The 57,671-nt window shown below is 71.1% G+C and carries 30 protein-coding genes (1 of these 30 running past the window's edge); 19 read left to right on the top strand and 11 right to left on the bottom strand.

Annotated elements, in window-relative coordinates:
* Positions 1-1,391: the 5' portion of an alpha-1,4-glucan--maltose-1-phosphate maltosyltransferase gene (locus ACFVJX_RS25425; protein ID WP_384135180.1), read on the bottom strand. It extends 661 nt beyond the left edge of the window; the window shows 1,391 of its 2,052 coding nt (coding positions 1-1,391); the start codon lies at positions 1,389-1,391; the stop codon falls past the left edge of the window.
* Positions 1,392-2,154: 763 nt separating this feature from the next.
* On the opposite strand from ACFVJX_RS25425, the gene glgP reads away from it, so the two are divergent.
* Complete coding sequence (gene glgP / locus ACFVJX_RS25420) at positions 2,155-4,758, top strand: alpha-glucan family phosphorylase (RefSeq protein ID WP_384135182.1); 2,604 nt, start codon at positions 2,155-2,157, stop codon at positions 4,756-4,758.
* 214 nt (positions 4,759-4,972) lie between these two features.
* Entirely contained in the window at positions 4,973-6,190 is a 1,218-nt protein-coding gene (locus ACFVJX_RS25415) for an alginate lyase family protein (RefSeq protein WP_384135185.1), read from the top strand.
* An 81-nt stretch (positions 6,191-6,271) separates the two neighbouring features.
* On the opposite strand, the gene ACFVJX_RS25410 is transcribed toward ACFVJX_RS25415, so the two are convergent.
* The 3 genes from ACFVJX_RS25410 to ACFVJX_RS25400 form a co-directional block, all read right to left on the bottom strand.
* Positions 6,272-8,311: a M4 family metallopeptidase gene (locus tag ACFVJX_RS25410; RefSeq protein WP_384135188.1), complete on the bottom strand. Its 2,040-nt coding sequence runs from the start codon at positions 8,309-8,311 to the stop codon at positions 6,272-6,274.
* 357 nt (positions 8,312-8,668) lie between these two features.
* Positions 8,669-10,576, bottom strand: a complete 1,908-nt coding sequence (locus ACFVJX_RS25405) for an ABC transporter ATP-binding protein (protein ID WP_384135191.1) — start codon at positions 10,574-10,576, stop codon at positions 8,669-8,671.
* Entirely contained in the window at positions 10,573-12,444 is a 1,872-nt protein-coding gene (locus ACFVJX_RS25400; protein WP_384135194.1) for an ABC transporter ATP-binding protein, read from the bottom strand. Before ACFVJX_RS25400 ends, ACFVJX_RS25405 begins: the two co-directional genes overlap by 4 nt.
* Positions 12,445-12,619: 175 nt before the next feature.
* Here ACFVJX_RS25400 and ACFVJX_RS25395 point away from each other — a divergent pair, with 175 nt between their 5' ends.
* The 4 genes from ACFVJX_RS25395 to ACFVJX_RS25380 are packed head-to-tail and all read left to right on the top strand — an operon-like array spanning position 12,620 to position 16,345.
* Positions 12,620-13,558 (top strand): ABC transporter ATP-binding protein, encoded by a 939-nt coding sequence (locus tag ACFVJX_RS25395; protein ID WP_384135197.1) that lies wholly within the window; start codon positions 12,620-12,622, stop codon positions 13,556-13,558.
* A gap of 1 nt (position 13,559) precedes the next feature.
* Positions 13,560-14,357 carry an ABC transporter permease gene (locus tag ACFVJX_RS25390; RefSeq protein WP_384135200.1) on the top strand — a complete coding sequence of 266 codons (798 nt, stop codon included), beginning with the start codon at positions 13,560-13,562 and terminating at the stop codon, positions 14,355-14,357.
* Positions 14,358-14,378: 21 nt separating this feature from the next.
* Positions 14,379-15,656 (top strand): sensor histidine kinase, encoded by a 1,278-nt coding sequence (locus ACFVJX_RS25385; protein WP_384135202.1) that lies wholly within the window; start codon positions 14,379-14,381, stop codon positions 15,654-15,656.
* Positions 15,657-15,694: 38 nt separating this feature from the next.
* Positions 15,695-16,345 (top strand): response regulator, encoded by a 651-nt coding sequence (locus tag ACFVJX_RS25380; RefSeq protein WP_384135205.1) that lies wholly within the window; start codon positions 15,695-15,697, stop codon positions 16,343-16,345.
* 9 nt (positions 16,346-16,354) lie between these two features.
* Here the strand turns inward: ACFVJX_RS25380 and glgX are convergent, their stop codons facing one another.
* The gene (gene glgX / locus ACFVJX_RS25375) at positions 16,355-18,598 is read right to left on the bottom strand and encodes a glycogen debranching protein GlgX (protein WP_384135208.1); all 2,244 of its coding nucleotides are present in this window, start codon (positions 18,596-18,598) and stop codon (positions 16,355-16,357) included.
* A 154-nt stretch (positions 18,599-18,752) separates the two neighbouring features.
* Here glgX and ACFVJX_RS25370 point away from each other — a divergent pair, with 154 nt between their 5' ends.
* A complete protein-coding gene (locus tag ACFVJX_RS25370; RefSeq protein WP_384135211.1) occupies positions 18,753-19,985 on the top strand; it encodes an Ig-like domain-containing protein in 1,233 nt (410 codons plus the stop codon).
* A 325-nt stretch (positions 19,986-20,310) separates the two neighbouring features.
* Positions 20,311-21,561, top strand: a complete 1,251-nt coding sequence (locus ACFVJX_RS25365) for an Ig-like domain-containing protein (RefSeq protein ID WP_384135214.1) — start codon at positions 20,311-20,313, stop codon at positions 21,559-21,561.
* A gap of 235 nt (positions 21,562-21,796) precedes the next feature.
* On the opposite strand, the gene ACFVJX_RS25360 is transcribed toward ACFVJX_RS25365, so the two are convergent.
* Together ACFVJX_RS25360 and ACFVJX_RS25355 are read right to left on the bottom strand one after the other, a co-directional pair.
* Entirely contained in the window at positions 21,797-22,939 is a 1,143-nt protein-coding gene (locus ACFVJX_RS25360; protein WP_384135062.1) for a hypothetical protein, read from the bottom strand.
* Between the two features lie 503 nt (positions 22,940-23,442).
* A complete protein-coding gene (locus ACFVJX_RS25355; protein WP_384135059.1) occupies positions 23,443-26,187 on the bottom strand; it encodes an AAA family ATPase in 2,745 nt (914 codons plus the stop codon).
* A 223-nt stretch (positions 26,188-26,410) separates the two neighbouring features.
* Here ACFVJX_RS25355 and ACFVJX_RS25350 point away from each other — a divergent pair, with 223 nt between their 5' ends.
* A complete protein-coding gene (locus ACFVJX_RS25350) occupies positions 26,411-27,025 on the top strand; it encodes a TetR/AcrR family transcriptional regulator (protein WP_384135056.1) in 615 nt (204 codons plus the stop codon).
* Between the two features lie 15 nt (positions 27,026-27,040).
* Here ACFVJX_RS25350 and ACFVJX_RS25345 read toward each other — a convergent pair whose 3' ends face one another.
* From ACFVJX_RS25345 to ACFVJX_RS25330, 4 genes are all read right to left on the bottom strand, one after another.
* Positions 27,041-27,310: a PqqD family protein gene (locus ACFVJX_RS25345; RefSeq protein ID WP_384135054.1), complete on the bottom strand. Its 270-nt coding sequence runs from the start codon at positions 27,308-27,310 to the stop codon at positions 27,041-27,043.
* Between the two features lie 374 nt (positions 27,311-27,684).
* Positions 27,685-28,449 carry a thioesterase II family protein gene (locus ACFVJX_RS25340; RefSeq protein WP_384135051.1) on the bottom strand — a complete coding sequence of 255 codons (765 nt, stop codon included), beginning with the start codon at positions 28,447-28,449 and terminating at the stop codon, positions 27,685-27,687.
* A gap of 106 nt (positions 28,450-28,555) precedes the next feature.
* Positions 28,556-28,789: an acyl-CoA carboxylase epsilon subunit gene (locus ACFVJX_RS25335; protein ID WP_384135048.1), complete on the bottom strand. Its 234-nt coding sequence runs from the start codon at positions 28,787-28,789 to the stop codon at positions 28,556-28,558.
* A gap of 24 nt (positions 28,790-28,813) precedes the next feature.
* Entirely contained in the window at positions 28,814-30,424 is a 1,611-nt protein-coding gene (locus ACFVJX_RS25330; protein ID WP_384135045.1) for an acyl-CoA carboxylase subunit beta, read from the bottom strand.
* Positions 30,425-30,965: 541 nt separating this feature from the next.
* Between ACFVJX_RS25330 and ACFVJX_RS25325 the strand changes: the two genes are divergently transcribed.
* From ACFVJX_RS25325 to ACFVJX_RS25280, 10 genes are all read left to right on the top strand, one after another.
* The gene (locus tag ACFVJX_RS25325) at positions 30,966-31,832 is read left to right on the top strand and encodes an ACP S-malonyltransferase (protein WP_384135067.1); all 867 of its coding nucleotides are present in this window, start codon (positions 30,966-30,968) and stop codon (positions 31,830-31,832) included.
* 115 nt (positions 31,833-31,947) lie between these two features.
* Complete coding sequence (locus ACFVJX_RS25320; protein WP_384135043.1) at positions 31,948-32,823, top strand: sugar phosphate isomerase/epimerase family protein; 876 nt, start codon at positions 31,948-31,950, stop codon at positions 32,821-32,823.
* Positions 32,824-32,875: 52 nt separating this feature from the next.
* Complete coding sequence (locus ACFVJX_RS25315) at positions 32,876-34,105, top strand: cytochrome P450 (RefSeq protein ID WP_384135040.1); 1,230 nt, start codon at positions 32,876-32,878, stop codon at positions 34,103-34,105.
* Positions 34,106-34,116: 11 nt separating this feature from the next.
* The gene (locus ACFVJX_RS25310; RefSeq protein WP_384135037.1) at positions 34,117-34,329 is read left to right on the top strand and encodes a ferredoxin; all 213 of its coding nucleotides are present in this window, start codon (positions 34,117-34,119) and stop codon (positions 34,327-34,329) included.
* Between the two features lie 150 nt (positions 34,330-34,479).
* The gene (locus tag ACFVJX_RS25305; RefSeq protein ID WP_384135034.1) at positions 34,480-36,015 is read left to right on the top strand and encodes an AMP-binding protein; all 1,536 of its coding nucleotides are present in this window, start codon (positions 34,480-34,482) and stop codon (positions 36,013-36,015) included.
* On the top strand, positions 36,012-37,274 hold the full coding sequence (locus ACFVJX_RS25300; protein WP_384135031.1) for a type III PLP-dependent enzyme: 1,263 nt from the start codon (positions 36,012-36,014) through the stop codon (positions 37,272-37,274). Before ACFVJX_RS25305 ends, ACFVJX_RS25300 begins: the two co-directional genes overlap by 4 nt.
* Positions 37,271-37,771 (top strand): cobalamin B12-binding domain-containing protein, encoded by a 501-nt coding sequence (locus ACFVJX_RS25295; RefSeq protein WP_384135028.1) that lies wholly within the window; start codon positions 37,271-37,273, stop codon positions 37,769-37,771. The genes ACFVJX_RS25300 and ACFVJX_RS25295 overlap by 4 nt, the downstream gene beginning before the upstream one ends.
* Positions 37,768-39,156, top strand: coding sequence for a methylaspartate mutase (locus ACFVJX_RS25290; protein WP_384135025.1), 1,389 nt, complete (start codon positions 37,768-37,770; stop codon positions 39,154-39,156). Before ACFVJX_RS25295 ends, ACFVJX_RS25290 begins: the two co-directional genes overlap by 4 nt.
* 117 nt (positions 39,157-39,273) lie before the next feature.
* The gene (locus tag ACFVJX_RS25285) at positions 39,274-55,599 is read left to right on the top strand and encodes an SDR family NAD(P)-dependent oxidoreductase (protein ID WP_384135022.1); all 16,326 of its coding nucleotides are present in this window, start codon (positions 39,274-39,276) and stop codon (positions 55,597-55,599) included.
* 4 nt (positions 55,600-55,603) lie between these two features.
* The coding region (locus tag ACFVJX_RS25280) for a type I polyketide synthase (RefSeq protein ID WP_384135064.1) at positions 55,604-57,671 on the top strand (2,068 nt) is incomplete at its 3' end.

Below are 57,671 nucleotides of genomic sequence, written 5' to 3'. Positions count from 1 at the left end.
TCCTGCCTGCTGTTGCGCCAGGTGAAGTAGGTGTACGACTGCTGGAATCCGACGGTGGCCAGTGTGTGCATCATCGCGGGACGGGTGAATGCCTCGGCCAGGAAGATCACATCGGGGTCTGTGCGGTTGATGTCGGCGATCACCTTCTCCCAGAAGATCACCGGCTTGGTGTGCGGATTGTCGACGCGGAAGATCCGCACGCCGTGGTCCATCCAGAAACGGAGGATGCGCACGGTCTCCGCGACGATTCCACGCAGATCCTTGTCGAACGCGATCGGATAGATGTCCTGGTATTTCTTGGGGGGATTCTCCGCGTAGGCGATGCTGCCGTCCGCGCGGTGGTGGAACCACTCGGGGTGTTCGGTGACCCAGGGATGGTCGGGGGAACACTGGAGGGCGAAATCCAGGGCGATCTCCATGCGCAGGTTGCGGGCGGTCTCGACGAAATGGTCGAAGTCGTCGAGGGTGCCGAGATCGGGGTGGACGGCATCGTGACCACCCTCGGCCGAGCCGATCGCCCACGGCACGCCCACATCGTGCGCGGCGGGCGAGAGGGAGTTGTTGGGCCCCTTGCGGTGGGTCGTCCCGATGGGGTGGACCGGCGGGAGGTAGACCACGTCGAAGCCCATCGCGGCGACCGCGGGCAGGCGCTCGGCCGCCGTGCGGAACGTGCCGCTGATGATCCGGGGCGGCTGCGCCGGGACCGCGCGCGCCTTGGCCGAACGGCCCTTGCCCGCCGGCTTCGCCGGTACGGCCGGTTCGATCCTGGCCCCCTCCGAACGGGGGAACAGCTCGTACCAGGACCCGAACAGCGCGCGCCGGCGCTCGACCAGCAGCGGGTGCGGCCGCGAGGCGGTGACCAGCTCACGCAGGGGGTGCCTGGCCAGCGCCGCGTCGGCCTCGGGGGTGAGCGCGGCGGCCAGCCGGGCGGCGGCCGGCCGGGAGGTGTCGCGCAGGGCGTCCACCGCGCACAGCACCGCCTCGCGCCCGTCGCGCTTGGGCACGCCCTCGGCGGCCCGCTCGTACAGCTCGGCGCCCTCCTCCAGGACGAGCGCGGTGTCGATGCCCGCCGGGATCTTGATCTGGGCGGTGTGCCGCCAGGTGGTCACCGGATCGCTCCAGGCCTCCACCGTGTACGTCCACCGGCCTTCGGCGTCCGGGGTCACGTCGGCGCCCCAGCGGTCGGTGCCGGGGGCGAGTTCGCGCATCGGGGTCCAGGGCCCGGGACGTCCGTTCGGGTCCCGCAGCACGACATCGGCGGCCACCGCGTCATGACCCTCGCGGAAGACGGTCGCGGTGACCTGGAAGGTCTCGCCGGAAACAGCCTTGGCGGGCCTTCTTCCGCAATCGACGAGCGGGCGGACGTCGAGGACGGGAATGCGACCGATCATGGAATCACCTGGGGACTGGAGCTCGGACTCAACAGGGCGCGCTGCGGCTGCGGAGGGCTGAACGCGCGCGCCGCGACGGTGGGGTTCCGTCCTTTCTAGCTGCTCTGTTGACGACTGGTGGGGTGTGGGCATGGCCGCTCCTGTCCGCGTTCACTCGAATGGCACTCGAATGGCTGGGGCGCGGGTGTCGCGCACGGGTGTGGACCGAATGCGCGCGGGCCGTACCGATTGCATACGAACCGCGGGCGGATTGCCGCCGAACGGCGGATGAATCGACCGTGGGCCTGAGGTGGATCGCGTTCAGCGGTCCTCGGAATGCATTCGTTCCGGGTACCGGAGAAGCCTTCCCATGGATGCCGGTAGGCCAATCCGGTGGTTTGTTAACTACTCGGGCGTATCTGTGACGGTCTGAATGCGCCGGGCTCCGCCGCGCGTGCGCGGGGTCGCGGAAATCCGGCGCACGCGGGGACGGTGGGCGCCACTGGGCAGCCTTCCCTGTGGGGCGAAGGCCCACAAGGCCGCACGAGGGGAGGGAATCGGCCATAACCCCTGTGACGGATGTGTCAGGATCTGCGTCCAGAGCCGGGCGGTGCGCAGGAGGGTGGAGCGAAGGGGCGGTCACCCCGGCCGGGGTCGCACGCCACCGGACGGCCGTGCGCCGTGGTTGCCGAGTGCCGCACACCGCTACCGTCGAGGGTGACGGAGCGGCGCACACCGTGGTGCGTCCCCTCGGATTCGGACGTCCCCTGTAAAGGTGGAATACGTGAAGGCCATTCGTCGATTCACCGTGCGTCCCGTCCTCCCCGACCCCCTTCAACCGCTCAGCGACCTCGCGCGCAACCTGCGCTGGTCCTGGCACACCGCGACCCGTGAGCTCTTCCAGGAAGTCGACCCGGTGGCCGGCCGGACGGCGGACGGCGACCCCGTGCGCCTGCTCGGTGCCGTGTCCGCCGGGCGCCTCGCCGAACTGGGCCAGGACCAAGCTTTCCTGCGCCGGCTGACCGAGGTGTCAGCCGATCTCCAGAGCTATCTGGAGGGCCCCAGGTGGTACCAGGAACAACTGGCGCAGGGCGTCGAGCTTCCTGCCGCCATCGCCTACTTCTCGCCCGAGTTCGGGGTGACCGCGGCCCTACCCCAGTACTCCGGCGGACTCGGCATCCTCGCCGGGGACCACCTCAAGGCCGCCAGCGACCTGGGCGTGCCCCTCGTCGGCGTCGGCCTGCTCTACCGACACGGCTACTTCCGCCAGAGCCTCTCCCGGGACGGCTGGCAGCAGGAGCACTACCCCGTCCTCGACCCCAACGAACTGCCGCTCACGCTGTTGCGTGAGGCCGACGGCACCCCGAGCGAGGTGGTCCTGTCGCTCCCCGGCGGCCGCTCGCTGCACGCGCACATCTGGCAGGCACAGGTCGGCCGGGTGCCGCTCCTCATGCTCGACTCCGACGTGGAGGAGAACGCCCCCGGGGAACGCGAGGTCACCGACCGGCTCTACGGCGGCGGCAGCGAGCACCGGCTGCTCCAGGAGATACTGCTGGGCATCGGCGGGGTGCGCGCCGTGCGCACCTACTGCCGACTCACCGGCCACCCCGTCCCCGAGGTGTTCCACACCAACGAGGGCCACGCCGGATTCCTGGGCCTCGAACGCATCCGGGAGCTCTCCGGCACCGGCCTGGACTTCGGCTCCGCGGTGGAGTCCGTACGGGCCGGCACCGTCTTCACCACCCACACCCCGGTGCCGGCCGGGATCGACCGGTTCGACCGCGAGCTCGTCGCCCGGCACTTCGGCGACGACGGCGAGCTGTCGGGAGTCAGTACCGAACGCATCCTGCACCTGGGTACGGAGACCTACGACGGCGGCGACCCCGGCGTCTTCAACATGGCCGTGATGGGCCTGCGGCTCGCCCAGCGGGCCAACGGGGTCTCCACCCTGCACGGCGCGGTCAGCCGATCCATGTTCGCCGGGCTGTGGCCGGGATTCGACGCCCCCGAGGTGCCGATCACCTCCGTGACCAACGGGGTCCACGCACCCACCTGGGTCGCACCCGAGATCTACCGGCTGCGCACCGATTCGGGCGGCACCCCCGGCCGGTGGGACTCCGCCGCCGGCATCCCCGACCGGCAGCTCTGGGACCTGCGGCGGACGCTGCGCGAACAGCTGGTGACCGAGGTGCGCAGGCGGCTGCACGCCTCCTGGCGCACCAGGGGCGCGGAGTCCGCCGAACTCGGCTGGATCGACGGCGTGCTGGACCCGGACGTGCTGACGATCGGCTTCGCCCGCCGCGTGCCCTCGTACAAGCGGCTGACGCTGATGCTCCGTGACCGCGACCGGCTGCGGGGGCTGCTCCTCCACCCGGAGCGGCCGATCCAGATCGTCGTCGCGGGCAAGGCGCATCCGGCCGACGACAGCGGGAAACGGCTGGTCCAGGAGCTGGTCAGGTTCGCCGACGACGCCCGGGTGCGCCATCGCATCGTCTTCCTGCCCGACTACGGGATGGGGATGGCCCAGAAGCTCTATCCGGGATGCGATGTCTGGCTGAACAACCCGCTGCGTCCGCTGGAGGCGTGCGGTACGAGCGGCATGAAGGCCGCGCTCAACGGCTGTCTCAATCTCTCCGTCCTCGACGGCTGGTGGGACGAGTGGTTCGAACCGGACTTCGGCTGGGCGATCCCGACGGCCGACGGCTCCGCGATGGACGAGGACCGGCGTGACGATCTCGAGGCCAACGCGCTCTACGAGCTGATCGAGGACCGGGTGGCGCCGCGCTTCTACGACCGCGGGGGTGAGGGGCTCCCGGAGCGCTGGATCGAGATGGTCCGCCGCACGCTGGGCACCCTCGGCCCCAAGGTCCTCGCCGATCGCATGGTCCGGGAGTACGTGGAGCGGCTGTACGCCCCGGCGGCTCTCGCCCAGCGCTCGCTCGACGCCACGGCCTCCCGGGAGCTCGCCGACTGGAAGGCGAGGGTCAGGGCGGCCTGGCCGAGGGTGGCGGTCGACCACGTGGAGGCGGTGACGCCCACCGAGGCGGGCAGTTCGGCGGAGCTCGGCTCGACGCTGGCGCTGCGGGTCCGGATCACCCTCGGCGCTCTGGAGCCGGACGACGTGGAGGTGCAGGCGGTGGCCGGCCGGGTCGACTCGGCCGACACCATCACGGACGCCCAGGTCTTCCCGCTGAAGCCGGCCGGGGGCCAGGACCTGGAGGGCCGCTGGCTCTACGACGGCCCGCTCGCCCTCGACCGTACGGGCCCCTACGGGTACACCGTGCGGGTCCTGCCCGCGCACCGGCTGCTGGCGGGTGGCGCGGAACTCGGCCTGGTCGCACAGCCCACGGAGGCCACGGGCGAGGGCGCGGGGCTGCTGATGCGCTGACGTCCCGTTCTCCCCGCCCCGCGAAGGGCCCGGCACCGCTCCACGGTGCCGGGCCCTTCGTCTTCTGAACGCAGGTGCTTGACGTGTTCATGCGATGCATTTAGGTTCCTCACTCATCGCAGTGTTCACAACTCGACTCAGAGTTCATGTCTGTGAACTCGCTTTGTTCCGAGCCGAGTTGCCAGACTCCTTCGCACCGGAAGGCACCCCCCACATGCGCACCGGAACCATCGCGCGCGGCCTCGGCCTCGCCACCGCCCTCGCGGCGCTGATCACCGGCTTCTCCATGGCCCCCGCCTCGGCCGGCGGACCCGCCCGGGACCCGTCACCGGTACGGGCCGCCGCCCCCGCCGCCTTCACCCACCCCGGCGTCCTCGTCAGCCGCCCCCAGCTGGACTTCGTACGCTCCGAGGTGCAGGCCGGCGCGCAGCCCTGGAAGAGCGCGTACGACCAGATGATGGGCAGCAAGTACGCCTCGCTGACCCGCACGGCCAAGCCCCGGGCGGTCGTCGAGTGCGGTTCGTACTCCGACCCCAACTACGGCTGCACCGACGAGCGCGAGGACGCGATAGCCGCCTACACCCTCTCGCTGGCCTGGTACATCACCCAGGACAGCCGGTACGCGCAGAAGGCCGTCGAGATCATGGACGCCTGGTCGGCCGTGATCAAGGACCACACCAACAGCAACGCGCCGCTCCAGACCGGCTGGGCCGGCTCCTCCTGGCCGCGGGCCGCCGAGATCATCAAGTACACGTACAGCAGCTGGCCCAACGCCGGACGGTTCGCCACCATGCTGCGCGACGTCTACCTGCCCGAGGTCATCAACGGGTCGAACAGCAACGGCAACTGGGAACTGAGCATGACCGAGGCCGCGATCGGCATCTCGGTCTTCCTGGAGGACCGCACCTCGTACGACAAGGCGGTCGGCAAGTTCCGCGGGCGCGTCCCCGCGTACATATATCTGACCTCGGACGGGGCGCTGCCCAAGACCGCTCCCGGCAGTGGGCTCGACACCCGCGACAAGATCATCAACTACTGGCAGGGCCAGTCGACCTTCATGGACGGCCTCGCTCAGGAGACCTGCCGCGACCTCACCCACACCGGGTACGGCCTCTCCGCCATCTCGCACATCGCGGAGACCAGCCGGATCCAGGGGCAGGACCTCTACCCGGAGATCGCCGACCGGCTGCGCCACGCGCTCGGTCTGCACGCCAAGTACCAGCTGGGGGAGGCCGTTCCCTCGTCGCTCTGCGGCGGATCGCTGAAGGACAACCTCGGGCCCGTCACCGAGGTCGGGTTCAACGCCCTGCACAACCGGATGGGCATCGCGATGACCAACACCCAGACGCTCACCGAGCAGCGCCGGCCCGCCGGGACCGACAACCTGTTCGTCGCCTGGGAGACGCTGACCCACGCCAACAACCCGGGCTGAGCGCGCTACCGCCCGGGAGGAATGGGTTCTCCTCCCGGGCGGGATGCCGCGTCAGCCGCGGGGCGTGCGGTACGGCTTGGTTCAGAAGGTCAGCTTGAAGCTGTTGATCTTTCCGGTGTCGCCCGAGTAGACGTCCTGGACCTTCAGCTTCCAGACCCCGTTGGCCACCTCCGACGAGGCGTTGACCGTGTACGTGGTCTTGACGTTGTCCGCCGAGTCACTGGAGGAGGAGTTCTTCAGGCGGTAGGCCGTGCCGTCCGGGGCGACGAGGTCGATGACCAGGTCACCGCGGTAGGTGTGGGTGATGTCCACGCCGACCTTGAGGGTGCTCGGGGCGTTGCCGGTGCGGCCGGTGACGGTGACCGAGCTGGTGACGGCCGAACCGTGGTCAGGGATGGCGGTGGCGGTGGCGTTCTCGAAGACCGTGCCACCGGGGTCGGTGTCGCCGCCGGGGCGCGAGCCCACGTTGATGCCGGCCCAGGCGTCGGCCACGGCCTTGTACTCGGCGCTGGTCGTGCCGTACAGCTCACCGGCCGCGGCGAGCGTGCCCGTGCGGGCTCCCGCGTAGTTCGTCGTGGAGCTGAACTTCGTGGTGAGTGCCTTGAACCAGATCAGCGCGGCCTTGTCGCGGCCGATGCCGGTCACCGGCAGGCCGTCGGAGGTCGGCGAGTCGTAGGAGACGCCGTTGATGGTCTTGGCGCCACTGCCTTCGGAGAGAAGGTAGAAGAAGTGGTTGGCCGGGCCCGACGAGTAGTGGACGTCCACGTTCCCGATGCCGGAGTACCAGGCGTCCTTGGACGCGCCGTCCTTGCTCGGCTTGTCCTGGTAGCGCAGCGGCGTGCCGTTGCCGTTGATGTCGATCTTCTCGCCGATGAGGTAGTCGCCCTTGTCGGCGGCGTTGTTGGCGTAGAACTCGACGGCGGTGGCGAAGATGTCGCTGGTCGCCTCGTTGAGGCCACCGGACTCACCGCTGTAGTTCAGGCCGGCGGTGTTCGAGGTGACGCCGTGCGTCATCTCGTGCGCCGCGACGTCCAGGGCGGTCAGCGGCGATGCGTTCCCGCTGCCGTCGCCGTACGTCATGCAGAAGCAGCTGTCGTCCCAGAAGGCGTTGACGTAGTTGTTGCCGTAGTGCACCCGCGAGTACGCCCCGACGCCGTCGCCCCGGATACCCGTGCGGCCGTGGACGTTCTTGTAGTAGTCCCAGGTCTCGGCCGCACCGTAGTGGGCGTCGGCCGCGGCGGTCTCGGCGTTCTGGGGGGTGCCGTCACCCCAGATGTCGTCCGAGCCGGAGAAGAGGGTGCCCGTGCCCGACGTACCGTGGTTCAGGTTGTACGTCTTGTGGTTGCCGCGGGTGGTGTCGGTCAGGTTGTACGACCCCGAGGTGTTGAGGGTGACCTGGCCGCTGTACTCGGTGTTGCCGGTGCCCTTCTCGATGCCCTGCCACTCGTAGAGCTTCGCGCCCGTGGTCGCGTCCGTGACGACGTGGAGCGCGTTCGGGGTGCCGTCGTCCTGGAGCCCGCCGACCACGGTCTCGTAGGCGAGCTGCGGCTTGCCCGACGCCATCCAGACGACCTTGCGCGGCGCCTTCTCGGCCACCGTCCGGTCCGATCCGTCGGCCTTCGCCGCACCGAGCGCCTGCTTCTCGGCTGCCGCCGGGGCGAGCTGCGCGGCCGTGTCCACGGCCTTCAGCTGGGCGGTGGTGGCCTTGGAGGCCTTGATGACGTTCTCGGTCGTACCGGCCTTCGACTCCTGGACTACCAGGTCGCCGCCGAGGACCGGAAGTCCGGCGAAGGTGCGCTCGTACCGGGTGTGCGTGGTCCCGTCGTTGTCCTGGATGACGTCCCGGACGACGAGCTTCTCCTGCGGGCCGAGACCGAGGTCCTTGGCAGTGGCCGCCTTGCTCGCGTTCGCGTCGCGGATCAGCTCCGCTCGCTGGGAGGGGGAGAGCTGCTTGGCCAGTGCGCCGTGATCGGCACCGGCGGAGGCTGCTGCTGCGGCGGCGCTGGTGGCGCCGGCCGGTGTTGCGGTGGCTGTGCCGGTCTGGACTCCGGCGGCCAGGAGAGCTGCTGCGGCTATCAGAGCGCCGGTCGCGGTGGCACGACGGCTGGGCGTGGATCTCACGCGGACTCCTTCTGCAAGGTGGGGTACCGGCGGCTGGGTGAGCCGTCCGGGCAGAGCAGGCAGTGCGCAGAACGGGGTGAAGAGTGTCAGCAGACAGGCGCCTATGTCAGGACCGCGTCAACAAGATGGCCGGAATTCGTCCGTTGCCGTAATGGTCATGTTCGTTAAGCGGACGTTTCGCCGATCATCACCGCGATGCCGTCCGGAGTCCTTCGCGGCCCGAACCCGAAGAGTGTGCCGAGGTCGGACCCGAAGGCGTCGTGTTCGAAAAGAGTGTGAAGAAACTGCGAGTGCCGCCCGTCGGTACGGCCTGGAACTGTGGCTCGTTCCGCGCCATCCAGTCCTCTCGGCCGGCCCTCAGACCAGGCTCTCCTGCCACACCCGGTGCAGGCCCGCGAACCGGCCGGTTCCGCCGATGAGTTCGGCCGGGGCGCCGTCCTCCACGATGCGGCCGTGCTCCATCACCAGGACCCGGTCCGCGATCTCCACCGTCGACAGCCGGTGGGCGATCACCACGGCGGTGCGGCCGTGCAGCACGGTGTCCATCGCCCGCTGCACCGCCCGCTCGCCCGGGATGTCGAGGGAACTGGTCGCCTCGTCGAGGATCAGCACCGCGGGGTTCGCCAGCAGGGCGCGGGCGAAGGCGACCAACTGGCGCTGACCGGCCGAGATCCGGCCGCCCCGCTTGCGTACGTCGGTGTCGTAGCCGTCGGGCAGAGTGCTGATGAAGTCATGGGCGCCGATCGCCTTCGCGGCCTGCTCGATCTCCTCACGGCTCGCGTCCGGGCTGCCGATGGCGATGTTCTCGGCGACGGTCCCCGAGAACAGGAACGCCTCCTGGGTCACCATCACCACCCCGCGCCGCAGTTCCGGGACGGCGAGGTCCCGCAGGTCGGTCCCGTCCAGGAGTACCCGGCCGTCGGACGGGTCGTAGAAGCGGGCCAGCAGCTTGGCGAGCGTCGACTTCCCGGCACCCGTCGAACCGACCACCGCCACCGTCTGCCCGGCCGGAACGGTCAGATCGAAGCGTGGCAGCACCTCACCACCGGTGCGGTAGGCGAAGCGCACCGAGTCGAAGACCACCTCGCGGCCCGGGTGTTCGCCCGTGAGCGCCGGCAGCTCCCGCGGTTCCAGGGCCTCCGGGACCGTGGGCGTCTGGGCCAGCAGACCCGCGATCTTCTCCAGCGAGGCCGCCGCCGACTGGTAGGAGTTGAGGAACATGCTGAGCCGGTCGATCGGGTCGTAGAGCCGCCGCAGATACAGCACCACCGCGGCCAGCACGCCGAGGGCGAGGGTGCCGGAGGCGACGCGGTAGGCGCCCCACAGGACGATCCCGGCCACCGCGGTGTTGGCGACCAGCCGGGAGCCGACGACGTACCGCGCGTTCTCCAGCATCGCGTCCCCGTTGACGCGCCGGTGCTCGTGGTTCAGCTCCCGGAAGACTGTGTCGTTGACCGGCTCCCGGCGGAAGGCCTGGACGGGACGGATGCCGTTCATCGTCTCCGCGAACTTCACGATGACGGCGGCGATGGCCGTGGACCGCGCGGCGAAGATCACCCCGGCCCGGCGCTGGTAGAGGCGGACCAGCAGATACAGCGGTACGAACGAGAGTACGGCGACGGCGCCCGTCGCGAAGTCCAGCCAGAGCAGCATCGCGGAGATGGAGACGAAGGAGAGGAAGACCCCGATCAGCTCCTGCAGCCCCTCACTGAGCAGCTCCCGCAGCGACTCCACATCGGTGGTGGACCGGGAGATCAGCCGCCCCGAGGTGTACCGCTCGTGGAAGTCCACGCTCAGCGCCTGGGCATGACGGAAGATCCGGCCGCGCAGATCGAGCAGGGCGTCCTGGTTGACCCCCGCCGATGCCTGGATGAAGGCGTACTGCATGGCCCCCGCGCCGACGGAGCACAGGCCGTAGCCCACGGCCACGGCGATCAGCGGCCCGTACTCCTTGTCCCGGAACGCGGGCACCCCGCTGTCGATGGCGTACGCGACGAGCAGCGGACCGGCCTGCACCGCGATCTGCTGGACCAGCAGGTACAAAGCGGCCACCGCGACCCTGCCGCGGTGCGGGCGGAGCAGCGAGAGGAGCAGCTCGCGCGTCGCGCCCCGGGGCGTGGGCAGGTCGTCGCGGTCGAAGGGGTCCCCGGGCCGCCTCGCCGGGGCATCGGCCTCCCCCTCCGGTGCGGGCCGGGGGCCGACGCTCTCCTCGTCCCGCTCACTGCCGTCGGGCCCCTTGGGGCGCCCGGTCGTCGTGCTCGTCATCGGGTACGGCTCCCCTCGGCAGGGGCATCCGCACCCGCGACGTCATCGGCCGGCGTGACCTCGGGGGCCACGCCGCTGAGGTCCTCGCCCGGCGGGCTCGCAGCCCCGGACATCAGCAGGGCGTACTCGGCGTTGCCGCGCAGCAGCTCCTGGTGGGTGCCGACCGCGCTGATCCGGCCATCCGACAGCAGCGCCACCCGGTCGGCGAGCATCACGGTCGACGGCCGGTGGGCGACCACCACCGCCGTGGTCTCCCGCAGCACGCTCCGCAGCGCGGCCTCGACCAGCGTCTCCGTGTGCACATCCAGTGCGGAGAGCGGGTCGTCGAGCACCAGGAAGCGGGGCCGGCCGACGACCGCGCGGGCCAGCGCGAGCCGTTGGCGCTGACCGCCGGAGAGGCTCAGCCCCTGCTCGCCGACCTGGGTGTCGACCCCGTGCGGCAGGTCGTGCACGAAATCGGCCTGCGCGACGGAGAGCGCCCGCCGCAGCGCCTCCTCGTCCGCGCCCTCGGCGCCCATCAGGACGTTCTCCCCGACACTCGCCGAGAACAGCGTCGGCTCCTCGAACGCCACGGACACCAGCTCCCGCAGCCGCTCGCGCGACATCGCGGTGATGTCCTCGCCGTCCAGGGTGATCCGCCCCGAAGTGGCGTCGTGCAGCCGGGGAACGAGCGCGGTGAGCGTGGTCTTGCCGCAGCCCGTCGCCCCGACCAGGGCCATCGTCTCGCCGGGACGGATCCGCAGGTCGATCCGGTCCAGCACGGGGGCGGAGCCCTCCTCCGCGTCCGGGTAGCGGAAGCGGACCCCCTCGAAGACCATGCCGCCGGCCTCGGCGAGTTCACCGGGGGAGAGGCTCCCGGGTCCGGTGGTGTCCTCCTCCTCGGCCACGTCCATCACCTCGAAGAACCGCTCGGTGGCCGATGCCGACTCCTGGCTCATCGCCAGCAGGAAGCCGATCGACTCGACCGGCCAGCGCAGCGCCAGCGCCGTGGAGAGGAAGGCGACCAGGGTGCCCGCCGAGAGACCGCCGTCCGCGACCTCGATGGTGCCGAGCACCAGCGCCGCCCCGATGGCGAGTTCGGGGATCGTCGTGATGAGGGCCCAGATGCCCGCGAGCAGCCGTGCCTTGTCGAGCTCCGTGGTGCGCAGCCGCTGCGAGAGGGCGCGGAAGGCCAGGGCCTGGCTGCGGTGCCGGCCGAAGCCCTTGACGATCCGGATGCCGAGCACGCTCTCCTCGACCACCGTCGTCAGATCGCCCACCTGGTCCTGGGCCCTGCGCGCCACCAGCGCGTACTTCGTCTCGAAGACCGAGCAGAGGATCATCAGCGGTACGACGGGGACGAGCAGCACCAGGCCGAGCGTCCACTCCTGGGCCAGCAGGATCACGAAACCGACCAGCACCGTGGTGGAGTTGACCACCAGGAAGGTCAGCGGGAAGGCCAGGAACATCCGCACCAGCATCAGGTCCGTGGTCCCGCGCGACAGCAGCTGACCCGACGGCCAGCGGTCGTGGAAGGCCACCGGCAGGCGTTGCAGGTGCCGGTAGAGATCGGCCCGCATCGACGCCTCGACACCGGCCAGCGGACGCGCCACCATCCAGCGCCGCAGCCCGAACAGGAACGCCTCGGCGATCCCCAGCAGCAGCAGGTAGAGCGCGCCGAGCCAGACCCCGCCGGGGTCGCGGTCGGCGACCGGGCCGTCGACCATCCACTTCAGTACGAGCGGGATCACCAGGCCGAGGCACGAGGCGACGATCGCGACCAGGGCCGCGCCGGACAGCCGGGCCCGTACCGGCTTCACGTACGGCCACAGCCGCACCAGGGAGCGGACGGCGGACCGGTCTTTGGGCTCTGCATGTTGTTCGGGCATCAGGGGCGAGCCTACGGTTCACCACTGACATCGCTCACCTGCTTTTCGCACCCGGCCGGATCCCGGGGGCCGGGCCGTACGCGAGGGTCGTAGCCCGGCATCAACCGATCGGCTGATGCCGGTTCGAGCGCGATGGCGGATGCCGGTAGCGGGCCCGGGCCGCAACACTCGGGGCATGGCAATCATCGAAGTGAACGGGGTGCACAAGGCCTACGCCGGACGCCCCGCGGTGGACGGGGTGAGCTTCTCCGTCGGCGAGGGGGAGATCTTCGGGATCCTCGGCCCGAACGGCGCGGGCAAGACCACCACCGTCGAATGCGTCGAGGGACTGCGGGTCCCCGACTCCGGCACGGTCCGGGTCGCCGGTCTCGACCCCGTGGCCGACCACGAGCAGGTCACCCTGCTCCTCGGAGCGCAGCTCCAGGAGAGCGAACTCCAGCCCAAGATCACGGTCGGAGAGGCGCTGGAGCTGTACAGCGCGTTCTACCCGAACCCCGCCGACTGGCGCTCGCTGGTGGAGCCGCTCGGTCTGCACACCAAGCTCGGCACCCGGTTCGGGCAGCTCTCCGGTGGCCAGAAGCAGCGGCTCTCCATCGCACTCGCGCTCGTCGGCAGCCCCCGGGTGGTGGTTCTCGACGAGCTGACCACCGGGCTCGACCCGCGCGCCCGGCGCGACACCTGGGAGCTGATCGAGGAGGTACGGGGCAGGGGCGTCACCGTCCTGCTCGTCACGCACTTCATGGAGGAGGCCCAGCGGCTCTGCGACCGGATCGCCGTGATCGACAAGGGCCGGGTCGTCGCCCTGGACACCCCGTCCGGGCTGATCGCCGAGGCCGGGAGCTCCACGGTCATCTCCTTCACGCCCTCGCAGCCGCTCGACACCACCGAACTCGCGAGGCTGCCCGGCGCCGCCTCGTGCGAGAGCCGCGACGGCCGGATCGTCATCAACGGCAGCGACGAGACCGTCAACGCCGTCATCTCTCTGCTGGCCCGGCTCCGCGTCACCGCACACCGGTTGCGCGTCGCCGAGGCCACCCTGGACGACGCCTTCCTCGACCTCACCGAGCACTCCGGCCCCGCGGAGCCGCACGCACTCACAGAACGGGCAGTCTGAGATGGCCACAGCGCACACCCTCACCGGCCGGAAGCCCCGGAAGCCCCGCACGGCCGCTTCCGGCGCCTCGCTCGCCGTCCTCAAGTCCGAGACCAGGCTCTTCCTGCGCGAACCCGGCAGCCTGTTCTGGATCCTCGTCTTCCCGACCGTGCTGATGGTGATCCTCGGGCTGATCCCGTCCTTCCGGGACCCCGACGCATCACTCGGCGGCCGCCGAGTCATCGATCTGTACGTGCCCGTGGCGGTACTGCTCGCGATGATCATGGCCGGTCTCCAGGCCATGCCGCCCGTCCTCACCGGCTACCGCGAGCGCGGCATCCTGCGCCGGATGTCGACGACACCGGTACGCCCCATCGCCCTGCTGGGCGCGCAGATGGCGCTGCACGGGGCCGCGGCGCTCGGCTCCGCCCTGCTGGTGACGGCGGTCGGCCGGATCGCCTTCGACGTGTCCCTGCCCGGGCAGCCGTTCGGCTACCTCCTGGCACTGCTGCTGGCCGTCGCCTGCGTGCTGGCCCTGGGCGCGCTGGTATGCGCCGTCTCCCGCACCATGAAGATCTCGGCCGCGATCGGGTCGGTCGTGTTCTTCGTCATGATGTTCACCGCGGGCGTCTGGGTGCCCGTGCAGACCATGCCCGACACGCTCCGCCGGATCGTCCAGGTCACCCCGTTCGGCGCGGCCTCCCAGGCACTGGACCGGGCCGCGTCCGGTGCCTGGCCCAACTGGGGGTACCTCGGTGTGATGGCGCTGTGGGCCGCACTGGCGGCGGCGGTCGCGGCCCGCACGTTCCGGTGGGAGTAGGGGATCGGGGAGACTTCACCCATGAGCGCGGGTGAGAGCGAAGCCGGGTGCGGAGTGAAGACGGCCGAGCAGTGGTGGGAGCGGTTCTTCCGGTACGGGCCGTACGGACTGCTCGGCCTGGCCACCGTGGTCTCGGCCGTCACCAGTGACCTCATCATGTCCCGCGCGGACATGTACGCGGTCGCGGCCCTGATCCCGCCGACGCTCGTCCTCCAGCTCTGGTGGGGACGGGTGCGGGCGGTGTCGGGACCGGCGTCACGGGCGGCGCCGTGCTACTTCGTCCTCCGCACGCTGCTGGCCTTCGCGCTGACCTGGGGCAACCCGTTCTTCGCCATCTTCGCGACGCTCGGCTACTTCGACGCGGCCCGGCTGCTTCCGGCACGGGGCGTGCGCGCCGGATTCATGGCCACCGCCGTCATCCTGGCGGGCTCGCAGTCCGGCGGCCTGCCGCCTGCGACCCTGATCAACTGGGTCGCCTTCTTCATACTCTTCGCCCTGCACGGGACCCTCACCATGGTCTTCGCGCAGATCGGCAACCGGGAGGCCGAGCACGCCCGCACCCAGACCGACACCATCACCGCTCTGGAGGCCGCCAACGCCCGCCTCGAACAGGCCCTGGCGGAGAACGCCGGACTGCACGCCCAGCTCCTCGTCCAGGCACGCGAGGCCGGAGTGGCCGACGAGCGGAGCCGGATGGCCGCGGAGATCCACGACACCATCGCCCAGGGCCTGACCGGCATCATCGCCCAGCTCCAGGCCGTGACGTCCACGGCAGGAAACGACCCGGAACTGGCCGCGGAACACCTTGTCCGGGCCACCGCCCTCGCGCGGCACAGCCTCGGCGAAGCCCGCCGCTCCGTGCACAATCTGCTCCCCGCAGCCCTGGAGCACGACGATCTCCCCGGCGCCCTCAAGAAGACGGTCTCCAGCTGGTCGGAACGGAGCGGCGTCCGCGCCGAGTTCACCGTCACAGGCACCGCCGAGCCGCTGCACGACGAGGTGGGTGCCACCCTGCTGCGGATCGCCGAGGAGGCACTCGCCAACGCAGGCCGCCACGCCGAGGCGAACCGGGCGGGCGTCACCCTCTCCTACATGGGCGACGAGATCACCCTGGACGTACGGGACGACGGCCGCGGCTTCGACCCCGCCGCGCTGGAGCCCTACCGGGGTGCCGGTGGGTTCGGCCTCGGCGGCATGCGGGCGCGCGCCGAGCGCATAGCGGGCACCGTCGAGGTGGAGACCGGTCCGGGCCTCGGCACAGCCGTGTGCGCCCGGGTCCCGCTCGTCCGGCACGACTGAGACCGGCGCACGCCGCGGGCCAAGTACGGTGGGCCGCTATGGACCGGGAACCCGCACGCGTCATCACGCTGATCGTCGTCGACGACCACCCCGTCGTACGGGACGGGCTGCGCGGCATGTTCGCGTCGGCGGCGGAGTTCGAGGTGCTCGGCGAGGCGGCCGACGGGGTCGAGGCGGTCGAGATGGCCGTCCGGCTCGACCCCGACGTCATCCTGATGGACCTGCGGATGCCCGGCGGCGGGGGAGTGGCCGCGATCACCGAACTGGCCCGCCGCGGCGCCCGCTCCAGGGTCCTCGTCCTCACCACGTACGACACCGACTCCGACACCCTGCCCGCGATCGAGGCCGGAGCGACCGGGTACCTGCTCAAGGACGCCCCGCGCGAGGAACTCTTCACCGCGGTGCGCGCCACCGCCGACGGACGCACCGTCCTGTCGCCCGCCGTCGCCTCCCGGCTCGTCTCACGGGTGCGGGCCCCCGCCGCGTCCGGCAGCGAGACGCTCTCCGCTCGCGAACGCGAGGTGCTCGAACGCGTCGCCAGGGGCACGTCGAACCGCGAGATCGCCGCCGCTCTTTTCATCAGCGAGGCCACGGTGAAGACCCACCTCACCCACATCTTCGCCAAGCTGGGCGCCAAGGACCGGGCGGCCGCCGTCGCCGTGGCGTACGACCGCGGCATCCTGGGCTGAGCGCCGGGCTCACTCCCGTACCCGCAGCAGCAGGACCGATCTCGCCGGAACCGACAGGTCCGTGCCGCCCCCGTGGACCGTGCCCGGAGCGGTGGACTGGTCCTCCCGTGAGGTGTCCAGGACCAGTTCGTACCCCTCGGCCCACGGCGCTCCCGGCAGCCGGAACTCCGCCGGGCGGTCACCGGCGTGCAGCACCGCCAGGAAGCTGTCGTCGGTCACCGGCTCGCCCCGGGCGTCCCGGCCGGGGATGTCGCGCCCGGAGAGATAGAGCCCGACCGTCGCGGCCGGTGCGTACCAGTCCTCCTCCGTCATCTCGGCCCCCCGCCGGGTGAACCACGCCAGGTCCCGCAGCCCGTCCGGGGCCTGCGCCCGGCCGGAGAAGAAGGCGCGGCGGCGCAGCACCGGATGGGTGTGGCGCAGCGTCAGCACGCGCGCCGTCAGCTCGGTCAGCTGCCGCCACCGCGGCTGCTCAAGCAGCGACCAGTCCACCCAGCTGACCTCGTTGTCCTGGCAGTAGGCGTTGTTGTTGCCGCCCTGGGTGCGGCCCATCTCGTCACCGGCCACCAGCATGGGTACCCCGGTGGACAGCAGCAGGGTGGTGAGCAGGTTGCGCAGCTGGCGGCGGCGCAGCGCGTTGACCGCCGGGTCGTCGCTCTCACCCTCGGCGCCGCAGTTCCACGCCCGGTTGTCGGATGTGCCGTCCCGGTTGCCCTCGCCGTTGGCCTCGTTGTGCTTCTGCTCGTAGCTCACCAGGTCGCGCAGGGTGAAGCCGTCGTGCGCGGTGACGAAGTTGACCGAGGCGTACGGGCGGCGGCCGCCCCAGGCGTACAGATCGCTCGACCCGGTCAGCCGGTAGCCGAGATCGCGTACGTCGGGCAGGGCGCCGCGCCAGAAGTCGCGCACGGCGTCGCGGTAGCGGTCGTTCCACTCGGTCCACAGCGGCGGGAAGGCACCGACCTGGTAGCCGCCGTTGCCGACGTCCCACGGCTCGGCGATCAGTTTGACCCGGCGCAGCACCGGGTCCTGGGCGATCACCGCGAGGAACGGGGAGAGCATGTCGACGTCGTGCATCGAGCGGGCGAGCGCCGCCGCGAGGTCGAAGCGGAAGCCGTCGACGCCCATCTCCGTGACCCAGTACCGCAGTGAGTCGGTGATCAGCCGCAGCACGTTCGGCTGCACCACGTGCAGGGTGTTGCCGCATCCGGTGTAGTCCGCGTACCTGCGGGCGTCGGACTGGAGCCGGTAGTAGCCGCGGTTGTCGATACCCCGCAGCGAGAGCATCGGGCCCAGCTCGCCCGCCTCCGCCGTGTGGTTGTAGACCACGTCGAGGATGACCTCGATCCCCGCGTCGTGCATCGCGCGGACCATCCGCTTGAACTCGCCGACCTGCTGGCCCGCGGTGCCGCTCGCGGAGTAGCCGGCGTGCGGGGCGAAGTAGCCGATCGAGTTGTAGCCCCAGTAGTTGTGCAGTCCGCGGCGGAGCAGATGGTCCTCGTGGGCGAACTGGTGCACCGGCAGCAGCTCCACTGCCGTCACCCCGAGGCGCTTGAGGTGGCCGACGGCCGCGGGGTGCGCGAGTCCGGCGTAGGTGCCCCGCAGCTCCTCGGGGATGTCCGGGTGGCGCGCCGTGAAGCCCCGGACGTGCAGTTCGTAGATGACGGAGTCGGCCCACGGTGTCTTGGGCCGCCGGTCCCCGGCCCAGTCGTCGTCGTCATGGACGACCACCCCCTTGGGAACGTACGGAGCGGAGTCCCGTTCGTCGCGCACGGTGTCGGCGACCTGCTGCTCCGGCCAGTCCCTCACATGGCCGTACACCTCGGGGGGAAGGGTGAAGGAGCCGTCCACCGCACGGGCGTACGGATCGAGGAGCAGTTTCGCCGCGTTCCAGCGGGCGCCCGTCCACGGGTCCCAGCGGCCGTGCACCCGATAGCCGTAACGCCGGCCCGGCCTCACGCCGGGCACGAAGCCGTGCCAGATCTCGTGGGTCAGCTCGGTCAGGGGCAGCCGGGTCTCGGTGCCGTCCTCCTCGAAGAGGCAGAGCTCCACGGACTCCGCCCCGCCCGCCCAGAGGGCGAAGTTGGTGCCCGCAACCCCGTCCGGCCCCACCCGGAAGCGGGCTCCCAGCGGCGTCGGCGTACCGGGCCACACGGCGGGCGGGCGCTGTCCGTGCCCGGCGGCCGGCCGCTCCACCGCCTGCCCGGCCGGTCCGGTGAACGTCTTCGGCACTGCCTCCTGCTCGGCTGCGCTCGACACCTGCTCGCCTCCCGCGGCTCGTGGGGGACCGGCACCGAAAGGGAGCGCGCGGCGTCCCGGCCGCGGCTCCCCGAGTGTGGTCGTCCCCTCTGTTCTGCCCACGACTGGGCCCGCACTCACGTTTCCCCGACCGGCCCCGGTCGTTGGTGGGGACGTGAATCACGTAGCGAAGAAGGCAGACGCGAGCCGGACCACCGTGCTGACACGGTCGGGGCTGCTCGCCGTACTGGCCGTACTGGCGGTGCTGACCGGTTGCTCCGGAACGGGCTCGATCATCGGCGGGAAGGGACGGTCGCCGCAGGAGGCGATCCGGGTCACCCCGCAGGACAGGGCCGAGGACGTGGGACCGGACAGCAAGGTCGAGGTGAAGGTCCCTGACGGGCGGCTGGAGAGCGTCAAGGTGACCCGGATCGAGGACGCGCAGGAGCAGGAGGTGCGGGGCCTGATCGCGAAGGACGGCCGCTCCTGGGCCCCGCAGGGCTCGGCGGGACGGCTCGGGCTGGCCGCCAAGTACAGCGTCGACGCGGTGGCGGTGGACGGGTCGGGCCACCGATCGGCCCGCCACACCACCTTCACCACGGTGGTGCCCGAACACCGCTTCATCGGCTACTTCAAACCCGAGAACCGGTCCACGGTCGGCACCGGGATGATCGTCTCCTTCGAGTTCAACCGCCCGATCACCCGGCGGGCGGCCGTGCAGCGGGCGATCAAGGTGACCAGCGATCCGCCGGTCGAGGTGGCCGGGCACTGGTTCGGCACCGACCGTCTGGACTTCCGCCCGGCCGACTACTGGCAGCCGGGCACCGAGGTGACGGTCGAGGTCGGGCTGCGCGATGTGGAAGGGGCGCCGAAGGTGTACGGCAGCCAGCGCAAGACCATCAGGTTCACGGTGGGCCGGGAGCAGGTGTCACTGGTGGACTCGGCCGCGCACACGATGGAGGTGCGCCGTGACGGGCAGCTCGTCTCCACCGTGCCGATCACGGCGGGCTCCCCGACGACGACCACGTACAACGGGAAGATGGTGGTCAGCGAGATGCACGACGTGACCCGGATGGACGGGCGGACCGTCGGCTTCGGCGGTGAGTACGACATCAAGGACGTCCCGCATGCCGTCCGGCTCACCGAGTCCGGCACCTTCCTGCACGGCAACTACTGGTCCGACGACGGCATCTTCGGTTCGACCAACGTCAGCCACGGCTGCATCGGGCTGCGCGACGTGCAGGGCGGCAGCGGGTCCACGCCGGCCGGCTGGTTCTTCGACCGGACGCTCATCGGGGACGTCGTCGAGGTCGTCAACTCCAAGGACAAGAAGGTCGCCCCGGACAACGGGCTCGGCGGCTGGAACCTGGACTGGGCGCAGTGGAAGGCGGGCTCCGCCGTGCGCTGACCCGGCCGGGAGACACACCCGCGGCTCTCCCGTAGCCGCACGGACGGCGCGGCCGGTGCGGCCGCGTCGTCCGCCGTTTCCGCCACCGTGCGCGCCCCGTTGTCCGCCGTTTCCGCCACCGCGCCCGCTCCGCCGTGCCCGTAACGCCCTCGACCAGGCGATGTCCCTGGAGGAGTTGGGACTGAACGGTGACATTCCGGGGGAGATCTCGCCGCAGGCGGTGTGATTATCTTTCGATGAGCGCGCATATGCAGCGCGCGGGGGCGGGAGCCGAGAGTTCCCAGGGCCTTGGCGGGGCCAGGCCGTGCGAGGGGAGACGACCACATTGAACGGGCAGCCGATATCGGGGACATCGGCCGGGGCGGACAGCGGGCGGCGGGTGCGTGGGGCCACCGGACTGCTGGCCCTGGTACTGGGTGCGCTGCTGTTGCTGGTGACGGCGTGCGGCGGGGGAGACGGCGAGGGCGGGAACAAGGGCGGCAGCAGCGGGGCCAAGACGGATGACACCAGCGCCTCCCAGGCCGTGGTGACGGTCGCCCCTAAGGACGGGACCGACTCCGTCGCCACCAGCGGGGCACTGAAGATCTCGGCCGAACAGGGCAAGCTCTCCACGGTCAAGGTCTCCGACCCGAAGGGCGGCGAGGTCGAGGGGAAGATCGCGGCCGACGGCGCGAGCTGGGAGCCGGACCACCACCTGGCCTCGGCGACGAAGTACAAGGTCCACGCGGTGGCCAAGGACGAGAAGGGCCGTGAGTCGGCGAAGGACACCACCTTCACCACGCTGGTCCCGCAGAACACCTTCATCGGGCAGTACACCCCGGAGGACGGTTCGACGGTCGGCGTCGGCATGCCGGTCTCGATCCACTTCACCCGCGGCATCACCGACCCGGAGGCCGTCGAGAAGGCCATCAAGGTGACGGCCGTGCCCGCGGTCGACATCGAGGGCCACTGGTTCGGCAACGACCGCCTCGACTTCCGGCCCGAGGACTACTGGGCCGCGGGCACCAAGGTGACCGTGAAGCTCGATCTGGACGGTGTCGAGGGGCGCCCGGGGGTCTACGGCAAGCAGGCCAAGACGGTGTCGTTCACCGTCGGCCGCCGGCAGGTCAGCACCGTGGACGCGAGCTCGCACCGGATGAAGGTCGTCCGCGACGGCAAGCAGGTCAAGGACATCGCGATCTCGGCGGGCGCCCCGGCGACCACCACGTACAACGGCCAGATGGTCATCAGCGAGAAGCTCGCGGTGACCCGGATGAACGGTGACACCGTCGGCTTCGGCGGCGAGTACGACATCAAGGACGTGCCCCACGCGATGCGGCTGTCCACATCGGGCACCTTCATCCACGGCAACTACTGGGGCGGCTCGGGCATCTTCGGCAACACCAACACCAGCCACGGCTGTGTCGGCATGCTGGACGCCCGTGGCGGCGGTGACTCTGGCACCCCGGCGGCCTGGTTCTTCAACAGCTCGCTCATCGGTGACGTCGTGATCGTGAAGAACTCCCACGACAAGACGATCCAGCCGGACAACGGCCTCAACGGCTGGAACATGAGCTGGTCGGAGTGGACCAAGTAGACCCGGCGCACTCACCCCGACGGGGTGAGCGGGCGACGTCGGCTTCCAGGACCTCGACGGGTCCCGGGGGCCGACGTTTTCGTGTGCGGAGGGCGGCGGGGGGGGCGGGGGGTTTGTTTGGGGTGGCGTCGCGGCCCGGCCGCGGCGCGGGCCGCGCCCCCCCCCGGCCCGGTGTACCGGGGTGTTACGTGAGGTATTTCGGCAGTATTCGGTACGTGCGTAACGGTCCGGTTCGTTACATGGGCAATGTTCCAGGCATATATGTCGAGTGCGTGGGCCCTGAAGTGTCCCGGAAATCGTCCGACGGAGCGGACTCTTTCTCCGGTGTGGTTGTCTGCGTGGTTGTCTGAGCCGAAGGAAAGGGATCCTCCACCAGACCTGCTCGAGCCAGGAGAACACCGGCCTGAAAGCGGCTCATGGCTCCCTGTTCATCCAGAATTTCCGCGATATGACGACGGCATGTGCGGACCGATATTCCGAGCCGGCGAGCCACCATTTCGTCTTTGTGCCCCATCGCCATAAGGCGCACTATCGACTCCTTGAGGACGTCGATCGAGTGCGGGGCTTCCTTCGCGTCGGGAATGAGCGGGCTCGATGTGTTCCAGAGGTTCTCGAATGCGGCGCAGGCGAACGCGACCATCGCCGGGTCTCTCACCACGGCCGTCGTCGTCGCGCCGGCGGCCGGGGAGGCGGCCGGGGGGCGGGGCAGTACCAGCGTCCCCCCGTCGAACACGACCAGCGGATCGATCAGTTCGGCGCTGGTCCTGATCTCGGCCCCGTGCTGGGTGAGCTCCCGCACCAGGGCCCTGGTGACCAGGTCGCCGCGTATGGCGTGCTGGTAGATCAGCCGGGCGCGTACCCCGCGGTCGAGGAGGTCCAGGGCGATGGTCCGGGTGGTCGGAAAGCTCTGGCAGGGGCGGGCGCCGCTGGGCAGCACCAGGAGGAGTTCCTCGTGGCAGCGGGCGCTGAGGTCCCTGAACATCGAGAGCAGGGGCGTGGCCCCGGGGGGATCGCCGGCCGGGGCGGGCGCGGAGGAGGAGGGGCTCGCCCGGTGCGGGTCCGGCGGGCTCTCCTCGCGGTCGCCGGCGTCGCCCGTGCGGCGGTCCTGCAACCGCTCTCCGAGTGCTCGCGCCAGTCGGGCGCTCGTCTCGGCCGCGTCGGCCGGGGCGACGAGCTCACGCTCGGCCCCTGACCGGATCAGGCCCAGGAGGCGCGGTATCCGCTCCACGCCGATCGACTGCTCCGGGCCGAGGCGCCGGCCCGCATCGACGTCGTCGTACTCCGGCCGGGTCTCGTCCGTAGTGCGGCGCTGTACCGGCGGGTCGTGGTCCAGCGGTGTGCACTCTCCAACCGAGTGGGATGGTCCGGCTGCCGGCATTAGCTGCTCCCCCTTGTGCCCGCAGGTCGTTCGGGCGTCAACTCTAAGGTATCTGGATTTCGTGATGGGAAATGTGAAATGAATTCACTCACGAGTTATCCGAGGGTATGGCTGCAGTGGAGAAGGAGATGCGGAAGGTATCGAAAGGGTCGGTAAAAGGCAATAAAAGTGTCCCGAGATCTCCCGTGCGGAGAATTGAAACGGCTTGGTTGATCACGAGGGTAACCGAGAGGGTTGCCCATGGGGGAGTGTTTACTCAATTAATGTATTTCATTTACTATCCCTTTACTTGTGTTCGGATCGTGACTTCGGTTTGAGTACGCCGGGTGAAGGGAAGCTGTTTCCACAAGGGCTGCTGGTTTCCACCGGGCGGCAACCCGCGCGCCATCATGGGCCGGATACGGGTCGGCGATGTGCGAAGTCGAGTTCCGCGCCGGCGCGGTGGACGCACGCTGCCGGTCACCCGTCCGTCGCGACGAGGACCGGCAGCGAGGACCGGCGGATCAGGCCGCTTCGGCCGTGGACACCGTGAGGTGGAGGTCCACCGGAAGGTCCTGCCGACGGGTGATGTTGAGCTTGCGGTAGACGCGCGTGAGGTGCTGCTCGACCGTGCTGACGGTGATGTGCAGCTTCAGGGAGATCTCACGGTTGGTGTAGCCGCCCGCCGCGAGGGTGGCCACCCGTCGTTCGGAGTCGCTCAGCTTCGTGTCGAGATCGGAGCGGAACTCCTCCGGGGCGCTGGGCCGGGGCGCCCGGTCGTCGGGGCGCAGTCCCGGGCAGATCTCCTCGCACAGTGCCTCGGCGCCGCACTCCCGGGCCAGGTTCCACGCTCTGCGGAGCACCATGTCCGCACGGGCGGGCTCGGAGACCGCCCGCAGGGCACGGCTCAGTGCGGCGAGTGAACGGGCCAGCTCCACCCGGTCGCCGGAGCGGCTCAGTTCGTCCACCGACTGGTTGAGCAGGAGCACTTGTTGGCGTGAATCCGAGGTCACCGCGCGTAGACGCAGACTGATACCGCGTACCCAGGGCCTGCGCGCGTCCGGGTCGGCGAACTGCTGCTCCACGAGCGCCTTGGCCCGTTGCGTCTCACCGAGCCGGAAGAGCACGTCGGCCGCGTCCGTGCGCCAGGGCAGGACCGCCGGCCGGTCCACGCCCCAGCGTGCGGCGAGCCGCCCGGTCTCCAGGAAGTCGCCCAGTGCCGGCTGCAGTTGATGCGTCGCGAGGAGGTACAGGCCGCGGGCGCGCAGGTAGGCGAGGCCATGGGTGCTCTTGAACAGCGTGTCCGCGACCGGCTGATGGAGCTGGCGGGCGACCGCCGCATGGTCGCCCATGAGGGTGAGCGCCCTGATCAGCGTGGCCGTCGGACTTCCGATGAACGCGCTGCTGCTCTGCTCGGGCAGGCAGTCGAGCGCCCTGCGCGCGTACTCCTCGGCGGCGTGCAGATCGCTCAGCCGCAGGAGTACCGAGGCGAGCGCCGAGGAGAAGAGGGCCTGCCAGGCGGGGGCCTTCTGGCGCTCGGCCTCTTCGATCAGCTCGCGGCAGCAGGCGACGGCCTGCTCGGGGTGTCCGAAATAGGCGAGGAACCGCAGCGCGCGCATGACCGGCTCGAGCGTCTCGTCGGTGAGGACGGTCGTACGCAGGAACCGCTCGGCGGACGCGGCCTCCGCGTTGGTCTCGGTGCCCGGCGACGGTCTCGTCTCCTCGGGGCTTCTCGGATTCTCGCTGCGGCCGCCCGTGGTGCCCGGTGTTTCGTCCGGACGCGGCGCGCTTCCGGTTCCCCCGGCGTCGTTGGCCGCGGTGCCTCCGAGGATTCTGGACATCACCTCGGCGGCCTCGGCGATCCGGCCCTGACCGTTGAGGAGTTCGGCCAGCGGGGCCAGGCGCTCAACGGCCATCCGGCCGGAGCGGAGTACCGCGAGAGGGGCGGACAGGTGCTGTTCCGCCCGTCCGGGGTTGACCCGCCAGGTGACGGCCGCGAGCCGGGTCTTGATGTCGGCCCGCTGCTGTTCGTCGCGGCTCAGTTCGTGGGCCAGTTCGAGCGCTTCCATGGCGCGGGCCGCGGCGTTGTGCGTGAGCAGGTCCTCGGCTGCCTCGCGCAGTACGTCAACGGCCCAGAGGGGTGCGGCGGTCACGGCGCCGCCCAGGTGGGCGGCGAGCAGATGCCCGGCCACCCGGGTGACCGACTCGCCTTCCAGGCGCAGGAGTTCGGCGGTGCGCAGATGCAGGCCCGCCAGCACGTCGGCCGGCACCTGGTCCAGGACCGCCCTCTCCGTGTGCGGGTGCGGGAACCGGTGACCGTCGAGGATCCCGGAGGCGGACAGCGAGGCGACCGACTGTGCGACGGTGAAGGCCGGGGCGTCCAGGAGCCGTCCGGCCCGTTCCGGGGTGTAGGCGTCGCCCAGTACGGCCAGCGCCGGCCCGAGGCCCAGCATGTGCGGTCCGTTGTGCTGCAGGCAGGTCAGGACGGCCTGCCCGAACAGCCCGCCCTGCTCGGGCCGGAAGGTGTCGGTGCCGGTCGGCGCGGACCGGTACTCCTCCAGGAGCGCGCGCAGCAGCAACGGGTTGCCCCCGCTGATGGCGTGCAGCTCGCCCGAGAGTGCCTCGCGCGGCAGGGGGCCGTGGGAGCCGGCCGCGACGCGCAGGCACCCCTCGGGGCTCAGCCGTCGAAGCCGGATGCGCCGCACGTTGCGGCTTCGGAGCAACTCCGTGCTGAAGGAGGCGTTCTGGCCGTCCTGGTGCAGCGGGGTCGTGAGTGCCAGCAGCATGCGTGTGGAGCGGCCGTGGCGGACCAGGTGCTGGAGGTAGCGCAGGGAGGCGCTGTCCGCGTGGTGCACGTCGTCGACGCAGATCACGAGCGGAGTGGTGGCGCTCAGCCGCTCCAGCGCCGCCTGGAACTCCCGCATCGCACTGATCTGCGGCTGGCCGTCCGGTGCTGTGGAGGCCTCCGGCAGTGCGCCGGCCGGCGCGTCCCCGGTCAGCTGTCGCATCAGGCCGAGCGGCAGATCCCGTTCGGCCGGTGAACCGAAAGCCCGCAGCGCGAGGTCCTTGCCCGTGTCGGCCCATTCGGCGAGGGTGTCGATGAGTTCGCTCTTGCCGCATCCGGCGGCACCCTCGATGAGAAGGATCCGGGCCGCACCGCTCCGGCACTCGTTGAGTGCGGTACGCAACGCCTGGATTTCCGGCTCTCTTTCGGCAAATTCCACTCTGTCCCCCGAACGACACGCTGCAGGTCCGACATGTCCAGCCATGGGGAGAAGACCCCGATGGGAACATATGTGGCGTATCTGGAACGCGTGTGCGTACGCCACACGCCCATGAGTGTGGCGCACGCTCCAGCCGTCCTCTAGTGGCCACAAGTTGCACGCCGCGCAGGATGGTGGAGTGATTGGTGGCTGCGCGCAACGCTTCGCAGTTCCAACGGAGTTAGGTCGGTCTAAGATGCCCCGACGGCTTCAAGGCAAGGGTGGTGCTGTGGGTCACCGTGAAGATCTCCTGGAAGGCGCTAAGCGCTGTCTGCTGGAGAAGGGGTTCGCCCGTACGAGCGCACGGGACATCGTGGCCGCGTCCGGAACGGCACTGGCGTCCATCGGCTACCACTACGGCTCCAAGGACGCCCTGCTGGTGCAGGCCTATGTCCAGGCGATGCAGGAGTGGGCGGACGAGTTCGGCCCGGACACCGCGTTCGGGGCCGACCTCGAATCCGCGGAGTCGACGATCGAGCGGTTCGAGATGGTCTGGAACCGCATCGTCGAGATCTTCCCGGAGCGCAAACCCCTGTGGGCGCTGAGCGTGGAGGTCGCCGTGCACGCGGAGGACCTGCCCCAGATGCGCGAGGGGCTCTCCAGGGCGCAGCCGTTCGGCTGGTCGGCGCTGGTGGCGCTCTTCCACGGGGTGCCCGAGAGCGAGGTCGACGAGCAGATGGCCGTCACTCTCGGCAGGTTCTACGCCGCACTGCTCAACGGCGTGATGTCGCTGTGGCTGTTCTCTCCGGAGACCGCGCCCTCCGGGCGTGATCTGGCCGAGGCGATGCGGGCCATTCTGGTGCTGCACCAGGGTGCGGTCACCGGCTCGGGCCCGGCCGTCTGAAGGGGCGGCGCCGCCTCAGAGTTCGTCGCGGACCAGACCGGCGTCCCGGAGTTCGCTCACCCAGATGTCCATATCGGTGCGGGTGTTCTCCGGGTCCGTACACCACAGCTCGGCCAGCATCGCGGCCGCGGGGCCGAGTTGGCCGTTGTGCTGGCGCAGTGCGATCCACATGGCCGCGGCGACGGGGCTGCACCGGTAGCTGGTGCCCTCCGGCGCGGTGAGGAATTCGAGGTACCCGTCCTCGGTGACGCGTGAGGTGACGCCGTGTTCTGGTCGTACCGGCACTCTGGCCTCCGTAGTCGCTAGCCGGCCGGTGACGGCCAACCGTGAAGGAGGCGTGACCGTGTACGCGGGGCGGGGGTGGGGTGTCTGTCAGTCGGTGCGTATGCGGTGCCGACCGGGGATGCCTCGCACATCGGCTCATGAGGGCAGGCTGCCCGATGCCGCGATAGACGTTAGTCTAGTACGGTCGTCTAGATTCTGGAGGAGGAAGCGCAACTCTGTCCGGAATGAATTGGCCCGGGGCATGAAGCACGCCTGCCCCGGAGTCAGCTCCGGGGCAGGCGTGAGAGGGATTCCCGACACGGGCGCCCGGTCCGGGCGCCCGCGCGGGACTCACATGCGCGGGACGGGGCGGACGGTCCGCCGCTCCCGGCGGCTCACGACCCCACCGCCACCACACCCAGCCCGGCGCGGATCAGTTCGAGGACCGCGGGGACGTGGGAGTCGAGGAAGAAGTGCCCGCCGGGGAACACCTTCAGCTCGAACGACGCCGTGGTGTGTTCGCGCCACGCGTCGGCCTCGTCGATGGTGACCTGCGGATCGTCGTCCCCGACGAGCGCCACGACGTCCAGCCCGAGCGGCGGTCCCGGCCGGTACCGATAGGTCTCCGCGGCCTTGTAGTCACTGCGGATCGCGGGGAGGATCATGCGGAGGATCTCGGGGTCTCCCAGCACCGCGGAGTCCGTCCCGCTCAACTGGGTGATGTCGGCGATGAGCCGGTCGTCGTCCGCCAGGTGCACGGTCTCATCGCGAACCCGGACGGGCGCCCGGCGACCGGATGCGAAGAGCGTCGCCGGCGGTGTCCCGGCGGCCTGGAGCCTGCGGGCCACCTCGAACGCGAGCGTCGCGCCCATGCTGTGGCCGAACAGGGTCAGGGGCACGTCCCCCCAGGGACGCAGCTCCTCGACGACGAGGTCGGCAAGCTCCTCGATGTCCTCGACGCAGGGTTCGTTCCTGCGGTCCTGGCGGCCCGGGTACTGGATCGCCAGGACGTCGACCGCCGGGGACAGCGCCCGTGACACCGGGAAGTAGTAGGTGGCCGATCCGCCGGCGTGCGGGAAGCAGACCAGGCGGGCGCGGGCATCGGGGGCGGGATGGAAACGCCGGATCCAGGGTCCGGTTTCCCGGGAGTCGTCCGTCATCAGTGCTCTACATCCTTCGGTCGCTGTGGGTCCGGGTCCGGCAGGGGGCGGACGCCCCGGCTCCGGCCAGGGGACGCGGCCGGGTACGGGGCGTGGCCGAGGTGCGTCATCGTGCCGCCCAGCTGCCGGGCGGCCGGTAGCTGAGCGGTGCGCTCCATCTGGGCGCGGGGCGGGGGCGGGTGCCCTGACCGGCCACCGGGGTGCGGCTCAGGCTCAGCAGGGCGGCGGTCACCGCGGCGATCTCCTCGGCGGACGGCACGCCGCCGAGGAAACGCAGCGCCGGTCCGGTGCGGTCCGGTCCGGCGGACCCGGTCTCCGGAGCACAAGGGGCTGTGGTCATGGGCTCGGTCACTCCTCACGGGGCTCAGGTCGGGGGGTTTCCGTGTTTGCGGGCCGGGACGGGTGCGTCCTTCGTCCGCAGCATCGCGAGTGAACGCACCAGGACCGCGCGGGTCTCGGCCGGATCGATCACGTCGTCGACCAGGCCGCGCTCGGCCGCGTAGTACGGGTGCATCAGCTCCTGCTGGTACTCCTTGATCCGCTGCTCACGGGCGGCCGAGGGATCGGGCGCGGACGCGATCTCGCGCCGGAAGACGATGTTCGCCGCGCCCTCGGCGCCCATCACGGCGATCTCGTTGGTCGGCCACGCGAAGGACAGATCGGCCCCGATGGAACGCGAGTCCATCACGATGTAGGCACCGCCGTACGCCTTGCGCAGGATGACCTGGACCCGGGGGACGGTCGCGTCGCAGTAGGCGTAGAGCAGCTTCGCGCCGTGCCGGATGATGCCCTGGTGCTCCTGGTCGGTGCCCGGCAGGAAGCCCGGCACGTCGACGAGTGTGACCAGCGGGATGCTGAACGCGTCACAGGTCTGGACGAACCTCGCGGCCTTCTCGGACGCGTGGATGTCCAGCACCCCGGCCTGCGACGCGGGCTGGTTCGCCACGATGCCGACGGTGTGACCGTCCAGCCGCGCCAGCGCGCAGATGATGTTCGTCGCCCACTGTGCGTGGACCTCGAAGAAGTCCTCGTCGTCGACGATCTCCCGGATCACCGCGCGCATGTCGTACGACTGGTTCGGGTGGTGCGGCACCAGGCTCAGCAGGCTCTCGCACCGTCGCTCGGCGGGGTCGTCGGTCGGCGCCTCGGGCGGCAGTTCGCGGTTGTTCGCGGGCAGCATGGAGAGCAGGTGCCTGACCTCCTCCAGGCATTCGGCCTCGTCGTCGTAGACGAAGCCGGCCGCTCCGGAGACCGTCGCGTGCACCTCTGCCCCACCGAGCTGTTCGTGAGTCACCCGCTCGTTGGTGACGGCCTGGACCACGTCCGGCCCGGTGATGTACATCTGCGAGATGTCCCGCACCATGAACACGAAGTCGGTGAGCGCCGGCGAGTAGGTGGCGCCGCCGGCGCACGGCCCGAGAATCACACTGATCTGCGGAATCACCCCGGACGCCCGTACGTTGCGGCGGAAGATCCCGCCGTACCCGGCGAGCGCCTGCACACCCTCCTGGATCCGTGCTCCGGCACCGTCGCTCAGCCCCACCAACGGCGCGCCCGACGAGATGGCCAGATCCATCACCTTGTGGATCTTCTGCGCGTGCGCCTCGCCCAGCGAGCCTCCGAAGACCCGGAAATCATGCGCGTACGCGAACACCGTGCGACCGTGCACCTGACCCCACCCGGTGATCACCCCGTCACCGCTCGGCCGCCGGTGCTCCAGGCCGAAGCCCGTCGACCGGTGCCGCCGCAGCGCCTCCACCTCCTGGAACGTGCCCGCGTCGAAGAGCAGTTCCAGGCGTTCGGGGGCGGTCAACTTGCCACGTGCGTGCTGCTGTTCGGTGGAGCGCGGGCCCGCTCCCTCGCGTGCCGCGCTCTTCAGCTCCGCCGCCTGAGCCACCAGCGAACGCAGATCCGGCCGGGGCGCCGCGGAACTGTCGCCACCGCTGTCCGACGGGGCGTCCTGAATCACTGTCATGGTCCCACCCATCCATGGCTCGCCGGTGCGCGGTGACTGCTGGCACCGGCGCCGGAATCCGGATAACCGTCCCCCATCGAAGACCCGGCGCGGTCCTCGTGTCCTCCCCTAAGTTTTCCGGCACCCCCTAAAGGGCCGTTGCGTCATCCCCGACAGGAGCGCCCTCACCTCCGCACGGCCCGGGACCGGGCCCGGCTCGGCTCATCGACCCGGCCGGACGGACCCCAGACCCTTAGGGGCCCTACGGGGGACCACCGGATGGAAGCGAAGTCCCTTTCCGTTGCGCGGCGCCGACGGGCCCCTGCGCCAAGGCCCGTCGGCGTCAACGGAATTGGAACCCGCAAACCTTAGGGGTTTTGGCGGCGGCGGGCAGACCTCAGCCTGGGTCTCGACCGGTTCGGAAACGGAGCGGCCGACGGACCGATCGTTCGGGGACGACGTGCTGAAGGGCAGGAACACCATGAGAGACGACTTCCGCGCCGGCGGTGCGCTGGTCTTCCCCGGAATGAGCCCCACACGCTTCCAGGACTCGGCCAAGTTCATGCTGATCAACCCGGTCGCCCGCAGGCTGGTCGCCGAGGCGGACGAGGCGCTCGGCTACTCGCTGGTCGACCGCTACCGCGAGACCGAGGGCGACTACAGCGAGTACGCGCAGGTCGCGTTCCTCGTCAACTGCCTGGCCCTCGCCACGTGGGCGCACGACCGGTTCGATCCCCAGCCCACGGTCTGTGTCGGGCCCAGCTTCGGCGGAAAGACCGTGGCGGCCCACACCGGCGTCCTGGACTTCCCCGACGCGGTCCGCCTCACCGCCGGCTGGGCCAGGCTCCTGGAGTCCTGGTTCGCCGAGAACCACCACGACGTCGTCACCCACTCCTTCACCCGCGTCCCGCGCCCCGAACTGGACCGGGTCCTCGCCGAACTCGACGAGCGCGGAGAGTGGTACGAGATCTCCTGCCACGTCGACGAGGACTTCTACATGGTGTCGCTGCGCGAGCCCGTGCTGGAGTGGCTCGGCAAGCGGCTGCGTTCGGTCGGGGGCCTGCCCCTCTACACGATGCGCCCGCCCATGCACGCGAGCGTCTTCGCGCCGCTGCGCGAGCGGGCCGAGGAGGAGCTGTTCGCCCCTCTGACCTTCCACGACCCGCGGACGCCCGTCGTCGCCGACCAGGACGGGACCGTGCTGACCACCGGCGAGCAGGTCCGCACCATGCTGCTGGACGGCTTCGTCCGCCCGGTCCACTGGCCCGAGGTCGTCGGCTCCCTGCGCCGCCTCGGTGTCGGCAAGCTGTACGTCGCAGGCCAGGACAGCCTCTTCGGCCGGGTTCCCGTCACCACGAGGAACTTCGACGTCGTCGCGGTGGATCCGAGGACGGCGCTCCAGCCCGTACGCCGCAGCCTCGCCGCCTGAGCGCGGCTGGACCGCCTCGGACCCAAAGCACCTCCGGTGGGACGCGCCCAGGCCGGCGCCGTGTCCCTTCACCGGCACCAGGACCGGCCGCGGACTTTCGAGCGAGAGGTACACCATGACCCTTCTGACCAGGACCGACCTGGGATTCGCCTATCTGCAGCTGACCGGGTCGCCCTGGCAGGAGCCGGTGCGGTACACGATCGAGGAGCGGCTCGCGGCGCTGGCCGAGAACAACTGCGTCTCGATGGGCATGGCCGTCGAGGAGCTGGAGTCGTTCCTGAGCGAGCACCCGGCCGACAAGCTGCGTGGCCTGCTCTCCGAGTACGGGGTCGGGCTGCACGAGCTCGAGGTGAACTTCGGCTGGAACGCCGAACCGGCGGAGAGCGGCCCCGCCCTGGAGTCGGAGACCCGCCTCTTCGAGCTGGCCGAACTGGTCGGCATCCCCTCCGTCAAGTCCTGCGCCGTCTACCCGCCCGGTGTGCAGATGCCTCCCGTCGAGGTCCTCACCGAGCGCTTCGCGGCGATGTGCGACCGGGCCGCCGCACGCGGACTGGACATCTCCCTCGAAGCCATGGCCGTGATGCCCGGCTTCACCTACCAGGTCGCCTCCGACATCATCGCCGCCGCGGACCGGCCCAACGCCGGTCTGCTCGTCGACATGTGGCACCTCTTCCGCGACCCGACGGGTATCGGCTCGATCGACCAGCTCACAGGAGCGCAGATCGTGGGCGTGGAGTTCTCGGACGCCCCGAGCACCCCGTCCCCCGACGTCATGAACGAGGTCCTCAGCGGTCGTCTGCTGCCCGGCGACGGCGACTTCGACATCAGCGGGCTGCTGCACACCCTGGACGCCAAGGGGGTCGACGTCACCCCGGCGGTGGAGGTCCTCTCCGCCGAGCTGCGCGCCCTGCCGCTCAGCGAGAGCATCGCCCGCGCCGCCGCCGCAGTGCGCGCCTCCCTCGCGAAGGCCCGTGGCGAGAGCGCGTCCTGAACGTCCGGTTGCCCCGTACCCCCCGAGCGCAGAGACCTCTGGAGAAGGAACGATGTCCGATCTCGTCGACGCATGCCCGCATGCCCAGCCCCGCCCCTTCCCCCTGGAGCGCACCGGCTGCCCCCTGGACCCCGCACCGGAGTACGCGGTCCTGCGGGAGACCGAGCCGGTCTCCCGGGTCAAGCTCAGGTTCAACGGCCGTGAGGCCTGGCTCCTCACCCGGTACGAGGACGTCCGGCAGATGCTGGTCGACCCCCGGTTCAGCTCCAACATGGCCGACCCCGGCTACCCGCTCCAGTTCGCCTTCCCCATGGAGCTGCTCGGCAAGGTCAAGCCCGCGCTGCTGCACATGGACCCGCCGGAGCACACCGCGCACCGCATGATGCTGATGCCGGAGCTCAGTGTGAAGCGCGTCGAGGCGATGCGGCCGCGCACCCAGGAGATCGTCGACGAGTGCATCGACACGATGCTGGCCCAGGGCGGCCCGGTCGACCTGGTCTCCATGCTGTCGATGCCGGTGCCGTCCATCGGCATGTGCGAACTGACCGGCGTGCCGCACGAGTCGCGCGACCTGTTCCACCGCTGGGTCACCCTCCTGGTCACCCAGGGCAGCGCCGAGGAGCACGCCACGGCGAACGCCGAGGTCGAGGTGCTGCTCTACGAGCTCATCGCCGAGCGCCAGAAGAACCCCGGCGACGACCTGATCAGCAGCCTTCTCCAGCGCAACGATGAGAAGAACGAGCTGGAGCCGGCCGACATCAGCGCCCTGGTACGGGCCATGATCGCCGCCGGTCACGAGAGCACCGTCAACGGCATCTCCATCGGCGCGCTCGTCCTCCTCCAGCACCCCGAGCAGGCCGACTGGCTCCGAGAGCACCCTGAGCTCTCGGGCCAGGCGGTCGACGAGCTGTCGCGCTACTCCAGCATCTCCGACCACGGCACGGTCCGGGTCGCGCTCGAGGACGTCGAGATCGGTGGCCAGCTGATCCGCAAGGGCGAGGGCGTCATCTGCTCGCTCTCCGCCTCCAACCACGACCCGGCGGTCTTCAAGGACCCCAACACCCTGGACCTGAGCCGCCGCGAGGCACGCCACAACGTCGCCTTCGGCTTCGGGCGCCATCAGTGCGCGGGCCAGATGCTCGTCCGCATGCAGCTTGAGGTCGTCTTCACGACCCTGCTGCGGCGCATCCCGGGACTGCGCCTCGACGCGGCCCTGGACGAACTGCCCTTCAAGGCCAACGCCCTCATCGACGGTGTCCACGAGCTTCCGGTGACCTGGTAAAGGAGTTTTCCATGCGTGTGATCGTCGACAAAGAGCGTTGTGTCGCGGCCGGTTCCTGTGTGATCACCTCACCCGCCGTCTTCGACCAGAACGACGAGGACGGCAAGGTGGTACTGCTGATCGAGAACCCGGACGAGAAGCTCCGCGATGAAGTCCTGGAGTCCGTCAACGTCTGCCCGGTCGGGGCGCTGAGCGTCTCCGACCAAGCCGCGCCCCGACCGTAGCGGCCACCCCCCCGGACGCCTGGGCGCGGGCCCCACCCCTCAGGGCCCGTGCCCGGGCCGCGCCGGAGCTCGTCACCTGTCTGAGAGCCCGGCCCCGTCGCGACGACGCCGGCCCGCTCGCCACCCACACCCGAAAGCGACGTTGGAACCGTGGAGAATCCGAACACCACCTACGCGCCGACGGCGCACGGGAACGGCGGGACGGTCCATTCCCTCCTCGACGATGCGACCGCCGAAACCCCGGACGGGCGCTGTCTGCACGACTCCGCCGGTGAGCTGACGTACCGGCGGATGGCCGAACTCAGCCACGGCTTCGCAGCCTGGCTCACCGAGCAGGGCGCGGTCCGCGGCGACCGGCTGCTCGTCCAACTGCCCAGCCGGCGCGAGCTGGTGGCCATGGTCTACGGGGCCTCGCGCCTCGGTGTGATCCTGGTACCGCTCAACCCCGCGATGAAGGAGTACCACCTCCGCTCCGTCGTCGAGGACGCCGAACCCTCCCTCGTCATCGGTGACGGCCCGTCCACCGAGGTGCTCGGCCGGGCCACCACCCTCCCCGTGCACGACCTGGCGGCGATCTGGCCCCGCGTCGAGGAGGCCGCCGGACGCCCGGCGCCCCCGCCCCTCGACATCGGCGCCGACGACACCGCGTTCCTCGTCTACACCTCCGGCAGCACCGCCGCCCCGAAGGCGGTCGTGTGCCCGCACGCACAGGTCACCTTCGCCTCCCGCGCCATTCAGGAGGTGCTGGGGTACCGCCCGGACGACGTCGTCTTCTGCCGCTTCCCGATCTCCTGGGACTACGGCCTGTACAAGGTCCTGCTCGCCTGCCTCGGACGCTCCCAACTGGTCCTGGACGGCGGCGAGTCCGACCTCGTACTGCTGCGCCGGATGCGCGAGACCGGCGCCACCGTGGTGCCCATCGTGCCCTCGTTGGCCACGATGATCGGCACCCTCGTCCGCCGCGACACCCAGGACCCGCCGCCGGTACGGATGTTCACCAACACCGGTGCCGCACTGCCCGAGCACGCGGTCGACGCGCTGCGCGAGGCGTTCCCCGGTGTGCAGGTGGTCCGCCAGTTCGGACAGACCGAGTGCAAGCGCGTCAGCATCATGCCCCCGGACCAGCAGCACGAGCGCCCCCAGTCGGTGGGCCTGCCCCTGCCCGGCACCACCGTCCTGATCCTGGATGCCGAGGGCAACGCCCTGCCGGCCGGTGAGACCGGTGAGATCGTCGCCGTGGGACCCCACGTCATGCCCGGCTACTGGCGCCGCCCCGAACTCTCGGCGCGCACCTTCCGCCGCGACCCCGCCACCGGGGCACTGCGGCTCCACACCGGCGACTACGGCCGGCTCGACGAGGACGGCTACCTCTACTTCGAGGGCCGCCGCGACGACATGTTCAAGCGCAAGGGCATCCGGATGAGCACGGTGGAGATCGAGGCCGCCGCCATGGACATCCCGGGCGTGCGCACCGCCACGGCGCTGCCGCCCACGGAAACCCGCGACCTGGTCATCTTCGCCGAGACCGAACTGCCCCCGCACACCGTCCTGAAGGAACTGGCCGAGCGCCTGGAGAAGGCGAAGGTGCCCGCCCAGTGCCGGGTCCTGGACGAACTGCCGCTGAGCCTGCACGGGAAGAACGCCCGGCAGGTACTGGCCGAGATGATCGACGGGGAAGGGCGATGAGCCGCTACCAGGCACTGGCCGAACGCTTCGGCACACCGCTGTACGTGTACGACCTGGACGAGATCGACGCGGCCCGGCAGCAACTGTTCGACTCACTCCCCGAGGAGTTCACCCTCTTCTACGCCCTCAAGGCCAACCCTCACCCGGGGCTGGTCAGGGCCCTGCGCGAGGGCGACGGCCGTCACTGCCGGCCCGAGATCAGCTCCACCGGCGAGCTGGAGTCCGCCCTCGCCGCAGGGTTCCGTGGCGAGGACTGCCTCTACACCGGACCCGGCAAGACCCGGGGCGAGCTGGACGAGGCGATCCGCAGTGGCGTTCGTGTCTTCTCCACCGACTCGGTCTCCGACGTCCACCGTGTCGCGGACGCGGCCGTGGCGAACGGAGTGACCGCGGACTGCCTGTTGCGCGTCAACAGCGTCACGGCCAGTGCCACCAGCGGCATCCGGATGACCGGCACTCCTTCGCAGTTCGGCTTCGACAGCGAGACCCTGGCCGAGGTGGTCCCCGGGCTCCGGGACATCGAGGGCGTCCGCATCACCGGGATGCACTTCTTCCCGATGAGCAACGCCAAGGACGAGGACAGCCTCATCGGCGAGTTCCAGCACACCATCGAGCTGGCCGCCCGGCTCCAGGACGAACTGGACCTCCCACTGCGCTTCCTCGACATCGGCGGTGGCTTCACCGTCCCGTACGCCGTGCCCGGCGGCCGGGGGGCGTACCCCAAGCTGCGCGTCGAGCTCGCCGCCGCCCTCGACACCCACTTCCCGCAGTGGCGGACCGAAGGGCCCGAACTCGCCTGCGAATCGGGGCGGTACCTCGTAGGGGCGAGCGGCACACTGGTCGCCTCCGTCACCAACGTCAAGGTCAGCCGCGGCCGCAAGTTCGTCATCCTCGACGCGGGCATCAACACCTTCGGCGGCATGTCCGGTCTGGGCCGGCTGCTGCCCGTCGCCGTCGGAACCGATTCGGGGGAGTGCGTCGAATCGGCGAGCCTCGTCGGACCGTTGTGCACCCCGGGCGACATCCTCGGACGCGAGATCGATCTGCCCGCGCTCGCCCCCGGCGACCTGGTGACGATCCCCAACGCCGGGGCGTACGGGCCGACCGCCAGCCTGCTGATGTTCCTGGGCCGTCCGGCTCCCACGGAGATCGTCGTGAGGGGCGGGACGGTGCTGTCCGTCTCCCGGATCGAGCACAGCCGCACCTACACGGCCGACGGAGAAGCGTCCGCGAACACGAACGAGGAAGGGACGGCATGAGCGCCGACCTCACGCACGGCGCCATGAGCGCCGTGACCCGGCCGGACACGCGGCGCGGCACCGTGGTCGTCACGACGGTCGCCTCCGACTCGCACACCTGGAACCTCGTCTTCCTCCAGCTGCTCATCGAGGAGCTCGGCTACGAGGTGATCAACCTCGGTCCGTGCGTCCCGGACGACGTCCTCGTCGACACCTGCCGGGAGACCGCTCCCGACCTGGTGGTGGTCAGCAGCGTCAACGGGCACGGCCACCAGGACGGGCTGCGTGTCATCGGCGCGCTGCGCGCGTGCGGTGAACTCGCCTCGACCCCGGTGGTCATCGGAGGGAAGCTCGGAGTCGCCGGACAGCAGAGCGAATCGGCGATCGGCGAGCTGGTGTCCGCCGGCTTCGACGCCGTCTTCGGCGACGCCTCGACAGCCACCATGGAGTTCAGCCGCTTCGTCGGCACCCTGCCCGCCCCCCTGCGCTCCCTGGAACGCACCGGGGCCGTGGCGTGAGACCGGGCGCGCGCCCGCCCCGGCGGACCGTCGAGTGGGCGCGCCCGGTGGACTTCGGAGCCTTCGTCCGGGCCAGAAGCCGTGCCGGTGAACTGGTGGTGCAGCCCCGCATGGGGTTCGGCGACCCCGCGACCATGCGCGCGGGGCTGGCCGCCACCCGCGCCGCCGACGCCACGACAGTCGGCACCATCACCCTCGACAGCTATACCCGGGTCGGTGAACTGGCTTCCGTGGAAAGCGCGTTGCGGGCCGGCGCCGACCTCAACGGATACCCCATCGTCAGCTACGACCGGACGGTGACCGAGCAGGTTCTCGCAGGGATCAGGGACGAGACCTTCCCGGTCCAGGTCCGGCACGGATCGGCCGTCCCCGGGGACATCTTCGCCGCACTGCGCAGAACGCTGATCAACGCCACCGAAGGCGGTCCGGTCTCCTACTGCCTGCCCTACGGACGCACTCCGCTGGACGAATCCGTACGGAACTGGGTGCGCTGCACGGAGGACTTCGCGCAACTGCGCGAATCGGGAGTGGAACCACATCTGGAGACCTTCGGCGGCTGCATGCTCGGCCAATTGTGCCCGCCCAGCCAGCTGGTGGCGATCAGCGTGCTCGAAGCCCTTTTCTTCTGTCAGCACGGAATACGAAGTGTGTCGCTCAGCTATGCACAGCAGACCCATCCGGAGCAGGACCGGGAAGCGGTCGCCGCGCTGCGCCGCCTGAGTGCCGAATTGCTTCCGACTCCCAACTGGCACGTGGTCATCTACGCCTACATGGGCGTGTACCCGACCACGGTCGACGGCGCCTATCTGCTGCTCGACCAGGCGACGCGCCTCGCGGTCGACTCGGGCTCCGAGCGGCTCATCGTGAAGACGGTGGCGGAGTCCCGCCGGATCCCGACCGTAGCGGAGAACATCGCCGCCCTGGAGTCGGCGGCCCGGACCGCGGGCGCGGCACAGTCCTGCCCCCCGCCCCCCGGCGAAGCGGATTCACAGACGTACCTGGAGGCCAGGGCCCTGGTGGAGGGCGTACTCGAGCTGTCCCCGGATATCGGCCACGCCTTCGAACTGGCCTTCCGGCAGGGTGCCCTGGACATCCCCTACTGCCTGCACCCGGACAACCACGGCCGGGCGCGCAGCTATATCGACAGCGACGGCCGGCTGCGGTGGGCCGGCATCGGACGGCTGCCTCTGGCCGGGCTCGTGGGCCGGGGCCGCGCCCGGGAAGCCACCTCGGCGGGTCTGCTCGCCGATCTCTCCTACGTACAAAGGGCGTTCGACCGGATGGCCGCGGTGGAATCCGGCGGCACCCGGGACAGGGGCGGTCCGGGCATCGCCCCGATCGGATACCGGTCCCTCTCCGGCGGCGAATCGCAGGAGAGCTCCTAGGACTTAGGGGGGCGCTAGGGGCTGTGTGCCGCCTTTCGCCTTCATAGCGTGACCCGCAGTGGTGCGGTTCCTTGCTGAATTCCGTCCGGCGACGGGCGACAATTGTGTGGAGTGCAGATGACTGAGTCGGAAAACTTCGTCTCTGGCACCGACGGTGTGCCGGGCGGGGGCACGGTGCAGCAGACCGCACTCGTGCGTGAGTTGGTTTCCCTCCCCACCTCGGAGCAGACCCGGGTGCTGCTCGACCTGGTGCGGCAGAGCGCCACGGCCGTGCTGCGGCAGTCCCGGCCGGACGCCGCGCCGATCGCGGACCCGGCGCGCGCCTTCCGCGAGCTGGGGCTCGACTCCGTGGCGCTGGTGGCCCTGCACGCCCGGCTGGTCGAGGCCACCGGCCTTCCACTGCCCCCTACCGTCGCCTTCGACCACCCCTCACCCGCCGCCCTCGCCGCCCATCTGCGTACCGAGGCACTGGGCCTGCCCGACCTGCCCGATCCGGTCGTCGCAGCCGGCATCGCCACCGACGACCCGATCGCCGTCGTCGGCATCGGCTGCCGCTACCCCGGCGACGTGTCCTCCCCCGAGGACCTGTGGAAGCTGGTCGCCGACGGCACCCACATCCGTGACGACTTCCCCACCGACCGGGGATGGGACCTCGACCGGCTCTTCGACGACGACCCCGCCACCCCCGGCACCACCTACGCCCGCCACGGTGGATTCCTCTCCGGCGCAGCCGAGTTCGACGCGGACTTCTTCTCCATCAGCCCCCGTGAAGCCCTCGCGATGGACCCGCAGCAGCGCCTCGTGCTGGAGACCGTGTGGGAGGCCGTCGAGCGGGCCGGGATCGACGCGCGGACCCTGCGCTCCAGCCGGACCGGCGTCTTCGTGGCCGCCGAGCCGCAGGAGTACGCGATGCGCCTGCACGAGGCGCCGGACGGCCTGGACGGATACCTGCTCAGCGGCAACGCACCCAGCGTGGTCTCCGGCCGGGTCGCCTACACGCTCGGCCTCGAAGGCCCGGCGCTGACGGTCGACACCGCCTGCTCGGGTTCGCTGGTCGGACTCCACCTCGCCGTCCAGTCCCTGCGGCGCGGTGAGTGCACCCTCGCGCTGGCAGGCGGGGTCGCCGTCATGGGCAGCCCCGGTGTGTTCACCGCGTTCAGCCGGCAGCGCGGGCTCGCCGCCGACGGCACGGTCAAGGCGTTCGCCGCCGCCGCGGACGGCACCGCGTTCGCCGAGGGCGCCGGGGTGTTCGTCCTGGAGCGCCTCTCCGACGCACGGGCCAACAACCACCCCGTCCTGGCCGTCGTGCGCGGTACGGCCATCAACCAGGACGGCGCGTCCAACGGCCTGACCGCTCCCAGCGGCCGTGCGCAGCGCCAGGTCATCCGTCAGGCACTCGCGGACGCCGGACTCACGGCCGCGGAGGTCGACGCCGTCGAGGCACACGGCACCGGCACCACGCTCGGCGACCCCATCGAGGCGCAGGCGCTCATCGCCACCTACGGGCAGCAGCGCACCGAGGGGCCCGTCTGGCTCGGTTCGGTGAAGTCCAACATCGGACACACCCAGGCTGCGGCGGGCTCGGCCGGACTGATCAAGATGATCATGGCGATGCGCCATGGTCTGCTGCCCGCGACGCTGCACGTGGACGCCCCCTCGCCCAACGTCGACTGGTCGGCGGGCGAGGTCCGCCTGCTGACCGAACCCGTGCCATGGGCGCCGGGCGAGCGCCCCCGCCGGGCCGCGGTCTCCTCGTTCGGCGTCAGCGGCACCAACGCCCACATCGTGGTCGAGGAGCCGCCGGCCGAGACCACGCAGAGCGCCGCCGAGGGCGAGGGCGTCCCGGCCGACGACGGACGACCCCTGCCGGTGACGATCTCCGCCAGCAGCGGTATCGCCCTGCGCGACCAGGCACGACGCCTGCTGACACATGCCGAGGACACCCCCGGCGCCCGCCCCCTGGACCTCGCCCTTTCCCTGGCGACCACCCGCTCGGCGCTGTCCCACCGGGCCGTGGTGCTCGCCGACGACCGCCCGGCCCTCCTCGACGGCCTGCGCGCTCTGGCCGACGGCCAGGAGGCCCCGGGCGTCTTCACCTCGGTCACCGGTGGCGGCACGGCCTTCCTCTTCACCGGCCAGGGCAGCCAGCGCCTCGCCATGGGACGCCGCCTGTATGACGCCTACCCCACCTATGCCAAGGCCCTCGACAACGCGATCGGCTATCTCGACCTCCAGCTCGACCGCTCCCTGTGGGACGTCCTGTTCGCCGACGAGGGCAGCCCCGAAGCCGCCCTGCTCGACCACACCGTGTACGCGCAGGCGGCCCTCTTCGCCGTCGAGGTCGCCCTGTTCAGGCTCCTGGAGTCCTGGGGCGTCCAACCGGACTACGTGGCCGGGCACTCCATCGGGGAGGTGACGGCCGCCCACGTCGCCGGTGTGCTCACGCTGGACGACGCCGCCACGCTCGTCGCGGCGCGCGGCCGGCTGATGCAGGCACTCCCCGAGGGCGGCGCCATGATCGCCGTCGAGGCCGCGGAGGAGACGGTGGAGCCGCTCCTCGCGCCCCACCGCGACAGGGTGAGCATCGCCGCGGTCAACGGCCCCGGCTCGGTCGTCCTGTCCGGGGACGAGGAGACGGTCACCGCGATCGCCGCCCGGCTGGAGGCCGACGGCCACCGCACCAAGCGCCTCCGGGTCAGCCACGCGTTCCACTCACCGCTGATGGCACCCATGCTCGACGACTTCCGGCAGATCGCCCGCATCCTCACCTACACCGCGCCGAAGCTTCCCGTCGTCTCCGCCCTGACCGGCGCCCTCGCCACCGCCGATGAACTCACCGACCCCGAGCACTGGGTGCGGCACATCTGCGAGCCCGTGCGCTTCCACGACGCCGTCGTCTCCCTCACGGACCGGGGCGTCGCCACCTTCCTCGAACTGGGACCCGACCCGGTGCTCAGCACCATGGGCCGCGCCGGCGCCGACCCCGCGACGGTGTTCACCCCGGTACTGCGGCGCGGGCGCGACGAGCCGTACCAACTGCTCAGCGCCCTGGCCGTCGCCCACACGCGCGGCACCCGCGTCGACTGGCACGCCTTCTTCGCCGGTGGCGGCGCCCACCGCGTCGAGCTGCCCACCTACGCCTTCCAGCGTGAGCGGTTCTGGCTCAGCGCCCCCACCGCCGCCCAGGACGCGACGGCGCTCGGGCAGATGGCTGCCGACCACCCCCTGCTGGGCGCGGTGGTGGGCCTCGCGGACACCGGGGGTGCCGTCCTCACCGGTCGGGTCTCGCTGCGCTCGCACCCCTGGCTCGCCGACCACGTGATCACGGGCCATGTCCTGCTGCCCGGCACGGCGTTCGTCGACCTCGCGGTCCGGGCCGGGGAACAGACCGGCTGCGAACGCCTCGACGAACTGGTCATGGCCGCCCCGCTGACCCTGCCCGCCACGGGCGGCGTCGCTCTCCAGATCGTCGTCGACGCCCCGGACACCGCCGGCCGGCGCGCCGTCGCCTTCTACTCGCGCGACGAGGACGCCGCCGCCGACGCCCCGTGGACCCAGCACGCCACCGGCCGGCTGGCACCCGGCGCCCCCTCCGGGCCGCCTGCCACGGACTTCGCGGCCGGCGACTGGCCGCCCCCCGGTGCCGAGCCCCTCGACATCACCGGCCTCTACGGCGATCTCGCCGCCCAGGGCTACGGATACGGTCCCGTCTTCCAGGGCCTGCAAGCGGTCTGGAAGACCGGGGACGGCGAGGTGCTCGCCGAGGTGCGGCTGCCCGCGACGGCAGGCGACCCGGCCTCCGCCTACGGACTCCACCCCGCACTGCTGGACGCCGTACTGCACGCCACCGACTTCGCCACGGCGGACGCCTCCGGCAGTGCGGACGGCCGCGTCCTGCTGCCCTTCGCCTGGACCGGCGTCACATTGCACGCGGCGGGGGCGACCACGCTGCGGGTACGCGTCACGGCCACCGGAACCGACGAGGTCGCCATCGAACTGGCCGACGCCGGCGGCGCCCCCGTGGCCTCCGTCGAATCCTTCCTCGTCCGGCCCGTCGCCGCCGGCGGACTGGCCGCCACAGCCCACCCCGACGCGCTCCACCACGTCCGGTGGACGCCGCTGCCGGCCCCCGCCGAAACCCCGCCGAGCCCCGGTGCCGCGGTCCACACCTGCCCCGCACCGACCGGACCCGACGTCGCAGCCGACGTCCGCACGGTCCTCGGCACCACGCTGACCGCCGTACGCGACTGGCTCACCGACGAAAGCTCCGCCACCGCGCGGCTGACCGTCCTCACCCGGGGCGCCGTCGCCGCCACCCCGGGCGAGGTCGCCGCACTCGTGCAGGCTCCCGTCTGGGGCCTGGTGCGTTCGGCCCAGGCCGAACACCCCGGCCGGTTCCTCCTGCTCGACACCGACGGCTCGCTCGGCACCGAGGAACTGCTGCGCCTCACGGCCGGCTCGGACGAACCCGAGATCGCCGTCCGCGACGGCCGGCTGTACGTCCCCCGGCTGACCCGCACCACGCAGTCACCGCACACGTCCGCCACACCCTGGCGCACCGACGGCACCGTCCTGATCACCGGTGGCACCGGCGGCGTCGGCGCCACCGTCGCCAGGCACCTGGTCACCACACACGGCGTACGCGGACTGCTGCTCACCAGCCGCCGTGGCGCGGACGCCCCCGGCGCCGAGGAACTGCGGTCCGAACTGACCGGGCTCGGGGCCGAGGTCGTGATCGCCGCCTGCGACGCCGCCGACCGCGACGCGATGGCCGAGGCACTGGCCGCCGTACCGGAACGGCTGCCGCTGAGCGCCGTGGTCCATGCGGCGGGAGTCCTCGACGACGCACTCGTCGACTCCCTCGACGAGGACCGCCTGGGCACCGTCCTGCGGCCCAAGGCCGACGGTGCCTGGAACCTGCACGAACTCACCCGCGACAGCGACCTTTCGGCCTTCGTCCTGTTCTCCTCCACCGCCACCCTCCTGGACGGTGCCGGACAGGCCAACTACGCCGCCGCCAACGTCTTCCTGGACGCCCTGGCCGGCCACCGCGCCGGCCTCGGCCTCCCCGCGACCTCACTCGCCTGGGGGTTGTGGACCGGCACCGGTGGCATGGGCGGCACCCTCGACGAGGCAGCACTGCGGCGCATCGAACGCCTCGGCCTCCAGCCGCTGTCCGTCGCGGAGAACCTCGCACTCCTGGACCGCGCGATCACCACCGATGGGCACCCGGCCGTCGTTCCCGTACGGCTGAACCTGCGCACGCTCAACGCCCGCGCCGACGACGTACCGGCCCTCCTCCGCGGTCTGGTCCGCCCACCGCGCCGCGCCGTGAACGGCGGCGGGGTCAGCGTCGAACAGTCCCTCGCGCGCAGCCTGACCGGCCTGACCCGGTCGGAGCGCGGCGAGGCACTCCTCGACCTGGTGCGTACACAGGTGGCCGCCGTCCTCGGCCATGAGAGCCCCGAACGCGTCTCCACCACGAGGGCGTTCAACGAGATGGGCTTCGACTCCCTCGCGGCCGTCGAGCTCCGCAACCGGCTCAGCTCCGCAACCGGCCTGCCGCTGACGGCCACGCTGGTCTTCGACTACCCCTCGCCCGTCGCCCTGGCCGACCACCTGGCCTCCCGGCTCGGCGGCGACACGGAGCACCGGGCGGGCCGGCGCCTCCCGGCTGCCGCGACCGTGTCCGACGACGACCCCATAGCCATCGTGTCCATGGCCTGCCGCTACCCCGGCGGGGTGACCTCTCCCGAGGACCTGTGGCAGCTCGTCGAGGAGGGCCGAGACGTCGTCTCGGCGTTCCCCACCGACCGCGGCTGGCCCACCGACATCCACGACTCCGACCCGGGCACGCCGGGCAAGAGCCTCACCGACCAGGGCGGATTCCTCTACGGGGCCGCCGATTTCGATGCCGGGTTCTTCGGCATCAGCCCCCGCGAGGCCCAGGCCATGGACCCCCAGCAGCGGCTGCTGCTGGAGATAGCCTGGGAGACCATCGAGCGCGCGGGCATCGACCCGCACGCCCTGCGTGGCAGCGACACCGGTGTGTTCGCCGGCGTGATGTACCACGACTGGGGGCTGCGGCTCGGCCCGCTGCCCGAGCACGTGGCGGGCTACCACGGCAACGGCAGCCTCGCCAGCGTGGTGTCCGGACGGGTCGCCTACACCCTCGGCATCGAGGGCCCGGCCGTCACCGTCGACACCGCCTGCTCGTCCTCGCTGGTCGCTCTGCACTGGGCGGCCCAGGCACTGCGCCGCGGCGACTGCGCGCTGGCACTCGCGGGCGGCGTCACCGTCATGTCCACCCCGGACACCTTCGTCGACATGAGCCGACAGCGCGGCCTCGCCGCCGACGGTCGGTGCAAGTCGTTCGGCAGTGGCGCGGACGGCACCGGCTGGGGCGAGGGTGTCGGCATGCTGCTGCTGGAGCGGCTCTCCGACGCCGAACGGAACGGTCACCGTGTGCTCGGCATAGTCCGAGGCTCCGCGGTCAACTCCGACGGTGCCTCCAACGGCCTCACCGCGCCCAACGGACCGGCGCAGCAACGCGTCATCCGGCGCGCGTTGAGCGTCGCCGGTCTCACCCCCGCCGACATCGACGCCGTCGAGGGCCACGGCACCGGCACCGTCCTGGGCGACCCGATAGAGGCCCAGGCGCTGCTGGAGACCTACGGTCAGGAGCGCCCCGCTGACGACAGCCCGCTGCTGCTCGGTTCCATCAAGTCCAACATGGGCCACACCCAGGCAGCGGCAGGCGTGGCGGGCATCATCAAGATGGTGCAGGCGATGCGCCACGGCGTGCTGCCGGCGACCCTGCACGTCGACGAGCCGTCACCGCAGGTGGACTGGGACTCGGGCGCCGTGGCACTGCTCACGGGCCCCACCGCCTGGCCCGAGCACGGCCGCCCCCGTCGAGCAGGCGTGTCCTCGTTCGGCATCAGCGGCACCAACGCCCACGTGATCGTCGAGGAACCGCCCACCCCTGCCCCCCAGGACGTGACCGAGCCGGCGGAGCCCGCGTCAGGACCGGTCATCTGGCCGCTCTCGGCGAGCACCCCGGACGCGTTGGGCGCCCAGGCGACGAGCCTGCTCAACCACCTCGCGACCGTCCCCGACGACGCACTCGTCGCGACGGGCCACGCCCTGGCGACGTCCCGCGCGGCCTTGGACCACCGTGCCGTCGCGATCGGAGCCGACCGAACGGAACTCGCCGACTCGCTGCGGGCGTTGGCTGCCGGCGAAGGCCCGGTGAGGGGAACGATCAGCGAGGGCAAGGTCGCGTTCCTGTTCACGGGTCAGGGTGCGCAGCGGTTGGGGATGGGCCGTGAGTTGTACGGTGCGTTCCCGGTGTTCGCGGAGGCGTTCGACGCGGTGTTGGCGGAGTTGGATGTGCGGTTGGGTGTGGGTCTGCGTGAGGTGGTGTGGGGTGAGGACGCTGATCTGCTGAACGGGACGATGTTCGCCCAGGCCGGCCTGTTCGCGGTGGAGACGGCCCTGTTCCGGTTGTTGGAGTCGTGGGGGGTGCGTCCGGACTTCTTGGTGGGTCATTCCGTCGGTGAGATCGCGGCTGCGCATGTCTCAGGGGTGTTGTCCCTGACCGATGCGGCTGAACTTGTGGTGGCGCGTGGTCGGTTGATGCAGGCGTTGCCGTCGGGTGGGTCGATGGTGGCGGTGGAGGCGACGGAGGCGGAGGTTCTTCCGCTCCTGAACGACGCGGTGGGCATTGCCGCGGTTAATGGTCCGCGTTCCGTTGTTGTTTCGGGCACGGAGTCGGCGGTTGCTGATCTTGTTGCGGTGTTCGAGGCGCAGGACCGTAGGACGAGTGTGTTGCGGGTGTCGCATGCGTTCCATTCGCCGTTGATGGAGCCGATGCTGGCGGAGTTCGGTGCGGTGGTCGCGGGGCTGGAGTTCGGCGCCCCGTCGATCCCGGTGGTGTCGGGTGTTTCCGGGGATCTGTCGGAGGGGTGGGGTTCGGCGGAGTACTGGGTGCGGCACGTGCGTGAAGCGGTGCGGTTCGCCGACGCGGTCCGGTTCCTGGAGGACCGCGGCGTCACCTCGTACATCGAGATCGGCCCGGACGCCGTACTCAGCGGCATGGGCCAGGACTGCGTCCAGGACGCGGAGGGGGCGGCGTTCGTCCAGTCGTTGCGACGGAACCGGCCCGAGGCCCGCGATCTCCTGGCTGCCGTCGGCCGTGCCCACACGCGTGGTGTCGCCGTCGCATGGGACGCGCTCTTCGGTCTCCACGGCATCGGACAGGGCCCGGACCTGCCCACCTACGCCTTCCAGCACCAGCGCTACTGGCTCGACCTGGCCACCGCCCCCGGCGATCTGGACGCGGTCGGACTCGAAGCGGTCACCCACCCCCTGCTGAGCGCCGCGGTGGCGACACCGGACAACGGCGGGGTCGTCCTGACGGGGCGGCTGGCCACCAGCAGCCAGCCATGGCTCGCCGACCACGGCGTGCTGGGCAGCGTGCTGCTGCCGGGCACCGGATTCGTCGAGCTCGCGATCCGGGCGGGCGACCACGTCGGCTGCGGCCGCATCGAGGAACTGCTGCTCGAAGCACCGCTGACCCTGCCGGCCCGGGGAGGCGTCGCCCTTCGCGTCGTCGTCGGCGCGCCGGACCCCTCCGGCGCCCGGTCCGTCAGCATCCACTCGCGCGGCTCCGCGGACCCCGACGCCCCGTGGACCAGGCACGCCCACGGCACCCTGACCCGCGAAGCGCCCGACCCCGCCTTCGACCTCACCCAGTGGCCGCCGACCGGCGCCACCCCGGTCGACGTCACGTCCGCCTACGAGCGGCTCAACGAGCGCGGCTACGCCTACGGCCCCGCCTTCCAGGGCCTGCGTACGGCCTGGCGGCGCGGCGACGACGTGTTCGCCGAGGTCGCCCTCGACGGCCCCGCCCGCAGCGAGGCGGCGGCCTTCGGGCTGCACCCCGCGCTCCTCGACGCGGCCATGCACGCCGATCTGCTGACGGATCCGGCCGCCGACGCCGCCACCCTGCTGCCCTTCTCGTGGAACGGCGTCACCCTGCACGCCGCCGGAACCCCCTCGCTACGCGTCCACATCCAGCGGATACGCGGTGACGAGGTGTCCGCCATCATGGTCGCCGACGAGAACGGCACACCGGTGGCCACCGTCGAATCACTCGTCTCCCGCCCGGTCTCGCCCGAGCAGATCGCGGCAGCCTCCGGCGCACCGTCCGCCGCCCTCCACCGGATCGTCTGGCAACGCTCGGAGCCGGCCGGCACAACTGCCGAGACCCCCGCCCACGCCGTCCTGCACTGCCCGGCCCCGTCCGAGGGCCGGAGCGTCCCGGACGCCGTGCGCGCCCTCACCCACCACGTGCTCGACGAGGTACGCGAACGGCTCGCCGGCCCCGAGGCGAGCACCGAACCCCTCGTCGTGGTCACCCGGCGCGCCGTGTCCGTGCGGCCGGGCGAGGACGTGGACCCGGCGCAGGCCCCCGTCTGGGGTCTCGTACGTGCCGCACTGGCCGAGAACCCGGGCCGGTTCCGGCTCGTCGACGTCGAGGACGAATCCCAGGCGACCGAGATCGCCCTGGCTGCCGCCATCGCCTCCGGCGAGCCCGAATGCGCCCTGCGTGAAGGCGCGTTGTGGGTCCCGCGACTGGGCCCGGTGACCGCTCCCGAGCCTGCACGGCCCGCCCCGTGGAGCGCCGACGGCACGGTGCTGATCACCGGAGGCACCAGTGGTCTCGGCGCACTCGTCGCACGCCACCTCGTCACCACGCACGGGGTACGGCATCTCCTCCTGGCCGGCCGTCGCGGCATGGACACACCCGGCGCGGAGTCGCTCGTCGCCGAACTCACCGAGCTCGGAGCACAGGTCGATGTCGCCGCGTGCGACGTCGCCGACCGGGACCGGCTGGCCGCCCTGCTCGCCGGGATCGACACCGACCACCCGCTGCGCGCCGTCGTACACGCGGCAGCCGTCGCCGGCGGCGGCCTGGTCGGCAACCTCACGCCCGAGCGCTTCGACGCCGTCCTGCGCCCCAAGGCCGAGGGCGCCTGGCACCTGCACGAACTGACCAGGAACGCCGACCTCACCGCGTTCGTCATGTTCTCCTCGGCGGGCGGTCTCGTCCTCGCCGCAGGCCAGGCCGACTACGCGGCGGCCAACGTCTTCCTCGACGCGCTCGCCACGCACCGGACAGCGGCCGGGCTGCCCGCGACATCCCTCGCGTTCGGCATGTGGGAGGTCAGCACCGGGCTCGGCGGCGACCTCACCGAGGCGGACCTCGACCGGATGCGGCGGCTCGGGCTGCCCGCCCTCGCCGCCGACCGCGGCCTGGAGCTCTTCGACGAGGCCCTCGCCGCCGAGGAAGCCGTGATCGTCCCCCTCACCATCGACACGGCGGCGCTCGCCGCCCGCAGCGACGAACTGCCCGCGCTGCTGCGCGGCCGGGTCCGTGCTCCCGCGCGCCGCGTGGTCCGGGCGGTCCCCACCGGCTCCGCACTGGAACGCCGACTGGCAGGTACGACCCCCGACGAGCGGGCCCGCATCCTGTTGGACACGGTCCGCACCCAGGTCGCCTCCGTACTCGGGCAGCCGTCCCCCGAGGCGGTCGGACCCGACACGGCCTTCCGCGACCAGGGATTCGACTCCCTCGCCGCCGTGGAACTGCGCAACCTGCTGGTCGGCTCCACAGGGCTGCGACTGCCCGCGACCCTGGTCTTCGACTACCCCAACTCCCGTGCCGTGGCCGGACATCTCGACACCCTGCTCACCGGCACGACCACCGCGGCACCCGGCCCCACTCCCGTCGCGGCCGTGGACGACGACCCGATCGCGGTGGTGGCCATCAGCTGCCGCTTCCCCGGCGGCGTCCGCTCACCAGAGGACCTGTGGAACCTCGTCGCGGACGGCGTCGACGCCATCGGCGACTTCCCCGCCGACCGAGGCTGGGACGCCGACGCCCTCTACGACCCCGAGCCCGGGCTCCCCGGCCGCACCTATGTCCGCGAAGGCGGATTCCTCTACGACGCAGCCGAGTTCGACCCCGAGTTCTTCGGCATCATGCCGCGCGAGGCCCTCGCGATGGACCCGCAGCAACGACTGCTGCTTCAGAGCGCATGGGAGACGTTCGAACGCGCCGGAATCGACCCGGAGACGCTGCGCGGAAGCCAGACCGGCGTGTACGCCGGTGTGATGTACCACGAGTACGGCAGCCGGATCACCGACGTCCCCGACGACCTGGCCGGCTACCTCGGCAACGGCAGCGCGGGAAGCATCGCCTCCGGCCGCGTCGCCTACGCACTGGGCCTCGAAGGCCCCGCCGTCACGGTCGACACCGCGTGCTCCTCCTCCCTGGTCAGCCTCCACATGGCCTGCCAGGCGCTGCGCACCGGGGAGATCGACCTCGCCCTGGCGGGCGGTGTCACCGTCATGCCGACCCCGGAGATCTTCGTCGACTTCAGCCGGCAGCGCGGTCTCGCCGCCGACGGACGCTCTAAGGCGTTCGCGGGCGCCGCCGACGGCACGAGCTGGGCCGAAGGTGTCGGTCTCCTCCTGGTGGAGCGCCTCTCCGACGCCCGCCGCAACGGGCACCCCGTCCTCGCGGTGGTGCGGGGGAGCGCCATCAACCAGGACGGTGCGTCCAACGGCCTGACCGCCCCCAACGGCCCCTCACAGCAGCGCGTCATCCGCAAGGCCCTGTCGGCCGCCGGGCTCACCCCGGCCGACGTGGACGCGGTGGAGGGACACGGCACCGGCACCCGGCTGGGCGACCCGATCGAGGCGCAGGCCCTGCTCGCGACGTACGGTCAGGACCGTTCCGCCGACCAGCCCCTGTGGCTCGGTTCGGTCAAGTCGAACATCGGGCACGCCCAGGCCGCGGCAGGTGTCAGCGGAGTCATCAAGATGGTGATGGCCCTGCGCAACGGCCTGCTGCCCCGGACCCTGCACGTCGACGAACCGTCACCACAGGTGGACTGGGAGGCAGGCGGCGTACGGCTGCTGACCGAGCCGGTCACCTGGGCGCCGCAGGACCGGCCCCGGCGGGCGGGCGTCTCCTCCTTCGGGCTCAGCGGAACCAACGCCCACGTCATCATCGAAGAGGCACCGCTCGACGACACCCCGCCGTCCGCACAGGACGGCCCGGACGGCGCCGCCGTCGCCGCCGAACCGCTGCCCTTCGTACCGCTGCCGCTGTCCGCGCGCAGCGCCACGGCTCTCAGGGCGCAGGCGGGTCGTCTGCTCGCTCATGTGGAGGCGAATCCGGAGGTTTCGCTGCTGGACGTCGGCCTTTCGCTGGCGACGACGCGTGCGGTGCTGGATCACCGTGCGGTGGTGGTGGCTGCGGATCGTGGTGCGGTGGTGCGTGCGTTGTCGGATGTGGTGGCGGGTCGTGAGTGTGCGGATGTCGTCGCGTCTGCGGGTGCTTCCGTGGAGGGGCTCACGGCGTTCCTGTTCACGGGTCAGGGTGCGCAGCGGTTGGGGATGGGCCGTGAACTGTACGGTGCGTTCCCGGTGTTCGCGGAGGCGTTCGACGCGGTCGTGGCGGAGTTGGATGTGCGGCTGGGTGTGGGGCTGCGTGAGGTGGTGTGGGGTGAGGACGCCGAGCTGCTGAACGGGACGATGTTCGCCCAGGCCGGCCTGTTCGCGGTCGAGACCGCCCTGTTCCGGCTGCTGGAGTCATGGGGCGTACGGGCTGACGTGGTGGCCGGGCATTCGATCGGTGAGATCACGGCCGCGTACGTCGCGGGCGTACTGACGCTGGCCGACGCGGCCGAACTCGTCGTGGCACGGGGCCGGTTGATGCAGGAACTCCCGGCGGGCGGGGTCATGGTGGCGGTGGCCGCGACGGAGGACGAGGTGCTTCCGTTGCTGAGCGGCGAGGTGGGACTGGCGGCGGTGAACGGTCCGTCCGCCGTGGTGGTGTCGGGGGCGGAGAAGGAGACCCTCGCCCTCGCGGAGCACTTCACCGCCCTCGGACGTCGTACGAAGCAACTGAAGGTGTCGCACGCCTTCCACTCGCCCCTCATGGAGCCCATGCTCGACGCGTTCCGGAAGGTCGCCGAGAAACTCTCGTACACCGCTCCCTCGATGCGCGTCGTGTCCAACGTGACCGGAGCCGAAGCGACCGCCGAGCAGCTGACCTCGCCCGAGTACTGGGTACGCCACGTCCGCGATGCCGTCCGGTTCGCCGACGGCATCGCCCACCTCTCGGGCCAGGGCGTCACCCGCTTCGTGGAACTCGGCCCCGACGCGGTGCTCACCGCACTCACCGAGGCCACCCCGCACCACTCGCCCGACACCCTCACGGTGCCCGCCCTGCGAAAGGGCAGGCCCGAGGTACCCACCCTGCTCACCGCCCTTGCCCGGCTGCACGTCACCGGGCCCGCCGCCCGGTGGGCCGACGTCCTCGACGGACGCGGCGGCCGCCGGGTAGAGCTGCCCACGTACGCCTTCGACCGGACCACGTACTGGCTCGACGCCCCCACCGCCGCCGACGGCGATGTGACCGGCCTCGGCCAGACCGCCGCCGCACACCCGCTGCTCAGCGCGGTGGTCGCCTCCCCGGAGGCCGGCGGCGTGGTGCTCACCGGGCGTCTCTCCGTACGCACCCACCCCTGGCTCGCCGACCACGACGTCCTCGGGACCGTGCTGCTGCCGGGCACCGGCTACATCGAACTGGCCATCCGGGCCGGTGAGGAAGTCGGCTGCGAGGTGGTGGAGGAACTCACCATCGAGGCACTGATGCCACTCCCGCCGCACGGCGGGCTTGCCGTCCAGGTCGTCGTCGACGCACCCGACGCGGGCGGTCGCTGCTCGCTCGCCGTCTACTCCCGTGCCGACGACGCCCCCGCCGGCGCACCCTGGAGCAAGCACGCCAGCGGCGTACTCGCCCCCGGGAGCGGGCAGGCGCCCCCCGCCGGAACGTTCGCCCCCGCCCCGGCCGACTGGCCGCCCACGGGCGCGACCGAGGTCGACATCTCCGGTGTGTACGACTACCTCACCGGCCAGGGCTACGGCTACGGCCCCATGTTCCGGGGGCTGCGTGGAATCTGGTCACGGGGCAAGGAGACGTTCGCGGAGGTGTCCCTGCCCGAGGACTCCCTGGACGTCGGCAAGGACTTCCGGCTCCACCCCTCCATCCTCGACGCCGCGCTGAGCGCGACCGACTTCATGGACGGCCGCCGCCCCCAGGACGTCGGCGGCACCCAACTGCCCTTCGCCTGGTCCGGTGTCACCCTGCACGCCGCCGGATCGTCCCGGTTGCGAGTACGCATCACCGCCGTCGAGTCCCACCGGTCACAGGGGTCGGACGCGGTGCGTCTCGAACTCACCGACCCCACGGGCGCCCCGGTCGCCACCATCGACTCCCTGGTGGTCCGCCCCGTCACCGCGGCCAAGGTCAACGCGGCCGCCGCAGCGGGCGGCGGCGAGCACGAGTCCGTGTTCGAGCTCGTCACCCACCAACTGCCCCTCGGCGCGGCCGTCGCCGCGGCCACCGACCGCTGGGCGGTGCTCGGCGCCGGCCCCGACGGCGCCCATGCCGCCTGGCCGGGGACCGCATACCCGGACCTCGCCGCACTCGGCGCCGCCCTGGCCGACGGCGCCTCCGCGCCCGACGTCGTCCTCCTGCCCGTACGGTCCGCCACCGACCACGACGACATCCCGGCAGCCGTCCGCTCCGTGACCGCACAGACCCTCGCCACCCTCCAGGCCTGGCTCGCGGACGAGCGGTACGCACAGTCGCGCCTCATGGTCGTCACACACAACGCGCTCCCCGTCAGGGGAGACGACAGCGCCGTGGACCTCGTCCAGGCACCCGTCTGGGGGCTGCTGCGCTCCGCCCAGGAGGAGTACCCCGGCCGGTTCGTCCTCGTCGACTCCGACGGCACCGCCACCGCCCGCGACTCGCTGCCCGCCGTCGCCGCTTCCGGTGAACCCGAGGCGATCCTGCGCGGCGCCGAAGTACGGGTGCCACGACTGGCCCGGGTGGCAGCGGCGGCCCCCACCGCGCCCCTGCCCTGGGACGCCGACGGGACCGTGCTGATCACCGGAGGGACCAGCGGCCTCGGCGCCGTCGTCGCCCGCCACCTGGTGGAACGGCACGGCGTACGCCACCTGCTGCTCGCCGGACGACGTGGCCAGGACGCACCCGGAGCCACTGAACTGCGCGACGCACTGCACGGACTCGGCGCCCGAGTCACCCTCGCGGCCTGCGACACGTCGGACCGCGCTGCCGTCGACGGACTGCTGGCCGCGATACCGGCCGCACACCCGTTGACCGCGGTGGTCCACGCGGCGGCCGTCATGGACAACGCCCTGATCGGCGCCCTCACCCCCGCGCAGGTCGACGCGGTGATGCGCCCCAAGGTGGACGCGGCCTGGAACCTGCACGAGGCGACACGCGACCTGGACCTGAAGGCGTTCATCCTCTTCTCCTCCTGCGCCGGACTGGTCGTCGGCGTCGGCCAGGGCAACTACGCCGCCGCCAACCGCTTCCTGGACGCCCTCTCCGCCCACCGCCGGGCCGCCGGACTCCCCGGCACAGCGCTGGCGTTCGGCCTCTGGGAGACGAAGACCGGACTCGGGGGCGGCGTCACCCACGCCGACCTGCGGCGCATGCGCACCATGGGCATGCCCGCCCTGCCGACCGACGAGGGCCTCGCCCTTCTCGACGAGGCGCTGGAACTCGACCAGCCGGTGCTCGTACCGATCCGGGTGGAGCGCGACCACCACTCCGCGGGCGAACCGCCGCACCTGCTGAAGGACGTACTGGGCGCACCGGAACGGCCCGCGGCCCGTAAGGAGGTGAGGGCACCAGCCGTCACCACGGTGACCGCCCCGACTGCCGAACTCACCCTGGAACAGCGGCTGTCCGGCATGAAGGCCGCCGAACGCAGGCGCACCGTCCTGGACGTCGTGCGCGAGCAGGTCGCCGGAGTCAGCCACAGCGTCCCGGCCACCATCGACGTCTCCAAGGGCTTCACCGAGCTCGGCCTCGACTCGCTCGCCGCGATCGATCTCCGCAACCGGCTCCAGAAGGCCACCGGCCTCCGGCTCCCGGCGACGCTCATGTTCGACTACCCGAGCCCGACCGTGCTTGCCGACTTCCTCCTCGAAGAACTCCCGGAGGCCACCGAGGAGGTCACGCCGGACGCACCCGCCGACACCCCACCCGCACAGACCGGTGCGGGCACCGCGGAGACCGACGCCTCCATCCGGCAGACCCTCGCGGACATCCCGGTCGACGCACTCCGGGAGTCCGGCCTGCTGGACGCACTGCTGAAACTCGCCGCCCGACCCGCGGCGCCCGCACCCGCCACCGAACCCCGCGCGAGCGCCCCGCAGGGCGAGGCCGCACAGGCCGGCGAGGCGATCAGGACCATGGACGTCGACGACCTGGTGCGTGCCGCGCTCGCATCCGCCGACCCGACCCGGAACCCGAGCGAGGGCTGAGGACATCATGGAAACATCTGTAGAGCAGCTGGTCGCGGCCCTTCGCACGACCATGGTCGAGAACGAACGCCTCCGCTCGGCCAACGACCGTCTCACCGAGGACGCGACCGAGCCGATCGCGGTGGTGGGGATGGCGTGCCGTTATCCGGGTGGTGTGGGTTCTCCGGATGAGTTGTGGGATCTGGTGGTTGAGGGTCGGGACGGTGTGTCGGGGTTTCCGGTGGACCGTGGGTGGGATGTGGAGGGGTTGTACGATCCGGAGCCGGGGAAGCCGAATCGTACGGTGACGCGTGAGGGTGGTTTCCTGTATGACGCGGCTGATTTCGATGCCGGGGTGTTCGGGATCTCGCCGCGTGAGGCGTTGGGGATGGATCCGCAGCAGCGTTTGCTGCTGGAGGCGTCCTGGGAGGCTGTGGAGAGTGCGGGGATCGATCCCCTCTCCCTGAAGGGCAGCAAGACCGGCGTCTTCGCCGGCGTCATGTACCACGACTACGGACCGGGTACGAGTGACGGCAGCCTCGTCACCGGCCGCGTCGCCTTCACCCTCGGTCTCGAAGGCCCCGCCGTCACCGTCGACACCGCGTGCTCGTCATCGCTCGTCGCCCTCCACTGGGCAGGACAGGCGCTGCGCCGGGGCGACTGCTCGATGGCGCTGGTCGGTGGCGTGACGGTGATGACGACGCCCGACATGTTCCTCTACTTCAGCCACCAGCGCGGCATGGCCAAGGACGGCCGCTGCAAGTCCTTCGCAGCCGAAGCCGACGGCACCGGCTGCTCGGAAGGCGTCGGCGTCCTCATGGTCGAACGACTCTCGGACGCCCGACGGGCCGGTCACCGGGTGCTCGCCGTGATCCGGGGGAGTGCGATCAACCAGGACGGTGCGTCGAGCGGCATGACCACCCCGAATGGTCCGTCGCAGCAGCGGGTGATTCGTGCGGCACTGAAGAACGCCGGGCTTGGGACTGCGGATGTGGATTTGGTGGAGGCGCACGGTACGGGGACCCGGTTGGGTGATCCGATCGAGGCGCAGGCGTTGTTGGCGACGTATGGGCAGGGGCGTCCGGACGGTGACCCGCTGTGGATCGGTTCCCTGAAGTCGAACCTGGGCCACACCCAGGCCGCCGCCGGTGTGGGTGGCGTGATCAAGGCGGTGCAGGCGATCCGGCACAGCGTGCTGCCGAAGTCCCTCCACTCACAGACGCGTTCGCCGCACGTGGATTGGGATGCGGGTGCGGTGGAGTTGTTGACGGAGTCGCGTGCGTGGCCGGTGCGGGATCGTCCGCGTCGGGTGGGTGTGTCGTCGTTTGGTCTGAGTGGGACGAATGCGCATGTGATTGTGGAGCAGGCGCCGGTGGTGGAGGAGCCGGAGGCGGTTGGGTCGGTTGAGTTGCCGGTGGTTCCGGTGGTGTTGTCGGCGCGGAGTGATGAGGGGTTGTCGGCGCAGGCGGCGCGGTTGCTGGAGCGGGTGAAGGCTGCTGGGCCTGAGCTGGTTGATGTGGGGTTTTCGTCGGCGGTGTCGCGGGCGGTGCTGGAGCGTCGTGCGGTGGTGGCGGCTGCGGATCGTGAGGAACTGGTCCGGGGATTGTCTGCGCTGGCTGAGGGTGGGTCGTCGCCGTCGGTGGTGCGGGGGTCGGTGAGGCCGGCGGGTGCTACGGCGTTCCTGTTCACGGGGCAGGGTGCGCAGCGGTTGGGGATGGGTCGGGAGTTGTACGGTGCGTTTCCGGTGTTCGCGGAGGCGTTCGATGCGGTGTTGGTGGAGTTGGATGCGCGGTTGGGTGTGAGCCTGCGTGAGGTGGTGTGGGGTGAGGATGCCGATCTGCTGAACGGGACGATGTTCGCCCAGGCCGGCCTGTTCGCGGTGGAGACGGCATCGTTCCGGTTGTTGGAGTCGTGGGGGGTGCGTCCGGACTTCCTGGTGGGTCATTCCGTCGGGGAGATCGCGGCGGCGCACGTCTCAGGTGCTCTGTCCATCGCTGGTGCGGCTGAGTTGGTGGTGGCGCGTGGTCGGTTGATGCAGGCGTTGCCGTCGGGTGGGTCGATGGTGGCGGTGGAGGCGACGGAGGCGGAGGTTC

Origin of the sequence: Streptomyces sp. NPDC127177 (assembly GCF_042672475.1) — a bacterium.
GTDB lineage: Bacteria > Actinomycetota > Actinomycetes > Streptomycetales > Streptomycetaceae > Streptomyces.
This window is presented reverse-complemented; position numbering and strand designations above follow the sequence as displayed.

Excerpts from the sequence above, each read along its gene's own strand:
- ACFVJX_RS25415 (WP_384135185.1), top strand. The coding sequence starts at position 4,973 with ATGCGCACCGGAACCATCGCGCGCGGCCTCGGCCTCGCCACCGCCCTC.
- ACFVJX_RS25405 (WP_384135191.1), bottom strand. The coding sequence starts at position 10,576 with ATGACGAGCACGACGACCGGGCGCCCCAAGGGGCCCGACGGCAGTGAG.
- ACFVJX_RS25400 (WP_384135194.1), bottom strand. The coding sequence starts at position 12,444 with ATGCCCGAACAACATGCAGAGCCCAAAGACCGGTCCGCCGTCCGCTCC.
- ACFVJX_RS25395 (WP_384135197.1), top strand. The coding sequence starts at position 12,620 with ATGGCAATCATCGAAGTGAACGGGGTGCACAAGGCCTACGCCGGACGC.
- ACFVJX_RS25390 (WP_384135200.1), top strand. The coding sequence starts at position 13,560 with ATGGCCACAGCGCACACCCTCACCGGCCGGAAGCCCCGGAAGCCCCGC.
- ACFVJX_RS25385 (WP_384135202.1), top strand. The coding sequence starts at position 14,379 with ATGAGCGCGGGTGAGAGCGAAGCCGGGTGCGGAGTGAAGACGGCCGAG.
- ACFVJX_RS25380 (WP_384135205.1), top strand. The coding sequence starts at position 15,695 with ATGGACCGGGAACCCGCACGCGTCATCACGCTGATCGTCGTCGACGAC.
- ACFVJX_RS25360 (WP_384135062.1), bottom strand. The coding sequence starts at position 22,939 with ATGCCGGCAGCCGGACCATCCCACTCGGTTGGAGAGTGCACACCGCTG.
- ACFVJX_RS25355 (WP_384135059.1), bottom strand. The coding sequence starts at position 26,187 with ATGGCTGGACATGTCGGACCTGCAGCGTGTCGTTCGGGGGACAGAGTG.
- ACFVJX_RS25340 (WP_384135051.1), bottom strand. The coding sequence starts at position 28,449 with ATGACGGACGACTCCCGGGAAACCGGACCCTGGATCCGGCGTTTCCAT.
- ACFVJX_RS25335 (WP_384135048.1), bottom strand. The coding sequence starts at position 28,789 with ATGACCACAGCCCCTTGTGCTCCGGAGACCGGGTCCGCCGGACCGGAC.
- ACFVJX_RS25330 (WP_384135045.1), bottom strand. The coding sequence starts at position 30,424 with ATGACAGTGATTCAGGACGCCCCGTCGGACAGCGGTGGCGACAGTTCC.
- ACFVJX_RS25325 (WP_384135067.1), top strand. The coding sequence starts at position 30,966 with ATGCTGATCAACCCGGTCGCCCGCAGGCTGGTCGCCGAGGCGGACGAG.
- ACFVJX_RS25320 (WP_384135043.1), top strand. The coding sequence starts at position 31,948 with ATGACCCTTCTGACCAGGACCGACCTGGGATTCGCCTATCTGCAGCTG.
- ACFVJX_RS25315 (WP_384135040.1), top strand. The coding sequence starts at position 32,876 with ATGTCCGATCTCGTCGACGCATGCCCGCATGCCCAGCCCCGCCCCTTC.
- ACFVJX_RS25310 (WP_384135037.1), top strand. The coding sequence starts at position 34,117 with ATGCGTGTGATCGTCGACAAAGAGCGTTGTGTCGCGGCCGGTTCCTGT.
- ACFVJX_RS25300 (WP_384135031.1), top strand. The coding sequence starts at position 36,012 with ATGAGCCGCTACCAGGCACTGGCCGAACGCTTCGGCACACCGCTGTAC.
- ACFVJX_RS25295 (WP_384135028.1), top strand. The coding sequence starts at position 37,271 with ATGAGCGCCGACCTCACGCACGGCGCCATGAGCGCCGTGACCCGGCCG.
- ACFVJX_RS25285 (WP_384135022.1), top strand. The coding sequence starts at position 39,274 with ATGACTGAGTCGGAAAACTTCGTCTCTGGCACCGACGGTGTGCCGGGC.